The sequence below is a fragment of the Sulfuricurvum sp. genome (assembly GCF_028688295.1).
Lineage (GTDB): Bacteria > Campylobacterota > Campylobacteria > Campylobacterales > Sulfurimonadaceae > Sulfuricurvum.
On sequence record NZ_JAQTYM010000001.1, the window covers coordinates 1 to 54565 of the forward strand.

The 54565-nt window shown below is 41.8% G+C and carries 65 protein-coding genes (1 of these 65 cut by a window edge); 30 read left to right on the forward strand and 35 right to left on the reverse strand.

Going from position 1 to position 54565, the window contains the following annotated elements:
• The 5 genes from PHR02_RS00005 to PHR02_RS00025 form a co-directional block, all read right to left on the reverse strand.
• Positions 1 to 244: PAS domain-containing protein (locus PHR02_RS00005; RefSeq protein ID WP_299987147.1), on the reverse strand; the 244-nt coding region annotated here is incomplete at its 3' end.
• A 62-nt stretch (positions 245 to 306) separates the two neighbouring features.
• A complete protein-coding gene (locus PHR02_RS00010; protein WP_299987150.1) occupies positions 307 to 1680 on the reverse strand; it encodes a deoxyribodipyrimidine photo-lyase in 1374 nt (457 codons plus the stop codon).
• A 3-nt stretch (positions 1681 to 1683) separates the two neighbouring features.
• A complete protein-coding gene (locus tag PHR02_RS00015) occupies positions 1684 to 2631 on the reverse strand; it encodes a DUF523 and DUF1722 domain-containing protein (protein WP_299987153.1) in 948 nt (315 codons plus the stop codon).
• A gap of 133 nt (positions 2632 to 2764) precedes the next feature.
• Entirely contained in the window at positions 2765 to 2935 is a 171-nt protein-coding gene (locus PHR02_RS00020; protein ID WP_299987156.1) for a hypothetical protein, read from the reverse strand.
• A 46-nt stretch (positions 2936 to 2981) separates the two neighbouring features.
• Positions 2982 to 3509 (reverse strand): transglycosylase SLT domain-containing protein, encoded by a 528-nt coding sequence (locus PHR02_RS00025; protein WP_299987158.1) that lies wholly within the window; start codon positions 3507 to 3509, stop codon positions 2982 to 2984.
• 260 nt (positions 3510 to 3769) lie between these two features.
• Between PHR02_RS00025 and PHR02_RS00030 the strand changes: the two genes are divergently transcribed.
• Complete coding sequence (locus PHR02_RS00030; RefSeq protein ID WP_299987160.1) at positions 3770 to 4285, forward strand: hypothetical protein; 516 nt, start codon at positions 3770 to 3772, stop codon at positions 4283 to 4285.
• Between the two features lie 2 nt (positions 4286 to 4287).
• Here the strand turns inward: PHR02_RS00030 and PHR02_RS00035 are convergent, their stop codons facing one another.
• Together PHR02_RS00035 and ppa are read right to left on the reverse strand one after the other, a co-directional pair.
• Complete coding sequence (locus PHR02_RS00035; protein ID WP_299987163.1) at positions 4288 to 4584, reverse strand: hypothetical protein; 297 nt, start codon at positions 4582 to 4584, stop codon at positions 4288 to 4290.
• 6 nt (positions 4585 to 4590) lie between these two features.
• Positions 4591 to 5112: an inorganic diphosphatase gene (gene ppa, locus PHR02_RS00040; RefSeq protein ID WP_299987166.1), complete on the reverse strand. Its 522-nt coding sequence runs from the start codon at positions 5110 to 5112 to the stop codon at positions 4591 to 4593.
• A 175-nt stretch (positions 5113 to 5287) separates the two neighbouring features.
• Between ppa and PHR02_RS00045 the strand changes: the two genes are divergently transcribed.
• The 3 genes from PHR02_RS00045 to PHR02_RS00055 are packed head-to-tail and all read left to right on the forward strand — an operon-like array spanning position 5288 to position 8719.
• Entirely contained in the window at positions 5288 to 5521 is a 234-nt protein-coding gene (locus PHR02_RS00045; protein WP_299987169.1) for an OadG family protein, read from the forward strand.
• Positions 5522 to 5529: 8 nt separating this feature from the next.
• A complete protein-coding gene (locus PHR02_RS00050; protein ID WP_299987171.1) occupies positions 5530 to 7356 on the forward strand; it encodes a biotin/lipoyl-containing protein in 1827 nt (608 codons plus the stop codon).
• A 7-nt stretch (positions 7357 to 7363) separates the two neighbouring features.
• Entirely contained in the window at positions 7364 to 8719 is a 1356-nt protein-coding gene (locus tag PHR02_RS00055; protein WP_299987174.1) for a sodium ion-translocating decarboxylase subunit beta, read from the forward strand.
• Between the two features lie 42 nt (positions 8720 to 8761).
• Here the strand turns inward: PHR02_RS00055 and PHR02_RS00060 are convergent, their stop codons facing one another.
• Positions 8762 to 9724, reverse strand: a complete 963-nt coding sequence (locus PHR02_RS00060) for a chemotaxis protein (RefSeq protein ID WP_299987177.1) — start codon at positions 9722 to 9724, stop codon at positions 8762 to 8764.
• Positions 9725 to 9838: 114 nt separating this feature from the next.
• Between PHR02_RS00060 and PHR02_RS00065 the strand changes: the two genes are divergently transcribed.
• Genes PHR02_RS00065 through thiS form a run of 7 tightly spaced genes read left to right on the forward strand, consistent with a single transcriptional unit; the run spans position 9839 to position 16413 of the window.
• Positions 9839 to 10630, forward strand: coding sequence for an HlyD family secretion protein (locus PHR02_RS00065; RefSeq protein WP_299987180.1), 792 nt, complete (start codon positions 9839 to 9841; stop codon positions 10628 to 10630).
• The gene (locus PHR02_RS00070) at positions 10627 to 12360 is read left to right on the forward strand and encodes a molybdopterin-dependent oxidoreductase (RefSeq protein ID WP_299987182.1); all 1734 of its coding nucleotides are present in this window, start codon (positions 10627 to 10629) and stop codon (positions 12358 to 12360) included. Before PHR02_RS00065 ends, PHR02_RS00070 begins: the two co-directional genes overlap by 4 nt.
• Complete coding sequence (locus PHR02_RS00075) at positions 12360 to 13532, forward strand: aspartate aminotransferase family protein (protein WP_299987184.1); 1173 nt, start codon at positions 12360 to 12362, stop codon at positions 13530 to 13532. Before PHR02_RS00070 ends, PHR02_RS00075 begins: the two co-directional genes overlap by 1 nt.
• Positions 13489 to 14709 (forward strand): TolC family protein, encoded by a 1221-nt coding sequence (locus PHR02_RS00080; RefSeq protein ID WP_299987186.1) that lies wholly within the window; start codon positions 13489 to 13491, stop codon positions 14707 to 14709. Before PHR02_RS00075 ends, PHR02_RS00080 begins: the two co-directional genes overlap by 44 nt.
• Positions 14699 to 15688: an SAM-dependent methyltransferase gene (locus PHR02_RS00085; protein ID WP_299987189.1), complete on the forward strand. Its 990-nt coding sequence runs from the start codon at positions 14699 to 14701 to the stop codon at positions 15686 to 15688. Before PHR02_RS00080 ends, PHR02_RS00085 begins: the two co-directional genes overlap by 11 nt.
• A gap of 3 nt (positions 15689 to 15691) precedes the next feature.
• Entirely contained in the window at positions 15692 to 16204 is a 513-nt protein-coding gene (locus PHR02_RS00090) for an ankyrin repeat domain-containing protein (protein ID WP_299987191.1), read from the forward strand.
• Between the two features lie 8 nt (positions 16205 to 16212).
• Positions 16213 to 16413 carry a sulfur carrier protein ThiS gene (gene thiS / locus PHR02_RS00095; protein ID WP_299987193.1) on the forward strand — a complete coding sequence of 67 codons (201 nt, stop codon included), beginning with the start codon at positions 16213 to 16215 and terminating at the stop codon, positions 16411 to 16413.
• Here thiS and PHR02_RS00100 read toward each other — a convergent pair whose 3' ends face one another.
• The 3 genes from PHR02_RS00100 to fliL are packed head-to-tail and all read right to left on the reverse strand — an operon-like array spanning position 16414 to position 17619.
• The gene (locus PHR02_RS00100) at positions 16414 to 16713 is read right to left on the reverse strand and encodes a hypothetical protein (RefSeq protein ID WP_299987196.1); all 300 of its coding nucleotides are present in this window, start codon (positions 16711 to 16713) and stop codon (positions 16414 to 16416) included. It abuts the gene before it with no gap.
• Positions 16714 to 16726: 13 nt separating this feature from the next.
• Complete coding sequence (gene acpS / locus PHR02_RS00105) at positions 16727 to 17077, reverse strand: holo-ACP synthase (protein ID WP_299987199.1); 351 nt, start codon at positions 17075 to 17077, stop codon at positions 16727 to 16729.
• The gene (fliL, locus tag PHR02_RS00110) at positions 17074 to 17619 is read right to left on the reverse strand and encodes a flagellar basal body-associated protein FliL (protein ID WP_299987202.1); all 546 of its coding nucleotides are present in this window, start codon (positions 17617 to 17619) and stop codon (positions 17074 to 17076) included. Before fliL ends, acpS begins: the two co-directional genes overlap by 4 nt.
• A gap of 100 nt (positions 17620 to 17719) precedes the next feature.
• Here fliL and PHR02_RS00115 point away from each other — a divergent pair, with 100 nt between their 5' ends.
• Complete coding sequence (locus PHR02_RS00115) at positions 17720 to 18514, forward strand: ABC transporter permease (protein WP_299987205.1); 795 nt, start codon at positions 17720 to 17722, stop codon at positions 18512 to 18514.
• Between the two features lie 7 nt (positions 18515 to 18521).
• Here the strand turns inward: PHR02_RS00115 and PHR02_RS00120 are convergent, their stop codons facing one another.
• The 5 genes from PHR02_RS00120 to PHR02_RS00140 are packed head-to-tail and all read right to left on the reverse strand — an operon-like array spanning position 18522 to position 22304.
• A complete protein-coding gene (locus tag PHR02_RS00120) occupies positions 18522 to 19202 on the reverse strand; it encodes a carbonic anhydrase (protein WP_299987208.1) in 681 nt (226 codons plus the stop codon).
• Positions 19193 to 19465, reverse strand: a complete 273-nt coding sequence (locus PHR02_RS00125; protein ID WP_299987212.1) for a hypothetical protein — start codon at positions 19463 to 19465, stop codon at positions 19193 to 19195. The genes PHR02_RS00120 and PHR02_RS00125 overlap by 10 nt, the downstream gene beginning before the upstream one ends.
• 45 nt (positions 19466 to 19510) lie before the next feature.
• Positions 19511 to 20863 carry a DNA repair protein RadA gene (gene radA / locus PHR02_RS00130; RefSeq protein WP_299987215.1) on the reverse strand — a complete coding sequence of 451 codons (1353 nt, stop codon included), beginning with the start codon at positions 20861 to 20863 and terminating at the stop codon, positions 19511 to 19513.
• The gene (gene ftsY, locus PHR02_RS00135; protein ID WP_299987218.1) at positions 20863 to 21750 is read right to left on the reverse strand and encodes a signal recognition particle-docking protein FtsY; all 888 of its coding nucleotides are present in this window, start codon (positions 21748 to 21750) and stop codon (positions 20863 to 20865) included. The genes radA and ftsY overlap by 1 nt, the downstream gene beginning before the upstream one ends.
• Before the next feature lie 2 nt (positions 21751 to 21752).
• Positions 21753 to 22304 carry a TlpA disulfide reductase family protein gene (locus PHR02_RS00140; protein ID WP_299987221.1) on the reverse strand — a complete coding sequence of 184 codons (552 nt, stop codon included), beginning with the start codon at positions 22302 to 22304 and terminating at the stop codon, positions 21753 to 21755.
• Between the two features lie 58 nt (positions 22305 to 22362).
• Here PHR02_RS00140 and PHR02_RS00145 point away from each other — a divergent pair, with 58 nt between their 5' ends.
• Both PHR02_RS00145 and rny read left to right on the forward strand, forming a co-directional pair.
• The gene (locus tag PHR02_RS00145) at positions 22363 to 23007 is read left to right on the forward strand and encodes a 5-formyltetrahydrofolate cyclo-ligase (protein WP_299987224.1); all 645 of its coding nucleotides are present in this window, start codon (positions 22363 to 22365) and stop codon (positions 23005 to 23007) included.
• Positions 22913 to 24481 carry a ribonuclease Y gene (gene rny, locus PHR02_RS00150; protein ID WP_299987226.1) on the forward strand — a complete coding sequence of 523 codons (1569 nt, stop codon included), beginning with the start codon at positions 22913 to 22915 and terminating at the stop codon, positions 24479 to 24481. The genes PHR02_RS00145 and rny overlap by 95 nt, the downstream gene beginning before the upstream one ends.
• Before the next feature lie 21 nt (positions 24482 to 24502).
• Here the strand turns inward: rny and PHR02_RS00155 are convergent, their stop codons facing one another.
• Complete coding sequence (locus tag PHR02_RS00155) at positions 24503 to 25057, reverse strand: DUF3365 domain-containing protein (RefSeq protein ID WP_299987229.1); 555 nt, start codon at positions 25055 to 25057, stop codon at positions 24503 to 24505.
• Positions 25058 to 25114: 57 nt separating this feature from the next.
• Complete coding sequence (locus tag PHR02_RS00160; protein WP_299987232.1) at positions 25115 to 26008, reverse strand: cation diffusion facilitator family transporter; 894 nt, start codon at positions 26006 to 26008, stop codon at positions 25115 to 25117.
• 56 nt (positions 26009 to 26064) lie between these two features.
• On the opposite strand from PHR02_RS00160, the gene cmoB reads away from it, so the two are divergent.
• Both cmoB and PHR02_RS00170 read left to right on the forward strand, forming a co-directional pair.
• Positions 26065 to 26958: a tRNA 5-methoxyuridine(34)/uridine 5-oxyacetic acid(34) synthase CmoB gene (gene cmoB, locus PHR02_RS00165; RefSeq protein ID WP_299987235.1), complete on the forward strand. Its 894-nt coding sequence runs from the start codon at positions 26065 to 26067 to the stop codon at positions 26956 to 26958.
• A 2-nt stretch (positions 26959 to 26960) separates the two neighbouring features.
• Positions 26961 to 27434 carry a hotdog domain-containing protein gene (locus PHR02_RS00170; RefSeq protein ID WP_299987238.1) on the forward strand — a complete coding sequence of 158 codons (474 nt, stop codon included), beginning with the start codon at positions 26961 to 26963 and terminating at the stop codon, positions 27432 to 27434.
• Here the strand turns inward: PHR02_RS00170 and PHR02_RS00175 are convergent.
• Positions 27431 to 28024 carry an MBL fold metallo-hydrolase gene (locus tag PHR02_RS00175; RefSeq protein WP_299987241.1) on the reverse strand — a complete coding sequence of 198 codons (594 nt, stop codon included), beginning with the start codon at positions 28022 to 28024 and terminating at the stop codon, positions 27431 to 27433. The two genes, PHR02_RS00170 and PHR02_RS00175, sit on opposite strands and share 4 nt — an antisense overlap.
• 136 nt (positions 28025 to 28160) lie before the next feature.
• On the opposite strand from PHR02_RS00175, the gene PHR02_RS00180 reads away from it, so the two are divergent.
• Entirely contained in the window at positions 28161 to 28463 is a 303-nt protein-coding gene (locus PHR02_RS00180; protein ID WP_299987244.1) for a monooxygenase, read from the forward strand.
• Between the two features lie 436 nt (positions 28464 to 28899).
• Here the strand turns inward: PHR02_RS00180 and PHR02_RS00185 are convergent, their stop codons facing one another.
• The 3 genes from PHR02_RS00185 to PHR02_RS00195 form a co-directional block, all read right to left on the reverse strand.
• Entirely contained in the window at positions 28900 to 29547 is a 648-nt protein-coding gene (locus PHR02_RS00185) for a hypothetical protein (protein ID WP_299987247.1), read from the reverse strand.
• 79 nt (positions 29548 to 29626) lie between these two features.
• Complete coding sequence (locus PHR02_RS00190) at positions 29627 to 31051, reverse strand: SDR family oxidoreductase (RefSeq protein ID WP_299987250.1); 1425 nt, start codon at positions 31049 to 31051, stop codon at positions 29627 to 29629.
• 108 nt (positions 31052 to 31159) lie between these two features.
• Positions 31160 to 31660: a hypothetical protein gene (locus tag PHR02_RS00195; RefSeq protein WP_299987253.1), complete on the reverse strand. Its 501-nt coding sequence runs from the start codon at positions 31658 to 31660 to the stop codon at positions 31160 to 31162.
• Positions 31661 to 31778: 118 nt separating this feature from the next.
• Between PHR02_RS00195 and PHR02_RS00200 the strand changes: the two genes are divergently transcribed.
• The 3 genes from PHR02_RS00200 to PHR02_RS00210 are packed head-to-tail and all read left to right on the forward strand — an operon-like array spanning position 31779 to position 32781.
• Positions 31779 to 32222: a thioredoxin domain-containing protein gene (locus tag PHR02_RS00200; protein ID WP_299987255.1), complete on the forward strand. Its 444-nt coding sequence runs from the start codon at positions 31779 to 31781 to the stop codon at positions 32220 to 32222.
• Positions 32223 to 32248: 26 nt separating this feature from the next.
• A complete protein-coding gene (locus PHR02_RS00205) occupies positions 32249 to 32539 on the forward strand; it encodes a hypothetical protein (RefSeq protein ID WP_299987257.1) in 291 nt (96 codons plus the stop codon).
• Positions 32540 to 32592: 53 nt separating this feature from the next.
• Positions 32593 to 32781 (forward strand): hypothetical protein, encoded by a 189-nt coding sequence (locus PHR02_RS00210; RefSeq protein ID WP_299987259.1) that lies wholly within the window; start codon positions 32593 to 32595, stop codon positions 32779 to 32781.
• A 37-nt stretch (positions 32782 to 32818) separates the two neighbouring features.
• On the opposite strand, the gene PHR02_RS00215 is transcribed toward PHR02_RS00210, so the two are convergent.
• Positions 32819 to 32974 (reverse strand): hypothetical protein, encoded by a 156-nt coding sequence (locus PHR02_RS00215; protein ID WP_299987262.1) that lies wholly within the window; start codon positions 32972 to 32974, stop codon positions 32819 to 32821.
• A 196-nt stretch (positions 32975 to 33170) separates the two neighbouring features.
• Here PHR02_RS00215 and PHR02_RS00220 point away from each other — a divergent pair, with 196 nt between their 5' ends.
• Positions 33171 to 33560 carry a 4Fe-4S dicluster domain-containing protein gene (locus PHR02_RS00220; protein ID WP_299987264.1) on the forward strand — a complete coding sequence of 130 codons (390 nt, stop codon included), beginning with the start codon at positions 33171 to 33173 and terminating at the stop codon, positions 33558 to 33560.
• 98 nt (positions 33561 to 33658) lie between these two features.
• On the opposite strand, the gene PHR02_RS00225 is transcribed toward PHR02_RS00220, so the two are convergent.
• Positions 33659 to 34495, reverse strand: a complete 837-nt coding sequence (locus tag PHR02_RS00225; protein WP_299987267.1) for a delta-class carbonic anhydrase — start codon at positions 34493 to 34495, stop codon at positions 33659 to 33661.
• Positions 34496 to 34858: 363 nt separating this feature from the next.
• Between PHR02_RS00225 and PHR02_RS00230 the strand changes: the two genes are divergently transcribed.
• Positions 34859 to 35239: a hypothetical protein gene (locus tag PHR02_RS00230; protein ID WP_299987269.1), complete on the forward strand. Its 381-nt coding sequence runs from the start codon at positions 34859 to 34861 to the stop codon at positions 35237 to 35239.
• A gap of 43 nt (positions 35240 to 35282) precedes the next feature.
• Here PHR02_RS00230 and PHR02_RS00235 read toward each other — a convergent pair whose 3' ends face one another.
• The 3 genes from PHR02_RS00235 to PHR02_RS00245 form a co-directional block, all read right to left on the reverse strand.
• Positions 35283 to 35813, reverse strand: a complete 531-nt coding sequence (locus PHR02_RS00235; protein ID WP_299987272.1) for a hypothetical protein — start codon at positions 35811 to 35813, stop codon at positions 35283 to 35285.
• A gap of 383 nt (positions 35814 to 36196) precedes the next feature.
• Positions 36197 to 36502 carry a helix-turn-helix transcriptional regulator gene (locus PHR02_RS00240; protein ID WP_299987275.1) on the reverse strand — a complete coding sequence of 102 codons (306 nt, stop codon included), beginning with the start codon at positions 36500 to 36502 and terminating at the stop codon, positions 36197 to 36199.
• Entirely contained in the window at positions 36492 to 36821 is a 330-nt protein-coding gene (locus tag PHR02_RS00245) for a type II toxin-antitoxin system RelE/ParE family toxin (RefSeq protein ID WP_299987277.1), read from the reverse strand. Before PHR02_RS00245 ends, PHR02_RS00240 begins: the two co-directional genes overlap by 11 nt.
• A 462-nt stretch (positions 36822 to 37283) precedes the next feature.
• Between PHR02_RS00245 and PHR02_RS00250 the strand changes: the two genes are divergently transcribed.
• Complete coding sequence (locus PHR02_RS00250) at positions 37284 to 37829, forward strand: hypothetical protein (protein WP_299987280.1); 546 nt, start codon at positions 37284 to 37286, stop codon at positions 37827 to 37829.
• A 100-nt stretch (positions 37830 to 37929) separates the two neighbouring features.
• On the opposite strand, the gene htpG is transcribed toward PHR02_RS00250, so the two are convergent.
• The 7 genes from htpG to glmU form a co-directional block, all read right to left on the reverse strand.
• Complete coding sequence (gene htpG / locus PHR02_RS00255) at positions 37930 to 39810, reverse strand: molecular chaperone HtpG (protein WP_299987283.1); 1881 nt, start codon at positions 39808 to 39810, stop codon at positions 37930 to 37932.
• A gap of 175 nt (positions 39811 to 39985) precedes the next feature.
• Positions 39986 to 40714 carry a tRNA pseudouridine(38-40) synthase TruA gene (gene truA, locus PHR02_RS00260; RefSeq protein WP_299987286.1) on the reverse strand — a complete coding sequence of 243 codons (729 nt, stop codon included), beginning with the start codon at positions 40712 to 40714 and terminating at the stop codon, positions 39986 to 39988.
• Positions 40711 to 41733, reverse strand: coding sequence for an LptF/LptG family permease (locus tag PHR02_RS00265; protein ID WP_299987287.1), 1023 nt, complete (start codon positions 41731 to 41733; stop codon positions 40711 to 40713). Before PHR02_RS00265 ends, truA begins: the two co-directional genes overlap by 4 nt.
• Positions 41726 to 42475: an A24 family peptidase gene (locus PHR02_RS00270; RefSeq protein WP_299987289.1), complete on the reverse strand. Its 750-nt coding sequence runs from the start codon at positions 42473 to 42475 to the stop codon at positions 41726 to 41728. Before PHR02_RS00270 ends, PHR02_RS00265 begins: the two co-directional genes overlap by 8 nt.
• On the reverse strand, positions 42475 to 43152 hold the full coding sequence (uppS, locus tag PHR02_RS00275) for a polyprenyl diphosphate synthase (protein ID WP_299987291.1): 678 nt from the start codon (positions 43150 to 43152) through the stop codon (positions 42475 to 42477). Before uppS ends, PHR02_RS00270 begins: the two co-directional genes overlap by 1 nt.
• Complete coding sequence (coaBC, locus tag PHR02_RS00280) at positions 43149 to 44417, reverse strand: bifunctional phosphopantothenoylcysteine decarboxylase/phosphopantothenate--cysteine ligase CoaBC (RefSeq protein WP_299987294.1); 1269 nt, start codon at positions 44415 to 44417, stop codon at positions 43149 to 43151. Before coaBC ends, uppS begins: the two co-directional genes overlap by 4 nt.
• On the reverse strand, positions 44417 to 45715 hold the full coding sequence (gene glmU / locus PHR02_RS00285; RefSeq protein ID WP_299987298.1) for a bifunctional UDP-N-acetylglucosamine diphosphorylase/glucosamine-1-phosphate N-acetyltransferase GlmU: 1299 nt from the start codon (positions 45713 to 45715) through the stop codon (positions 44417 to 44419). Before glmU ends, coaBC begins: the two co-directional genes overlap by 1 nt.
• 122 nt (positions 45716 to 45837) lie before the next feature.
• Here glmU and PHR02_RS00290 point away from each other — a divergent pair, with 122 nt between their 5' ends.
• From PHR02_RS00290 to PHR02_RS00310, 5 genes are read left to right on the forward strand one after another with little or no spacing between them, the layout of a single operon-like run.
• Complete coding sequence (locus PHR02_RS00290) at positions 45838 to 46605, forward strand: MotA/TolQ/ExbB proton channel family protein (RefSeq protein ID WP_299987301.1); 768 nt, start codon at positions 45838 to 45840, stop codon at positions 46603 to 46605.
• A gap of 15 nt (positions 46606 to 46620) precedes the next feature.
• Entirely contained in the window at positions 46621 to 47466 is an 846-nt protein-coding gene (locus PHR02_RS00295; protein ID WP_299987304.1) for a flagellar motor protein MotB, read from the forward strand.
• On the forward strand, positions 47466 to 48200 hold the full coding sequence (fliP, locus tag PHR02_RS00300) for a flagellar type III secretion system pore protein FliP (protein ID WP_299987306.1): 735 nt from the start codon (positions 47466 to 47468) through the stop codon (positions 48198 to 48200). Before PHR02_RS00295 ends, fliP begins: the two co-directional genes overlap by 1 nt.
• Positions 48201 to 48208: 8 nt before the next feature.
• Positions 48209 to 49324 carry a tRNA (uridine(54)-C5)-methyltransferase TrmA gene (gene trmA / locus PHR02_RS00305; RefSeq protein WP_299987309.1) on the forward strand — a complete coding sequence of 372 codons (1116 nt, stop codon included), beginning with the start codon at positions 48209 to 48211 and terminating at the stop codon, positions 49322 to 49324.
• Positions 49321 to 50859, forward strand: coding sequence for a hypothetical protein (locus tag PHR02_RS00310; protein ID WP_299987312.1), 1539 nt, complete (start codon positions 49321 to 49323; stop codon positions 50857 to 50859). Before trmA ends, PHR02_RS00310 begins: the two co-directional genes overlap by 4 nt.
• 12 nt (positions 50860 to 50871) lie before the next feature.
• On the opposite strand, the gene PHR02_RS00315 is transcribed toward PHR02_RS00310, so the two are convergent.
• Positions 50872 to 51384 carry a rhodanese-like domain-containing protein gene (locus tag PHR02_RS00315; RefSeq protein ID WP_299987315.1) on the reverse strand — a complete coding sequence of 171 codons (513 nt, stop codon included), beginning with the start codon at positions 51382 to 51384 and terminating at the stop codon, positions 50872 to 50874.
• A gap of 100 nt (positions 51385 to 51484) precedes the next feature.
• On the opposite strand from PHR02_RS00315, the gene PHR02_RS00320 reads away from it, so the two are divergent.
• A complete protein-coding gene (locus tag PHR02_RS00320; protein ID WP_299987318.1) occupies positions 51485 to 53383 on the forward strand; it encodes an ATP-binding protein in 1899 nt (632 codons plus the stop codon).
• A protein-coding gene (locus PHR02_RS00325) for a methyl-accepting chemotaxis protein (RefSeq protein WP_299987320.1) crosses the window boundary here: on the forward strand, positions 53383 to 54565 show its 5' portion. 140 nt of this gene lie beyond the right edge of the window; only the first 1183 of its 1323 coding nucleotides appear in the window; it begins with the start codon at positions 53383 to 53385; the stop codon falls past the right edge of the window. Before PHR02_RS00320 ends, PHR02_RS00325 begins: the two co-directional genes overlap by 1 nt.

The window sequence follows — 54565 nt, forward strand, 5'->3', positions numbered from 1 at the left end:
CATATTCAGCATCATCGGGGTGGAGCATCGCTTTCCATGTTTCGATGGAGCTATGATACTCATTCTCCGTGTAACCGATAATCTCTAGCCACCGTTTTGAGACATACGTTGTATTATTTTGAATATTATATTCCCAAATGCCGTCTTCGGAAGAGCTGATGGCAAATTTAAGCCGTCTAAACTCTAGTGCATCTTCATTGTTTATGCAATCTTTGTTCGGTAACAAGGAGATTTCATTATCCATTTGCTCCTCCGCAAAAAACAAAAAATATTATTAGTAAATATGATAGCACATTTTTTAGAGTTTTATTGTGAAGTGCTGGAAAAATACTCTAAAGCTCTTTTGGCACTGATCTTTTGATTCACAATAGGAGAGGGATAATTTTTTAGAACTAACGCACTTAACTTCTCTTCCTGATAAAGTACTTTGGGCGGGATTGTTGCTAACTGAGGAAGCCATTTGTAGAGATAAGAGGCTTCTTTGTCAAATTTTTTACTTTGGGTATAGGGGTTAAAAATACGAAAATAAGGCTGAGGATCCACCCCTGTACCTGCACTCCATTGCCACGAGAGGATATTAGAACTTGCGTCATAATCGTTGAGATGCTGAGCAAAAAATGCTTCTCCCCATTGCCACGGGAGTAAAAGGTTCTTGGTAAAAAAAGAGGCGGTGATCATCCTAACACGATTGTGCATTTCACCGGTTGTCAGGAGTTCACGTACCCCCGCATCGATAATGGGAACTCCAGTTTGAGCATTGCAAAACGCTTCGTAATATGCATCATTCGGAACTCCTTTGAATGGATAGCGAAAATTGCGCTCGCTTAAGTGTGGAAAATGGTATAGAAGCATCGCATAAAACTCTCGAAAGATAAGCTCTCGAAAAAATGGTTCAGTATCGATTCCTGATTTTTTTTGAGTTAGCATCCAGCGTAAAACCGCACGGATTGAAATGGTGCCAAACCGCAAATCGGCACTTAATTGCGAAGTTGCATCAAGTTCCATAAAATCACGATTTTTAGAATAACTGTTAATAGAGCGAGTAAAAGAGTCGAGCTTTACCAATGGTAACGTGCATAGCTTACGCGGAAGTATTTGGGATTCAAATCCTATTGCTTTAAGTGTAAGCAAAGTCATAGTTACATGATCCTCATGAATGATATGTAAATGGGTGTAATCACACGCGATTAACGTTTGTGTTTCTTGAAGATGGCATCGCATGTGCTCAGGGCTAAAGAGGATTTTTACACGGTTGTAAAAAGGGGTAAAAACCAAATAAGGGGTACCGTCACTTTTAAGCACTTCATCGGGGCTAAAAATATAGGTATCGTGTTGAAGATTAAAAGGGAGTAAATGAGAGACTTCAAGGTCTCGCTTTAGCGCATAAGCATCATAATCACCAGAGGCACAGACTTCATCATAATAATCATGTGATAAAAGCCACTTAAATACCTCCGTCGGCTTTCCATAAAAAATAGCCAGATCGAGCCCTAAATCTTGGAGCGATTTTTTGAGATTAAGGAGTGTATTATAAATGAAAGTGACGCGCCGATCGTTGCTTGAGAGTTTTGAGAGTATTTCGGTATCGAAAATGAAAATAGGTAAAACTTCCCCCTTGAGGCTAAGGAGGGGATTGTCTTCAACACGAAGATCACGACGAAACCATAATATCCGTTTCATCCGCTACTTTCCTGCATTTAAATGTGAACGTAGTGCCAAGGTTTTAGGATAAGGGGTTAAAAAAGTTTGATCAAGAAGATAGGTTGTGTTGTATTTTTGCGCGTAAAGGGCTAGGGTTGAGAGGGGGACGATCAGGGGAATGATTTTTTCGGCATAATCACTAATGTGCAGATGAAGGGTCTCTTTTTCAGTTTTTGTTAGGTCATTTTTAAAAAATCCAGCCATGTGTTCCAAGACATTTCGGTTTTTTTTGATCGAACTTTTAGAAGAGATAGCGGTTTTGAATCCAAGCTCATAGAGTGCTAATCGGCTCTCCAGTGTACTATCATCACGATTAGCGACCACGTTTCCTAACTCTCGATAAAGTTTTTCATTTTTTGCTTGAAGCATAAATTTATTGATTGTATGAAACCGTACTAAATCGCCGATAGAGGGAGCAGAAGCTTTAAACTTTTCATACGAATCGTAGGCGAAGAGTTGCATGACAAAATTTTCTCTCAGCCACGGATCTTGAAGGCGCCCCTCCTCTTCCATAGGGAGCAGCGGATAGCGTTCTTTACACATCGATACGAACACGCCATCTTCTTTCCCCTCACAAAAACCGTTTTCAAGATAAACTTTGGCACTTCCCATCCCGCAGCTCGGAGATTTGGATTTAAAAATGATTCCTGATAAATGGTGATGAGAAAGATTGATTATTTCATCGTTGCTGGTTTGAACGAGTCGCTGGGTTAAATCAACACCGTCTTTATTCGATTGAACATGAATAATATTTTCTTGATTGACTAAGCGGATAGAAGGGCGAGGGGTGCCAAAGGCTAAGTGCTCCGGGCAAAAAGGGACAAAATCAGTAAATTTACCCAATTCATCCGTGATGAAATGATCATGCTTATGTCCACCGTCAAAACGTATTTTTTCACCTAATAAACACGATGATACTGCAATCTTCATATACTCTCCATCTCACAATAGTTTTTTCTGCTAGGACAAGCGATACGGGCTTATAGTCTACACAGTGTATCACATCAAGGAAAGTATAGAGTGATTCAAATAATATTAGTACCTTTTTTTTGACACACTATGATTATTTTCGGAGTTCTTGAGAAATTTTTTCAAGGTGATTTTTAGGGTTTTGTTTTGTTAGTTGTTTTGGTTTTTCATTTGCGGGGAGGACAAATGCAAGAAGAATAAAGATAAGACTAAATACAATACCGCTTAGAAGAGCAAGTATTATTTTTAGCTTTTCATCATTCATAATTCTCTCCAAGTGGTATCAATTGGAATATTATACACTATTTCTATTAGGAGAGTTTTCCAGAAGAGAGGAGACGATTGACGACATCCATGTTTTTCATAACACGATTGTAATAAGGACGGTTGACCATTCCACCGTTGTATCCGCTGATAGCATAGAAATGATCCAACCGTTGATTTTGGAGTAAAACAAGATAATGGGTAGCGATTTGAGCGGAAAGTTTGATATCTCCTAACAAACGCCCGGCAAGCTGTACATCACTAAGAGTATTTAGCCAGCGTAATTTTTTGACATTTTTAGAGACATGGCGTGCGGTAGCAACTTGAATTTGCATCGGTCCCAAAGAAGCTTTGGTAAATGATTTTTTATGTTTGAAATCACCGATCGTATTTTTTCCAGCACTGCTCTCCGTTAAACAAATTGCACTTAGTGTATTTTCATAGGTTTTGCCGTTTCGATCTGGAATCGATTTCGCGACGTCACGAACCGTTTGTAATACGTTGAGTTGTTTAGGGGTCATTGAATCACCAAAAAGTGATAACGCTAGTAGCAGTGGTAGGAAAAGAAATCTCAAATTTGCACCTCGATTTTGGAATATGAAATTTTAGGGTACTAGAGAGGATATAGCAATGGTGTGACCTTTCTAAATGAATCAGTTAAGAAAATGTAATAGAAAATAGGGGTATGCTACCAACTGGTGGGAAAGCTATGTTTAAGTTTAGGCCATAATATCGGTTTATTATGTTCTAAAATGTTGAAATATTTACCATAGCTTTAAGTTTCAAGGTAAAAAGTTTTCTAAAAGTAGTAAAAAAAAAGGTAAAAAAAGCACTCATGAGTAAAAATGAAACATTTTTTGTCCGATTATTTAGTGTGATAATTTTACTTACCCCTTTGTACGGTGAAATAACCGTAGGATTGTTATTATCCAATCACAATAATTCAAAGCAAACTCTTTTGAATAAAAATACCTATGTCGAGTGTAAACCGTTTGGGATTATTAACTTAGATCAAATGATAATCAACGGTGCAAATCCAAAAGAGTGCCAAGACGAAATAGAACATTTTTATCGTTCACATCCATCTGATCGACACTTCGCAAAAGAAAATTTGCATCTACAGCAATCCTATCATTACGAGTTAATTAAAGAGGGGTGTGTACTTTATGCAAATGCAGCTGAGAGTTACAGCGAAATGATGCTGCGTCTAGGGATAGCACTTATAGATCGGAATTTTGATAACAAGGAGTGGAACGGCAGACTGAAAAAAGCTCAAAGCGGGGCAGAAAAAGGAAAAGTCGGATTGCACGATACGTTAATCAAGAAGTTTTGTATTAAAGAAGAAAAGTAACCTTAAGTGTCGTCTTGTGAAGTGAGATATACCCAATATTCTTTATGACTTTTTCCTTGATCGAGAAAGTAGAGTTGCAAGATAGCAACACGATAAAGGGTGATGAGCATTTTAGCAAAAGGGACGGCAAGTGAGAGTGAAAGCCACCATGGCTGTTCACGATCACCTTTTGACATCATCATCTCTTCGACTCCGATATTGTTACTGAGATAAAGACCAAACGCGATAGAAAAGACAAAATTTAAAATAAGTCCAAAAATGGCGTAGGCAAAAATATCTTGAGAGCCGAAATCGATCATAGTTGATTACTCTTTATAGTTTTTAATAGCATCTTCGAGGATTTTCGTTGCAGATGCTTTGTCCTCAAACCCTTTTACTTTTACCCATTTACCTGGTTCAAGCATTTTGTAGGTTTCGAAAAAGTTTTTGATTTTTGCTAACGTGTGTTGCGGAATATCGCCTAAATCTTGAATCTCTTCAAACGTAGGGTCAATTTTAGAGGTTGGAACCGCGAGAAGTTTTTCATCGATACCGCTCTCATCTTCCATGATCAATACACCGACAAGACGACAGTTGGTAACACACCCCTCAACCATAGGGTATTCAGTCAGGATCAAGATGTCCGCAGGGTCACCGTCTTGAGAAAGAGTTTTGTTTACAAAGCCGTAGTTTGCAGGATAATACATTGCTGAGTGCATTACGCGATCAAGGACTAACGCACCGCTCTCTTTTTCCACTTCATATTTTATGTTTGATCCGCATGCGATTTCAATAATCGCTTTAACTTTATCCGGGTTTTCGCCGTAACCGATTTTATTTAAATCCATAAGAATACCTCTTTCTCTTTTTAATGATGGGATTGTAGCCAATCAAATTTTAAAAATAGCGTAGGGTAACATCTTTTTAACAATAATTGTTTATCTGCCAAGCGGTAAATATTTTTTAAACAGGAATCAGGTAAAATCTGCGCGTTACGATTTGATTACATTAAAAGGATCACGTGTGTTTTTTGAAAGTGTCAAAATTATGCTTCTTGGGATGGGTACAGTATTTACGTTCTTAATTATTATGAACTATTTGACTCAGTTTATGTCCAAGATAATATTGAAATATGCTCCTGAAGCGCCGAAAGCTCCTGAACCGACTCCAAGAGCACAAGCTAAACGCAGTGATGATAAAGCGAAAGTTGCGGCTATCGCAGCGGCAATTCACCATCATCAAACTACTCAAAACTAGGAATCAAAATGGCCAAAAAATACATTGATATTATGGATACGACATTCCGTGACGGATTTCAATCCGTTTTTGGCGGACGTGTCCTTATGGAAGATTTCTTTCCTGCTGTCGAAGCGGCAAAAGAAGCGGGAATCACCCATTTTGAATTTGGCGGCGGTGCACGTTTTCAAAGTCTATTCTTTTATCTAAATGAAAATGCGTTTGATATGATGGATCGTTTTCGCGCTATCGTAGGGCCGGAAGCAAATCTTCAAACGTTAGCACGCGGTGTAAATACCGTTATGCTTGATACCGGAAGCCGTGAATTAGTCGATTTGCATGCCAAAATGTTTAAAAAGCATGGAACAACTACTATCCGTAACTTTGATGCTCTTAATGATGTTGAGAATCTTAAATATTCGGGTGAACGTATTGCACACCATGGCTTGAAACATGAAATCGTTGTTACGTTGATGGATCTTCCTGCCGGGTGTGAGGGGGCGCATGATGTTGCTTTCTATGAGCGTACATTACGCGAAATTCTGGATTCCGGTATTCCTTACAACTCTATTTGTTTTAAAGATGCGAGCGGAACCTCTAGTCCTCACAAAATCCATGAAACGATTAAAATGGCGCGTCGTCTTGTTCCTGAGGGGACCCATTTACGTCTTCACACTCATGAAACTGCGGGTGTGAGTGTTGCAGCGTATCTCGCCGCACTAGATGCAGGGATTGACGGTATCGATATGGCAGCTGCTCCGGTGAGCGGCGGTACATCACAACCGGATATTTTGACGATGCTTCATGCGACCAAAGGGATGAACTACGATTTGGGCGGATTAGAACTTGAAAAAATTCTTACCTATGAAGATGTTCTTCAAGATTGTTTGAAAGACTACTTCATGCCGCCGGAAGCGACACAGGTTTCACCTTTGATCCCTTTCTCACCAATGCCGGGTGGTGCGTTGACGGCTAATACCCAAATGATGCGTGATAACAACATTTTGGATCGTTATCCTGAAGTAATTCGTGCAATGCGTGAAGTGGTAGAAAAAGGGGGATACGGTACTTCAGTAACTCCGGTATCTCAATTTTATTTTCAACAAGCACTTAACAATGCATTGATGGGGCCATGGAAAAAAATCGCTCCGGGTTATGGACGTATGGTACTTGGATATTTTGGTAAAACTCCGGTTTCTCCGGACGCTGAAATCGTCCGTATTGCCTCTGAGCAGCTCGCGCTAGCACCGACAAACGAAAAAGCAATCGATCTTGCCGATAAAGATGAGACAAAATCAATCGCTTTCTGGACAAAACGTCTTGAAAACGAAGGGATTGCTGTGAATGATGAAAATATTTTTATTGCGGCATCATGTGATGAAAAAGGGATCACCTTCCTAAAAGGGGAAGCTGAACTCAATGTTCGAAAAAACATCCCCGAAGCGGTAGTACCAGCGGGGCACGCACCAATACCAATCAAATCAGAAGGAAATAAAACAATGCCAAATGCGAATGGAAACTACACGGTTGTAGTAGACGGTCAAAAATACAATGTGCAAATCGCGGCAGGCAATGTCGATGTTCAAGTTGTTCCTCATGTCGCAACCGCTGCTGAAGCACGCGATGAATTACCGGTTGCTGAAGGTGCAGAAGTGCGCGCAATGCTTCCCGGTTCAGTTTTTAAAGTGCTAGCTGAAGCGGGAACAGTAGTTAATGAAGGGGATAAAATCATGATCCTCGAATCGATGAAAATGGAGATTGATATCGTAGCCCCATGCAACGGTGTTATTCAAAGCATTCTTGTTCGCCCGAATGATAAAGTAATCGAGGGTCAAGCTCTCGCAGTCGTAGGATAAGCAGCCGATGAAAAGTATTTTATATTCTTTAATTGCAGTATGGATGTTTTCAACTTCTGCAATGGCGACTGATGTGGCAACTTCGGCTACTGCGGTAGAGGTTAATGCAACTTCTCATCATGCAGCAGCATCAACTCATCGTGAAGAGACATACACCCCTCAAAGTGCGTCTCAAATGATGGAAAGCTTTTATCAAACTACCGGTATCAATGCACTGATGAATCCAAAAGAGGGTGTTTTAACCTCTCATGGTGAGCCGATGAGCGATTTCCACCAAACGTGGGGACGCATTATCATGTTTATGATCACCTTTTTGTTGTTTTACCTTGCAATTGCAAAAGATTTTGAACCGCTCTTGCTTCTTCCAATCGCTTTTGGAGGTCTTTTAGCCAATATTCCTATTGCGGACATTGCAGGACCTCAAGGATTTTTGGGGATTATCTATAGCATGGGGATTGAGAGTGGATTGTTTCCGCTCTTAATTTTTATGGGGGTTGGCGCGATGACCGATTTTGGTCCTTTGCTGGCAAATCCTAAGCTCTCCCTATTAGGTGGCGCGGCTCAGTTTGGTATCTTTGGAACATTGGTGGGGGCGTATGCACTCAGTCAATACACAACCGTATTTGATTTTACCCTTCAGCAATCTGCGGCGATCAGTATCATCGGTGGAGCGGATGGCCCGACGTCGATCTTTATTGCGACGGCATTGGCACCTGAGCTTCTTGGGGCGATTGCGGTCGCATCGTATTCGTATATGGCGCTGGTACCGATTATCCAACCTCCGATTATGAAAGCGTTGACCACTCCGGCTGAGCGTAAAATTCGTATGCGTACATTACGTCACGTTAGCCGTTTGGAAAAACTTGTTTTCCCATTGATCGTCTTGATGTTGGTTGTTTTGATCTTGCCGGATGCGGCTCCATTGGTTGGGGCATTTGCTTTGGGTAATTTCTTTAAAGAATCCGGCGTTGTAGATCGTCTTAGTGATACGATGCAAAATGCTTTGATCAACATTGTTACAATTTTCTTAGGTCTCGGTGTTGGATCAAAGCTCGCTTCCGATCAGTTTTTGGTTGTCGATACATTGGCGATTTTGATTCTTGGTCTTTTGGCGTTCTCTGCAGGTACAGCTGCTGGGGTATTGATGGCGAAATTTATGAACCTTTTCAGTGCAGAGAAAATTAATCCATTGATTGGTTCAGCCGGTGTTTCTGCGGTTCCAATGGCGGCACGTGTTTCGCATAAAGAGGGGATGAAAGAAGATCCTACAAACATGCTATTGATGCATGCAATGGGTCCTAATGTTGCAGGAGTTATCGGTTCAGCCGTAGCTGCTGGGGTTATGATCGCATTATTTAAGTAAACTATCCCTCAACCTCTTATCGAGGTTGAGTTTTATCACGCGTTATCTTCCAATTAAACGTATTTCCATATCATTCATTTTCTCTACAATCAACGGTAAAATATTTTCACTTTTAGTTTTGTCGATAAAGCCATCAGCACCTAAATTGGCTGCTTCTCTTTTATTATTATCCCCTGTCATGGAACTATTGACGATAATCGGGATTGCTTTTGTTTCAGGATTGCCTTTAAGGCGCTGAATAACGGTAAAACCTGACATTTCAGGCATTTCAATGTCGGTGATAATGGCGGGGATAGATGAGGGGTTTGGATGTCGCGCAATAAACTCAATCATATCTTTACCATTATTGAAAATTTGATAGCTGATGTGTGCGTGTTCGAAAATTTGTCTTAAATGACGTTGTGCCGTTTTAGAATCTTCAGCAATCAAGACGACACCGTTTTTGAGTTTTGCGGGGATAGTAATTCCAGCAAGTGAGTTGGTTGCCGATTCAACATTCACCATCGCTTGAGGGATGACTTCAGCGAGAAGTTTTTCATAATCAAGAACTAAACATAAACTTCCATCATCGAGACGGGTATCATTGATCACCAGACCATCATCACCGAGTCGGTAGCTATCGGGTGAGTGCATTTCATTCCAGTTCTTTTTAATGACACGATAAGCGTACATAATACGAATACCGATAATAATACCGTTGAAATCACAAATCAAAAGATTCGATGATTTACGGTTTGCGTCTTCAAGTTCTACACCGAGCCATCGTGGAAGATTAAGAATGGGGATTTGCATTTCACGTAAAACGATTGTACCTTCCAATAAAGGATTAGCACCCGGAATTTGTGTGAGATGATGACGTTTCGCTTCAACAACTTCACGTGTTTTAAAAACGTTAATCGCGTAATACGGGGACGATTCTGCAGCATCAATTTTAAAAACCAAAAGCTGTACTTCATTATTTTTAGCTAAGTTGGTCGCGGCATCGACATGTTCTAAAAGAGACATAGTAACCTCGGGTTATTTATATTTGTTTATCATATCCTATTCGAGAGATTTTTTTACTAAAAACTAAAGGGTGGTGACTGTAAAATAGCGATAAAATCTCTACAAGGGGCATGAGTGCGTCTATTAATCGTTATCTTAATCGTATTGAGCACAAGTTATGCCAAAGAATACTATGCAAAAGCAGAGCCTTATGAGATATTAAATGTCACCTCCAACGTCTCTGCTGAAGTTCTTTATACCGATAGCGCGAGTCAAGGAAAAGTGTTGGGGAAAAAGTCCTATATTGTAATGGATGATAAACTCGATAAAGTGGAATTACAAAGTGTTGAATCCAAAATAAACGCTCTTCAAAAGACACTCGAACATAATCGCCAAATGGGAGAGAATTATCAACAAATTATTGAGATGAAACAAGCAAATTTTGATCGGATCAAAGAGCTAAAAATTAAATCAGCGGTTGAAAAAGATCGAGAATATTTTGATCTTATCAACAGCCGTAATTCGCTGTTGAGTATTCAAAAAGAGATTGAGTCTCTTAATATTTCGCTAGGTGACCTCAAACTTCGCCGCTCACAGCTACAAAAAAGTATTGTGGACAAGCATCTAAGTGCACCGGGCTATGTCTTGTATCAGCTCTCGATCAAACCTTCAGCTTTCGTGAATCCGGGTACACCTCTAGCGCAGATTGCTGATGTGCGTAAAGCGAAATTGACGGTGTACCTTAGCGCTTCGGAGGTTTCGGAGGTTCAACATAAAAAGATTTATTTGAATGGGGTAAAAAGTCCCTATAAAATTGATCGATTATGGAAAATCGCTGATGCATCAAAACTTTCCAGTTATCGTGCAGAGATTTTGATTGTCCCTCCGGCACAATTTTCACAATTGATCAAAGTAGAATTCAAATGATGTTAACAACTGCCTGTCCGCTTGATTGCTATGATGCTTGCCGCATTGTAATCGATGAACATACAAAGCTCAAAGGGGATAAAACTCATCCCGTGACACGCGGCTATTTGTGCCCGAATCTCAACCATTTTCATGAACAAAAACGGCTTATCACTCCGAGATTAAACGGCGAAATTGTAACGATGGATGAAGCACTTGAAGCGTTGATAGGAGCCATGAAAAGCGGCAAAAGTAATTCCATTTTGTATTATCGAGGTTCTGGGAATGTGGGGTTGCTACAGCGTTCAACAGAGCACTTTTTTGCTTCGATTAATGCAGTAGGCACCTCAGGTTCACTGTGTGATAGTGCCGGAGAAGCCGGTATTTTACGTGGACGTGGAAGCAATGAAATCATAACCCCTCAGATGCTCAAAAGTACGGAAACTGTCATTTTTTGGGGACGTAACCCCCATACGACGCATAGCCATCTTTTGCCGTTTTTAGAGGGAAAAAATATCATTGTGATCGATCCTATCCAAACTGAGATGGCCAAAAAAGCAGATTTACACATCCAAATCAAGCCTCATTGTGATCTCCATCTCGCACTTTTATTGAGCCGTTTTGCAATCATCGAGGGGTTACAAGATGAAGAATTTTTGGAAGCACATGCGAGTGAGTATAATAGTTTTTATGAATTAAGCCAAACCCTAAGAATCAAAACAACTTTGGAAGCGATTGACGTTAGTTTAGGGCAAATAGGTGCCGTTTTGGATCTGATACGTGGGAAAAAGTGTGTTATCTTCGTTGGTGTCGGTGTCCAAAAATATCGTAACGGAGCTGATATTCTTCATGCCATTGACAGCTTTGCGGCTATTATGGGACTTTTTGGCAAAGAGGGGTGCGGTGTCAGCTATTTGGGGGATTCTTTAAAGGGGATTGAACTTCCGTTTAAAAAAATAGCTCATCGCGTGAGTAAGGCAACTGTTGATTTTTCAAAGTATAATTGTGTTTTCGTTCAAGGGGGTAATCCGCTCTCTCAGATGCCTGCAACCACAAGAGTAAAAGCCTCTTTTGAAAATGCAGGATTCAAAGTCTATTTTGGTCTTTATGAGAATGAAACCTCTTTAGCTTCGGATTTAGTGATTCCGGCAAAAACATTTTTGGAAAAAAATGATTTTCGCAGTTCGTATGGAGACTACACGTTTCAAGAGATGCCACGATTAGTTGAGTGTGAGATAGGGATTAGTGAATATGATCTAGCACTTTCGTTGTGTGAAGCGTTTGGAGAAGTGTTGGTGAGTGAGGAAACGTGTAGGGCAAAGCTTCGAGAGCAGATGGAGATTTCTGAGGGGGTAGGGTATCGTTTGAATGCCCCTAAGATCCCTTATGAAACAGGATTTGAAAACGGAGTATTTGAATTTTCGGATGAGCTTGATTTGGAGATTGACAAGAGTGAAGGGTTTCATTTGATAACGTCAAAACATCCAAAAGGGCTCAACTCACAATTCTATCAAGCCAAGGGAGTCTATATGCACCCTGAAGCCGGTTTTGAAGAGGGGATAACCGTAGAGCTTACGAGCAAATCAGGATCGGTTGATATGCTCGTGTATCATGATAGGCGGTTGCGGAATGATTGTGTATTGATCTATTCGGGGACACCGGATGCGAATGTAATCACTCCCGCACTCTTGAGTTATGAGGGTGAGGGAGCAGTCTATCAAGAAACTAAAATAAAGGTAACAAAAAAATGATGAATAATTTTGAAAATTACGTATTGCCTACATACGGGCGACAAAAGATCAGTTTTGAAAAAGGGAAAAATGCCCTATTGTTTGATAATGAAGGAAAAGAGTATATCGATTTTGCCGCAGGAATTGCCGTGTGCAGTGTCGGACACGCCAATGAACGCCTCAATAAGGCAATATGCGATCAAGTGAATAAAGTAATTCATGTCTCTAACCTCTATTACATTGAACCGCAAGGCGAATGTGCGCGCAGAGTCGTTGAATTGAGCGGTTATGACATGAAGTGTTTTTTTGGAAACAGCGGTGCTGAAGCAAATGAGGGGGCGATTAAAATCGCTCGAAAATACGGAGAGGTTGAAGGACAGGCGAAGCGTTATAAAATCATCACCCTTGATCACTCATTCCACGGACGTACGATCACGGCACTGAAAGCGACAGGACAAGAGTCGATGCATAACTATTTCGGACCGTTTCCGGATGGGTTTGTGTATGCTAAAAATATTGATGAAATCGAATCGTTGATCGATGATCATACCGTAGCGGTTATGATCGAATTGGTTCAAGGTGAGGGCGGTGTTCAGCCACAAGATCGTGCAAAAGTTCAAGCATTAGCGCAGATGCTAAAATCACGTGACATTTTGCTGATGGTGGATGAAGTCCAAACGGGCATCTATCGCACAGGCGAATTTTTGGCTTCTAACCTTTATGAGATTGAACCTGATGTCATTACTTTGGCAAAGGGTCTTGGCGGCGGAGTTCCGATCGGTGTGGTTATGACCTCTAAAAAAGATATTTTTGCCCCCGGTGATCACGGTTCGACTTTCGGGGGGAACTACCTCTCCTGTGCAGCGGCGAATGAAGTGCTTGATATTCTCTCAGAGATCAAAGAGAGTGGGGTACTGGATGAACACCTCCTTTATTTTGAAAAAGCATTAGCTAAATTTGCTTCGTCTCATCCTGCTATCTTTTTAGAGCATGTTGGATTGGGAATGATGCGCGGTCTTCGTGTTGTGGATGCAGATACCCTTGGTAAAATCATCAATGCTGCACGTGAGGCCGGAGTTATTGTTTTAAAAGCGGGACGTAATACGCTCCGTTTTCTCCCTCCGCTGACGATCACCAAAGGAGATATTGATGAAGGGTTTACACGTCTTGAAAAAGCGATGGCTTCTTTGTAGTCTCTTTGTCGGATATTCGTTAACAGCGGGAGAGACGCTCCTCTCTACTTTAAAAGAGGAGCAGTTTGCCCTTGATTATCGAACCTCTGAGCTCCAAAGTGATATGCTTCGAGATTCATGGATTGAACCGTTGATGCTTCGTTATACGTACACGAAAAGTGATCAATACGACAGTGATGGGACAACTCAAAATACGATAGTATCTATTGATCAACCGATTTTTCGCAGCGGCGGTATTTACTATGGGATTAAATTTGCCGAGGCATCACGACGTTATTCAGATCTTTCGATTGATGCAGCACGACAGAAGCTGATCAAGGAGGCTGTATCTTTGCTGATGCAAATACGCCAAAGCGATTTGCGACTTGCTAAGCAAGAACTTTTGATCTCAAATGCAGGGCTGAACCTCGAACTTAAAACCGAGAGCTATCTTCATGGTGAACTCGATTCGGGCTTTTTGGATAATGCGATTATAGAGAAAAATGTGCTCACCCAAACGCTGTACGATACTCAAACGCTTCGAGAACGTCTTATCAGTGCTTATGAGAGCATCAGTGACGCTCCCCATCAAACAACGCCGATTCCTAATCTAAAATGGCTTGGGGCAGAGACATTTGAATCGGAAGCGATTGATTTAGCCCTTTCTCGCAGTGAGATCGAAAAGAATCGATGGAATGCAAACATGACAAGGGCTAAATATCTTCCACAGATAAATGTAAACGCTTCATATAACCGCAACAAGATCGAAGATTCTAAATTTGCCGGAATGCCGGGGAGCATTTCGGTTGAAAGCAATTATCAGACGTATGGTTTGAGTGCGTCGATGCCGATTGCATTGAATACTTTTCGTGATTTGGAAGTTTCTCGTATCGAAACTTTGAAATCGACCATTATGATGAATGATAAAAAGAGGGAGCTTAAAGCACTCTATCAACAAGTAAGTCATAATCTCAATAACAGCAAAAAAAAGATTCTTTTGGCAGAAGATAACCAAAAACTTTACGAAAAGCTTCTACGAGATACGGAGGAGCTTTTTAAGGCAGGATATAAAACAGAGTACGATGTGAAAATGCTTTCGAACTCAGCAAAAATTCAAGAGCTTGAGAAAGCGATTATTGAGCTGGATACGCAACTTGAACTGCTAAATTTGTATGAAAAGGTGAACCGTGCGATTTAGTGACTACATGCATGAGTGGCTTTATGGAGCAGAGGGGTACTACGCCTCGTATCATCCTATCGGGAAAAAGGGTGATTTTTATACGGCTGTAAGTACTTCGAAATTTTTTGGCGGGACAATCGCTAAACATATCATCAAACGTCTGGATGATGGTTTCCTACGTCCAGATTCGTTAATTTGTGAGATTGGTGCCCATCATGGCTACTTGTTAGCGGACATTATCGAATTTATCCATACGCTTCGTCCGCAATTACTCCAGACCCTTCGTTTTGGGATCAATGAACGGTTTGAGCATCTTCGTAGTGCCCAAAGATCGTATTTCGAAGAATCTTTTGGCAATGCTGTACACTTAGAGCACTACAATGAGCTCTCAGAAATACGTGAAGAATCGATTTTTTTTATTGCTAATGAAATTTTTGATGCATTTAGCTGTGAACTTTTTTATAAAGGGAACATCGCACACGTTGAGAACCATGAGATTCTTTTCGAGGAAAATGATCCTAAAATAACACAATTGGCCGAAAAATATAAGCAAGATCGAGGTGAGATCGCGATAGGCTACGAATCGTTTGCCATGGCGATGAAAAACACCGCTAAAAAATTTGAATTTATGAGTTTTGATTACGGAGAACTGAGCGCACGGAGTGATTTTTCGATTCGTGTCTATCAAGAACATCAAACCTTCCCTTTGTTTGATGATGTACTTAATCGTACTGATGCTTTCGGTAAAACGGACATTACCTATGATGTCAACTTTACCCACGTAAAAGATGCATTTTTGGAAGCAGGAATTGAATGTATTCAGTATTCTACTCAGTTGGTTGCGCTGATTGAGATGGGTATCTTAGATTTATTAGCGATGCTCAAAGAACATGCAGGGGATGATATTTATGCCCAAGAACTTGAAAAAGTAAAAATATTAATCACCCCTTCGTTGATGGGGGAGCGATTTAAGATGATACGCTTTGTAAAGGAGTAATCGATGCGTTTGATGGGAATGATCCTTTTGGTGAGTAATTTTCTGTATGCGGGAATATTGCACGATTGTGCCTTTGAGGGAAATCTGGATAAACTCAAAAAGCATTTGGAAACAAACAAAAATGTGGATGAGCAAAATGGCGCAGGACTCAGCGCACTACATGTCGCGATTAAAATGTCTGACCTGAAAATTGCGCAAGTATTACTTGACAACGGTGCAGATATTAACGCGCAAGATTTTCAGGGCAATACCGCTTTGATCTTAGCGGTAAAGAAAAAAGATTTGGAACTTGTGACGTTTGTAGTGATGCGTAAAGCGGATGTAAATCTCGCTAATAACGACGGTATCACTCCCCTTCATCAAGCCGCGTTCAGTTCCAATGAAAAGGTGGTTGATTTTTTGCTCAAAGCACACGCCGATCCTCATTTGAAAAACAATGACGGTGCAACCGCGTACGATTTTGCAATGGCAAAGAAAAATTTCGCCATCGCTCAACTTATTAAAATGTCGATGTAGGAGTAATGATGCAGATCAAAGTAAACGGTGAAATGAGAGAGATGGCAGAAGGATCAAGTATGCTTGATCTCATTCGATCATTAGGTTTAGAAGAACGCGTAATGGCTTCAGCGCTTAATATGGAGATTGTGAAACAAGATGGATGGAAAGATGCACGCTTAAAAGAGGGTGATACGATAGAGTTGCTCGATTTTGTCGGGGGAGGGTGATTACCCCTCTAACATCTCAACCATTTTTTGATATTTAGTCTTTAGTATTAGATACTCTTTGTTTAAATCTTCATACGCTTTTTTATAATCGATTTCAGATTCTTCGTTTTGAATATTGTGTGACTCATGTTGAGTATTTGCCGATAAAGCCTTAATAACGATATAGGTCACCTCTTTGCCATTTTCCTCTTTAACAACGGTAGGTAATTCGCCATTCATGGTCTTTTTGATTACGCTAAAGATACTGGTACGGTATGTGGATGCGTATTTTTGGATACTCATGAGTTCTGGTGTTTGCATGGTTTTGCCTTACTTAGGATCGTTGGAGTGCTACGACGGCGATAGCGTAATCACCATCATGGGTGATAGATACCGAGGTATCGGTAATAGAAAAATACTCCATTACTTTAGGCGTGAGGTTTAGTATCGGAGCGCCTTTGGGTGTTTTTGAAATGATGATATCGTGGAATCCGCATTCGGCTCCAATACCGCATCCCAGTGCTTTTGAACACGCCTCTTTGGCAGCCCAAAAGCCTGCAGCACTACGAGGATTGTTAATTAACACTATTTCATTTTCAGATAAAAATTTACGGAGACCTCGGTCGCCGAAACGTTCTATAAAACGTTTCATCCGATCGAGTTTAATGAGGTCGATGCCGATCATTGCACCACAAAGTCAGTGAAGTAAACATTTTTAACTTTTCCATCTTTGAGGCGCATATTAAGCTCATTGACCAATTGCTCTTTGAGTTTCTCTTTTCCCTTGATGGTTGAGATCTCTTCAAGTGATTTTGAACTTAAAATACGGATGATTACATCTCGGAAAACAGGTTTTTTGGTATCGAGCTCAGGTGACAATTCTTCACCTTCTAGCTCTAAATTCATTTCTACTTTCAGATAGCGTTTACCACTTTCACTTAAAAGATTAACGGTGAATCCATCAAGAGGATACATGAGACCTACTTCAGTTAATGACGAATCACTTGGTTCCGCATCTTCTTTAGGTGCATCTGCTGAGGCTTCTTGTTGTGTAGGAGCACCATTAGTTGCAGCGGGTTCTTCATTTCCCATCATTAAAAATGCGACAACCGCACCAATGACCAAAATTAAAAACAAAACACCAATAATAATGATTAATAAAAGATTGGATTTTTTCTTTTCTCCACCCTCGGTACTTATTTCTTCTTTTTCTTCTTTATCGGCCATCCATAGCTCCTCGGTACAAGTAGTTTGGTTATTGTAGCGCGAAACTTTTGAATTTTGGTTTGATTTGGCTAAACTTACTCCAAGAAAAGAAGGAAAATTTATGCTAGTGACATTTTTAGGGTATGTTGGTCGGCCGTTTCTCCATTTTTACGATGTAATTGAGCGTTTCGGTTTTTTTATTTTATTTCAATTTTCTCTTTTTAAACTCTATCCATTAGCGTTTAAACGGTACAAAATCGTATTAACTCAGATCGAAGTGATCGGTCTTGGGTGTATGGGCGTTGTTACGTTGACCGCCCTTTTTACCGGTATGGTTGAAGCGATCCAACTTTATGATGGATTTCATCAGTTTGGTATTGAAAATTTTATCGGCTATACCATTTTCCTTTCTATTACGAAAGAGCTTGGCCCTGTTTTTGCTTCGTTGATGTTGATTTCCCGCTCTATTAGTGCGATGGCAGCGGAGCTTGGGACGATGCGGGTGAGCGAACAGATCGATGCAATTGATATTTTAGGGGTAGATTCAAAAGAGTATTTGATCACGCCTCGTATTATTGCAACGGTTATCTCATTGCCTTTGTTAGTTATTTGGTTTGACTTTATCGCCATCGGCTCAGCGTATGTAATTTCAACCGGTGTTTTGGGGATTAATCCAATAGCGTATCAAGAGACATTGATGCGCTTAGGTGAGTTTAATGACATCATGACAGGTGTCATAAAAGCGGCGGTCTTTGGGTTTATTGTCAGCTCAATCGGGAGTTATATTGGCTATCACACTAGTGGTGGAGCGCGTGGTGTCGGACAATCGACGATTTACGCCGTTGTCTATTCCGCCGTAGCTATTTTTATTACCAACTATTTTTTATCATCGCTCTTTTTGTATTTAGATATTTAGAAAACCATTATTCCCCAAGTTCACTGAGCGGTCGGAATTGGTAGGTATCCGGATCATAATATTCGATGCCACCTGTCTCGATATCGTAGTACCATCCATGGATAAAGAGTTTATCTTCATCAACCAATTTTTTAACGTAAGGGTACGTAAGAAGGTTTTCGATTTGGGTGATGATGGAGAGATGCTCTGTCGCACGGTATAAATCTTCTTTGAGAGCATTACCCCCCAGTGCAAGCATTGCCATTGATTTTGCTTTTTCACCCAAGGTGAGCCATTTTGCTGTGTGTACCATGGTAGTATCACAACTGTTTTTGTAAAGGGCTTCGATAGCTCCGCAGTGTGAATGTCCGCAGATAATTATTTCAGAGACTTCCAATACACCTACGGCGTATTCGATCCCTGCAGCTGTTGAGTGAAAATCTTCATCGGGTTTGTAGGGTGCAACAAAGTTACCAACGTTGCGAATGACAAACAAATCTCCCGGATTGGACTGGACAATTAAATCGGGGATGACGCGAGAATCAGAACAACCGATAAAAAGAGCACGAGGATTTTGTCCCTCTTTTACAAGATTTAAAAGTTGTGTTTCATGCTTTTTAAAATAGGTTTTTTGAAAGGTTTCATTTCCTTCCGCAAATTCTTTGAGTCTTTGAGTGCTCTGATCAGAGGCACTGGCACTTAATGACACTGTTCAATTCCTAATTTTTTAATGATCGCTTCAAAAACATTTCCGCCTTCACGATCACAATCATCATGATATTCGATAGTAACCATACGTTTGCCACCAGTAACATCCCCGCCGTAGATATTTGGCGATATAGAACATAATGGGGTGCACATTGTGATTGCTTCCTCGATCATTTGGTGTTCCTCTTCGGTAGAGTAAGCCAACGAGAGTTTGGAATAACGCTCTTCAGATTTATGATCGGCAAAAATAGAACATACTGGCATAAAATATCCTTAGGTTATGATGGGTTTATTATACGAAATTTTAGGTTAAAACCACTCCAAAAGTTTACTCACTTCATCAATTTCGTAACATTTGATTGCTGTTTTCTCAATTGGTTTTTTTGGAATTAATGCTTTAGTGATTTGTTGAGAAGCAGCCTCTTTAAGCCGCTGATCAAGCTGATAAACCTCTCGAATATCACCAACAAGGGAGACTTCGCCGATAAACACCGTCTCTTTGGAGATGGCACGGTTGCGGAAACTGCTGATGATGGCGGCGAGAATCGCTAAATCGGCGGAGGTTTCGGTGATTTTGATTCCTCCCGTGATATTAATAAAAACATCATAGCTGTTGAGCGGTATTTCGAGTTTTCGCTCTAGTAGTGCGAGAAGCATATTGAGGCGATTGTTCTCAAATCCTGTCGCTTGTCGTTTTGGGTTAGGAGCATGGGTGTCACTTACCAGTGCTTGCACTTCGAGAACGATGGGGCGAGTCCCCTCCATGATAACGGTGAGGGCGGAACCGCTTTGGGATTTAGTGCGGTTAAAAAAGCGCGATGAGAGATCTTTTGCCGAGACCAGACCGTCGTGACGCATCTCGAATACCCCGATTTCGCTCGTAGGTCCGAAACGGTTTTTAAATCCACGCAAAATTCGCAGTTCATGTCCGCTGTCCCCTTCGAAATAGAGGACGACATCGACCATGTGCTCCAAAACGCGCGGCCCTGCGATGGAGCCCTCTTTGGTGATGTGCCCGATGATGAAGATAGCGATGCGACGTTCTTTGGCGATACGCATCAGATCAAAGGTGATCTGTCGTACCTGCGTCACCGATCCGGGTGCAGAAGCGATGGTTTCGGAATAGAGGGTTTGGATCGAGTCGATGATAATGCACTCATAAGCGCGTTCATGCAGTTCGGCAAGAACTTGTTCTAGTCGTATCTCGGCGAGGAGATAGAGGTTATCGACATTGGCTCCCAGACGATTCGCTCGAAGTTTAATCTGCCCTTCGCTCTCCTCTCCTGATACGTAGAGGACGTTGCGGCGCTGCTTTGCTAGGTTTGAGCCGATTTTCAGAAGCAGGGTTGATTTCCCGACCCCTGGACTCCCGCCGATGAGCACCAGTGAACCGGGAACAACACCCCCTCCGAGAACCATATCCAGCTCGGCATCGTCACTGCTGAAGCGTTCGGTATGTTCTTCGACGATCTGAGTAATCTCTTTGGCTTTTACACCGCCTGATGGGGAAGAAGAAGAGGTGAGTTTGATGGTCTCTTGTTGTTGTTCACTTAGTTCGACAAAACTATCCCAGCCGCCACAGTTGGTACATTTACCCATCCATTTTGGGGTAGTGAACCCGCAGTTTTGACATTCAAAGAGGACGTTTTTTTTCTTTGCCATTATTTGTTGGATTCTTCCCCAAAAATAGCATCCAAAATCCCATCCACAAACTCGTATTTGTTAAACGGTATTAAATGCTCCGGCTGTTCACCGACTCCGATGTAGAGAATTGGGAGGGAGAGGGCGTAGGCGATAGAGAATACTGATCCCCCTTTTGCGGTGCCATCGAGTTTGGTGATAATTATTCCATCGACTCCTACCATCTCATTAAAGGCTTTGGCTTGGGCAATCGCCGAAGAGCCCTGTGTTCCATCTAGGATTAGGATTTTGTGGTGTGGTGAGCCTGTATGCGCTTTATCACAGATACGGACGATTTTTTTGAGCTCATTCCCGAGGTTTGTTTGGGTATGGAGCCGTCCGGCAGTATCAATGATAACTTGTTCAAACCCTCGTGCTTTTGCCGATTCAATGGTGTCGTAGGCAACGGCGCTTGGATCATGGCCCTGACGAGAAGAGATGATCGGAACATCCAGTTTATCCGCCCATCTTGTGAGCTGTTCGATAGCAGCGGCACGGAAAGTATCTCCCGCGCCGAGGATAACACGCTCACCGTTGTTGAGGTGATGTTGCGCAAGTTTCGCAATGGTAGTGGTTTTACCTGCACCGTTGACACCGATGATAAGGCTAACCGTTGGTTTCTCGGGATTATCGGGGAGGGTGTTTTGTGCATAACTGAGAGTTGCGAGGAGTTTGGAACGGAGTTGCTCGCGGGTAATATTATCTTGATACAGTTCTCGGAGGATGATTTCAACGAGATCGTATTCAACGTCGGCTTCGAGGAGGATATTTTCAAGATCATCTTTGCTAATGGTCGCTTTTTTCTCAGGGATAATGGTACTGATCGCCTCGAGTGTTTTTTGAAGTCCTTTCTTGATAAAACTGAACATCTTTATTTTCCTAAAGCGGTAGCAATATCGTGATCGATGATCTCTTCGTGTGTCGCACCGGCATAGTGGGTGACATATTCGCCATTTTTATATAAAACCATCAAAGGGATCGGAAATTGTTGTCCTACACCGATGGTTGATGCGATGGCACGTGCAAGCTCTTTGTTATCAGCTTTGTTGGAGATGAGGTAATCGCCCCCCTTGTTTTTTTCACGAAACGCATCCAAATCGGCATTACTTTTGTCCTCTTCGATCGTTATACCCATGATAATCAAATCTTCTCCGTATTTTTTCTGCAAATTACCGAGATGTTTTGCTTCGGCTTGACATGGTGGGCACCATGTGGCAAAGATATCAAACAATACGACTTTATCTTCACCCACATCGAGGGTGAAGTTAGTCCCCTTTTTTTCTACATTATAGCTTTTGCCTTGGGTATCCATGAGGGCAAAGTTCGCTGTTGAAACCATCGCTTCATCGGAAGATTCTTCTCCACAACCTTGAAACAAGAGGGTGAGAGAGAGTAAAGGGATTAGAAGTGTTGAAAAACGCATCAATGTTGACCTTTAATAAGATAAAATTAGAGAGATTATAACAAAGCAAAGGTAAAAAGTGTCCAAAAGCGATTTTAGAGCCGATTGTTTGAAGCAGCTGAAGGGTCTTAACCCCAGTACAAAATACTCTCGTGATGCAAGAATACGTGCTACATTAGAGACGATATTGAGACAATTTCCTTTTAATCGCATATTGTTATTTTGGCCGATGGGTTTTGAAGCGGATATCCGAAAAACGATAAAATTACTACGCCATACAAAAGAAGTATATTTACCGTTTATGGATGGCGTCAGTTTCAAAATGGTACCATTGAGATACCCGTTGGAACGTAAGACTTTTGGGATTTATGAGCCTCGGGATTCGTATAGAAAATATAATTTAATAGATGTAGCTATTGTCCCTGTTGTAGGGGTAGACGGGTCATTGCGCCGAGTAGGTTTCGGCAAAGGGATGTATGATCGATTTTTTCCGACCCTGAAAACGAAACCATTTACGATTTTTATTCAATCATGCGCGTGTCAAACGATGCAAAATGTATGTGATGATTATGATGTGCAAGGAGACCTGCTCATTACCCCTCAAGGGGTTCAGGGCATGAGGAAAACCAATGTTAGAAAGCCTTCTAGTCGGTGGCGCAGTCGCCATCATCAGCGGGTTGGTCGGATTTTTAATTTCAAAAAAGATTACCGCAGGGCAATTTGATCTTTATTTAGAACAAGCCAAAGCAAAAGCAAAAGCGATTGAAAATGAAGCACATTTGATTCTAGAACGTGCTTCCCTGAGATCACGTGAGATCGAAAAAGAGGCGCAAAAACACTACGATGAGACGTATGATCAGGTCAAAAAAGATCTCTCAACGCGTGAAGAAAAAATCGTACGTTCTGAGCGAGAGTTTGAACTGCTTCGTCAAAACGAAGAAGAAAAAATAGCATTAGAGCGATCTAACGTTGAAAATCGGCGTATCAATGTAGAACGTAACGAACGTGCTTTAGAGAAATTAAAAGAAGACTACCGCCAAAAAAGTGAACAAATCAAGGTGATCGTAGAACAACGTGCCGGACTATCGGCACAGGAAGCTAAAACGATTCTTTTAGAACAAGTACGTGAAGATGCCCGTTTAGAGTTAGCGCACCAAATGCGCGAGCTTGAGGATCAATCCAAAGAGCAGCTCAAACGTAAAGCAAATTATATTTTAGCGCAGGCAACGTCACGGTTTGCGGGAGAGTATGCCGCAGAGCGGCTGATTAGTGTTATTCACCTCGATGATGATGAGCTTAAAGGGCGTATTATCGGGAAAGAGGGGCGTAATATTAAAGCGTTAGAGATGGTGAGCGGAGTCGATATTATCATCGATGAGACACCGAATGCGATTATCGTGAGTTCCTTTAATCTCTATCGCCGTGCTATCGCAACCAAAACGATTGAACTTTTAGTTCAAGATGGACGTATTCAACCTGCAAGGATTGAAGAGGTATACCAAAAAGTATGCGATGAATTTGATGAAGCGATGACCCGCGAAGGGGAAGAGATTGTTCTGGATTTAGGGATAGGGGGTATCCATCCTGAACTGATGAAACTGATCGGTCGTCTCAAATACCGCTCCAGTTACGGACAAAATGCGCTGGCGCATACGCTCGAAGTAGCTCATTTAGCCGGAATTATGGCTGCTGAGATGGGAGGAGATGTGAAGCTCGCCCGCCGTGCAGGATTACTGCATGATATCGGTAAAACACTTACCCAAGAAAACGGTGGAAACCATGTTGATATCGGGGCAGAGTTATGCCGTCGATATAATGAAGATCCAGTGGTGATTAACGCTATTTATGCCCATCACGGGCATGAAGAGATTAAAAGTATCGAATGTGCGGCGGTATGTGCAGCTGATACCCTATCAGCTGCCCGTCCGGGTGCTCGCAGGGAAGTGTTGGAGAGTTTCTTACGCCGGGTAAGTGAGATCGAAGAGATCGCCACTCAAAAAGCAGGGGTTAAACAAGCCTACGCGATCAATGCGGGGCGTGAAGTACGGGTTATCGTGAGTGCACAAAGTGTCAATGATGATGAGACGGTATTGATCGCCCGAGAGATTGCCGATGAGATTTCTCAAAAAGTGCAGTTTCCGGGTGAAATTAAAGTAAGTGTTATCCGCGAGAGTCGAGCGGTTGAATACGCTCGTTAAAAAGACTAAGGGGTAATCCTCTTAGTCTTGGTCGATTGCTATCGCAATCATCCCTCGTAAATCTCCCATTTTATACCCTATCGCTTTATCGTCTGGATAGGTCGCCTTGACTGCTTTCGCTAATTCCCCTTCGATATTTCCATGACATTTCAAACACGCTTCATTATTGATCACAATCGGTTTATAAAACATGATGGTGCTGTCCGATACATTAACGAGTTTTTGAGCAGGGAGAGGTTGACCATTTTTAACCAGATTATCCCATTCATTTAAAAGAGCTGTTTCGACTTTGTTGGCTTTATTGACCGGATTGCGATTGTTGATACTAATGCGTTTGATGGATGTTTTTGATTCTTTGGCTATTTGTTCAGTGAGGGTGAGGGCATTTTGAGAGCAAAAATGGAGTGCCACCATCGGGCCGCCGGTCTGCATTTGGCTTTTGAGCTCACCGCCGAGTTTTTGGAGTAATGCGTTGGAAATCTGATTCCCTTTTAGGGTTGCTTGTTCCTCTACTGAGGGTGACGCGATCAAAAGCGTGGAAGCGAGCGTGAGAGGAATGACGAAAAAACGTCTCATTATTATATCCTTAAATTATGATTTACATAATTTTATCAGATAGTTTAGAACTTTTTACTAATGCTCTTGATCTAAATGCTCCCCTTCAGAATCATCGTAGGGGTCGAGATGGATTAGCGCGTAGACATTGTTTTCAGGGAAAAGATTTTTAAGAGCAAGCTCGATTCGATCCCCTACCATGTGAGCATCATAAAGGGATGTACTAACGTTGAAAACCACATGAACGCTGAGATCGATATTAGAGCCTGAACGTCGGGTTCTCAGATCGTGATGACCGCTAATATCCAGCTGAGAATTCAGTAATTTGTTGATTTTAGAGACGCTTTCAGGATCTAATGCGGCATCGAGGAGCATGAGAACCCCCTCTTTAATAATCGGATAGGCAGAATAGATCATATAAATGCCGATTCCGATTCCCAGCAGTGGATCGATAAAGGTGTAGTCGGTAAACGTGATGATCAGGAGCGATATTAAAACAGCTCCATTACTGAGTAAGTCGGTTTTATAGTGTAGCGCATCCGCTTGGATGACCATGTTTCCGGTTTTTTTGGCGACCATATTTAAAAAGAGGACTAGAGCTGCGGTAATAATGAGCGAAGCTACCATAACCCAGATAGAGAGATCGAGATGTTCGATCACACTCCCTTGCACCATTTTCGAGATGGCGGTATAGAGGATAAAGAGTGCTGAGAGGCTGATGATCGTACCCTCGATTACGGCGGCGAGGGGTTCGAGCTTACGACGACCGAAGTTAAAATGCTCATCCGGTTCTTTATCGGAGTTGTGCAGAGCAAAATAGTTAAAGAGGGAGATAACCGTATCGAGCAGAGAATCGATAGCGGAGGCTAAAACGGCAACAGAACCGCTGATAATCCCAACAGTAAGTTTAAATGTCACCAGTAAAAAGGCGACGATGGTAGAGATAAGGGTGGCTTTTTTTTCGATTCGCATGGGGGTATTTTAGCCTAATATTGATAAAATAAGACGATTATAGCTAGGGAGTGAATATGGATCTGAACGCAGTTCGACAAGAGCGTCAAAAATGGATGACATGGAAAAATATCGCTCCGTTGCGTGAAGCGCTTCATCAGCTTCCGCAGATTGATGCTCATGCTGAACTGGGTAACACCGTTGCTCTCACATCCCCAGAAGCAGTAGATGTCAACGAGCTAGAGCGGATTGCACGATTGATGATGCCGTGGCGTAAAGGGCCGTTTGATTTGTTTGGTCTTTTTATCGATACCGAATGGCGCTCAGACCTCAAATACAATTTTCTCCGTCCCCATTTTAATCTAGCGGGTAAAAAAGTAGCCGATATCGGGTGTAACAACGGCTATTATATGTTTCGATTCCTCGAAGATGCTCCGGCAAAAGTGGTAGGGTTCGATCCTTCGGCTCTTTTTAAATCGCAGTTTGATCTCATTAACCATTATGTCAAAAGCGAGATCGTTTATGAACTCCTCGGTGTGGAACATTTACCATTTTATGAAGAGAAATTTGACGTTATCTTTTGTCTTGGGGTACTGTATCATCGAAGCGATCCGATTGCGATGATAAAAGCATTAGGACAAGGTTTGGCTGAGGGGGGTGAGATTTATCTCGATACTTTTATCATTGACGGTGATGAGCCAGTTGCTCTTTGCCCAAGCGGAAGCTATTCAAAAATTACTAATGTTTATTTCGTTCCAACTCTAAAAGCACTCGAAAACTGGTGTATTCGTGCCGGATTTAACTCTTTTGAAATTCTGGGAACAGTACTTACAACGTCAGATGAACAACGTAAAACAGAGTGGATCGAATCACAAAGCCTTGAAGATTTTCTCGATCCTGCCGATAGTACCAAAACAGTAGAAGGCTATCCCGCACCAAAGCGTGGGTACGTACGAATTAAAAAGGGATAATTTTGGCAACAGATCATAGCGATAGTGCAAATAATGGTGAAATTCAAGTTGCGATAAACCAAGAAACAGCATTAAATACACACGAGAAAATTAATACAAATTACAGTGGCGAAATCGTTAAGTTGGAAATTGGATTTGCAAAAGTTGTATTAGAAACCAATGAGGTTATGCGTGCCGATGAAGTAGGATTGGTACATGGAGGGTTTATTTTCAGTGCGGCTGATTTTGCAGCAATGGCATCGGTAAATGAACCAAATGTTGTCTTGGCATCCTGTAATTGTCTCTTCTTGGCTCCGGTAAGAGTAGGAGATAAAGTTACTTTTGAAGCAACAGAACACCAAAAAGAGGGTCGGAAGCGTAACGTCACGGTTCGTGGTTTCGTTCATGATATCAAAGTTTTTGAGGGAGAGTTTAAAACGGTAGTTACCGAACGTCATGTTCTTAGACTAGATCTTATTAAAAATGTAGAGAACTAAACAACTCGAAGCCAATAATCGACGTTTTTCAACTCTTTTTGGACACTTGTCGGGTTACCATGACCTGGGTAGAGCATTTTATCTGTGGTCCATGCTGAAAATTTTTTAAGACTTTGACGCATTGCTTCTGCATCGGAGTAGGGGAAATCCCATCTCCCGATCGAACCTTCAAATAAAAAATCTCCACTAAAAATAGCATCACCGATTTCGATCATCGAACATCCTGGACAATGTCCCGGAAAATGGTGAAATTTAACTTCTATTCCTTCGAGATTATAGCTCTGATCTCCATCCACTTCGACATCAGGTTTAGAAGGGGGCAGTCCAGGCATCCACGAACTGTTTTGTAATAACATTACATCCCCTTTTGGGGTATAGAGAGGGATATTTAATTTTGTTTGCAGTTCATTATTACTCCAAACATGATCAAAATGACCGTGAGTGTTGAGGATAGCGATAGGATTTGTCACGTTTGCCATCACCCACTCGGTTGCTCCCATTCCTGGATCGATGATGATCTCTTTCCCCTCGATTTTAACAAGGTAGCAGTTGGTTTGATAATCACCCATCGGTCGCTTTAGAATTTCCATAATTGACTCTCTTTTAGTCGGATTGTAACATATATTTTTAATGATCGAAACGGAGAAATTAATCGATGTAGTGTCTCTTTGTGGATAAATTAATTTTATTGGAATATTATTCCAACAATAATCAAAGGAGTACACCATGAGATACCTTCTTCAAGTAGATTTTCCCCATAACGGACCATTCGGTGATGAATTGACAGCAGTAATGAGCGATTTGGCAAAAGATATCGCAACGGAGAAAGGGCTAATCTCTAAACTTTGGACAGAAAATGAAATGGACAAAGAGGCAGGAGGAATTTATCTGTTTGATAATGAACAAGATGCACAGCGCTATTTGAAAAAACATACCGAACGATTAGAATCCTTTGGTTACAGCAATATACGAGGAAAAGTTTTTACTGTAAATGAAGCGTTGAGTGCGTTGTCGATTCCTGCTATGTGAATGTAAAGCTATAGGGATATATTTTCATTTTTAATCTATGTGATAAAAGATTAAAATTTTTATATTTTTAGAAGAATTCAAGGAATATAATAGTTGTATATTTTTTCACACTATTGAATTTTAATCGTGTGAAAACTTGAAGTCTGCATGAGGGGCTTTATTATGAATACATTAAAATGGTTTACTTGTTTGGAACATTACAATGGACGAAATGAAGTTGCAAAGATGTTTACGGATGGTACATGGAGAATTGATTTTAATGAAAACAGTCCGACATTTATGTGTTATTCTGAGCGTGAATGCCATCAATGCCCGAATTGTTCCCATAATCCTTGTTTGTGTTCCATTGCAAGCACTGAAAAGCTTAGTCAACCTCTTTATCAAAAACAGATGTTGATGTATTGTATGGAATTTACCGAATTGTGTTGAACTATACTCAGGAGAGTGGAACGATGAAAAAATCTACTTGTTCAATCGGTATCTCTTTTTTTGCCACCATATCAAATACCCCTTCGATCTCTTCTTCTTTTACTCCGTTATCCCGACCAATATAGCCCACGGGAGTTGTTGTCTCAGCAAAATAGTATTTTTTCCCCTCAAAAGTAACATAAGAGGCGGGAGCGGTGATCTCTTTTTCATTTGGTATATGGACACCAATAAACCCATGATCTTTTGTTGTAATCAAAATGCATGCATATTGTTTTTGTAAGAGTAAAGAGGCAAGCAAAAATGATTTTTCATCGCAATCACCGCCATTTTGATTGATTACATCTGAAGGATTACGATTGGCTGAACTCTCTTTATAAGGGATTTTGAGAACATATTGATAAGCGCGATTAATCTCGCAATACGCATCGCCATTACAACCTTTTATTAGCATATCTACAAAAGGCTTCATTTCATCATGCTGATAAACGTCGTATTTGTAAAACCGGTTATGTATTTTTACCATTCCTTTTCTTTCGCAATACTCTGCATCTGTCTCAGGCGGAACATTGGCTTTGGCATAAATTGTATAGCCAATTAATCCTGCAATGCTATACAAGGCGATACGGTAAAAAAGACGTTTATTTATAAAACTCATATTCGACCTTTATAGTGAGTGTTAACACTCGTTTTCATAAGTTCTCCTTCATCGATAAAAATAATAGATTTACCCATCTTTAATCTTTCAATTTTTCGGCACGCTGCAGGATCGATGATGCCATATTGCTAAATATGAGATGATGGATAGGGATCAGCGCATACCAGTATAATCGTCCTGAGACCCCATCGGGATAAAAATAGGCACTTTGGATCAAGGTGTGCTCTTGTATTTTAAACTCCAGCCACGCCTTTCCGGGCAATTTCATCTGAGCAAACAGAAGAAGCCGTTCGTTCTCCACCAGATCGACCACTTTCCAAAAATCGACACTGTCGCCGACACGAAGATGGTGCGAATCCCGTCGTCCCCGATTGATCCCCGCCCCTCCGAATAGCTTATCGATCACTCCCCGTATTTTCCAGAGCCAGTCGTACCCGAACCAGCCCGATTCTCCTCCGATCATACAAAAACTGCGGTAGACGTCTTGAGGGGGAGTGTCGCCGAAATCGACGACTCTGCGATCGATAAAAATAGCATTAGCGATGTTGTCCGAAGAGTCAGATTGGGCAGAACCCGCACCGCTGTCGCTCCATCGGCTGATCACCTGATTGGATTCAATCTCTTCAACCGCATGGTGTACCGCCTCTTCGAGCGTGTGGGGAGTGATCGTAAAGAGTTCATGGCGCAGCGTATTGGTCGTCACCACTTCACTTTTTAGCCCCTCTATCAAAGAGCTGGCGACTCCGTAGGGTACGGGGGTAAAGAGTGTCAGCCAGTAGGAGGAGAGCTTCGGTGTCAGGAGATTAACCGGAATCAGGTAGCGTTTTAGCCCCATCCCTGCCGCTACGCGAAGCATTAAATCACCATAACTCATTGCCTCCTCACCCAAATCGATCATACGATTTTCACCCGATTCCAACTCAAGTGCCGCGACCAGATAACGGATCACATCCTCCACCCCGATCGGGGTGATGAGGGTTGAAACCCATTTTGGGGTGATCATCACCGGCAATTTTTGGACGAGATTGCGGATAATTTCAAAACTCGCGCTTCCTGAGCCGATAATCACTCCGGCACGAAACCAGATGCATTGGAGCTTTTCGGGTGCGGAGCTCAGTATCTCTCCCGTCTCGATTCGGCTCAGCAGATGTTCGCTTCCCGTTTCTTTATCACCCAATCCCCCCAGATAAATGATCTTTTTTACCTTTTGACGGATACACGCATCGAGGAAATTTTGGGCACTTTGACGGTCTAAATCACGAAAATTGGAATGGGTAAGTCCGTGAATGAGATAATAGGCTACATCCACCTCTTTAAGCGCTTCATCAAGTGTTTCAGGGGACATTACGTCGGCTTTGATGATTTCGCACTTTTCTTTGGCCGCTAATGAGAGACTATTGGGATTGCGTACCATCAAACGGAGGGTAACGCCACCTTTTTGAATCAGCGCATGTTTCAGGCGTCGCCCGATATATCCGTTTGCTCCTGTGAGTAAAACACGCATCTATAACCCCTTTTTTCCTAAAGCATATTGTTGATTCTACAATTGTTTTACGTAAGAAATAGTAAGGGGATGAAACTATTTAATTGAATGCTCGGATGCTTGATAGGGCTAGTTCAGCGTAAATTGCTGGCGTGTGACGACTCCCCAGTACTGATCGTTGTAAGATTCTTCGGTATACGCAGTGTTGTTAAATCGTTCAATCGTTTTTCGCCAAAATTTGGTAGCATATTCGGCTCCATGCAGCTGTTTAATCTCCCAATCACCGGGATGATTTTCCCAGATGGTATGGGCAAACTGCATTCCGATACTATTTTTCCGAAAACAGGGAAGTACATAAAATTCACACATCTCGTAACTATGACACTCTTTGCATCTGATCGCGGCAATTCCAGCGGGAATATCGTCAATGTAGAGCAGGAAACCTATGGTATCGTTACCCAGATGGGTATCAAGTTCGAATATCCCCGAAGGGTTTGGTCTCTTACCTGTGATAGGTGAAAACTCGGCTTCATAGCATTGCACAAGGTTATGATAGATATGAGAGTTTGTTTCGGTAACAGGTTTAGTAATATACCCTTTTTTCATCGTCAGAGGTTCTTTTTTATCCATGAGAGATTGTACTATTATCGGTACGGTATGTCAAAAAGTGATTGATGCTTAGCCGTTAAGTTTATTGTGTCGTATAACTTATGCATAGGAGAATAGAGTCAATATTAGGAGCTAGAATATGGAGAGCCTAAAAGTCGTTTGCCCCCATTGTCAGGCAATCAACAGAGTAGAAAATGAGGTAGCCAAAGAGGTTGTTTTATGCAGTTCATGCCAAAAATCTCTGTTGGATACAACACCGATAGAGTGTGATTATGAGTCGTTTCACGCGCACATCAGCGAGAATGATATTCCGGTGTTGGTTGACTTTTATTCACCCGATTGTGCACCGTGTATGAAGATGGCACCTGATTATGAAAAAGCGGCATCCACCTTTGCACTTGAAGTACGTTTTATCAAAATCAATACTTTGGATTATCCAGAAATAGCACGTCAATATGGTGTTAATGCCCTTCCAACAATTGTCGCTTTTAAAAACGGTAGAGAGATGAACCGTTTTAGCAGTGCATTATCCAAAGATCATTTGAGTATGTGGAGCGAAAGCTTGATACAGATGACACTTTAACGATCAGATAACAAAAAAGGTATTGTATGGCACAAAACAGCACGCCACTAAAGATCATATTGCTCAAAGGCAACGGAGGGATCACCATCAACAACGAGATGATGGAGCTATTGACGATCACCCTCGCGCATGGATGTATCGGTCTGCCGCTTAAAGCATTGTATGCCGAGAATGTTTATATCGTAGAAAACAGAGAGACATTTAACGAGATTCATAAACAGATCAGAGAAAAACCGTGCTGTTTTGTCCACGCAATCGATGGGTTGGATGAGGATGATATGAAACGGATCAAAGCACAAAAAATTACCTTTGTGTAGTCAGATTAGAATAGAGAATGCATTAAGGTTAGAAAATACTATAGGGGCAGATGATGGACTTTTTTTGTCAGGCGTGCGATTTTGTGATCGATGTTGAGATGATAGCTGAATTGGATGGAGGAAAATGCCCTAATTGTGGCAAACTAGAAGGATTTGGCACCGTACCGAAACACTCAATGCCAAACAGTGCAAATGCTCAAGTTTTGAATGATTCGGACTTTTTGGAACGGGATAATTTCTAAATAACACGGAACTCAAGAATGTGTGAACTAGGGGATTTTATTCCGTTTTCGTTTTGACGGATGTTGCCCCTTCGTTTACTTCCCCTTTAGTCCAAGCGGTTGCATTAGAGGTATCTTCTTTCATCCCTTTCCAGGTAGCCGAGCATCCTGTGCAGAGTAGTAATGCAGTAGCGATAAGTAGTGTACGTTTCATGTGGATCCTTTTTTCGAATGAATGTAAATCATTGTATCATTTAAAATAACATATAACGTTAAATATTGTAACTAAAAGTGGGAAGAAAGAATTTGATCTACAAAGAGAGTAGGCAATTCCAACGAGAATGTCGGGAATGGTGAAATCAGAACATATAATGCATATCATAAAAAATTACTAACGTTTAGGAGATTTTATGGCTGTTGTGATTACCGACTCCTGTATCAATTGTGACGCGTGTATCGACGAATGTCCCGCAACGGCGATCGTGAGTGCGTCTGAGTCTCCGCTTGCTGATGGTGAATACACCTATGTAAAGCCTGAAAAATGTATCGAGTGTGTCGATTCGGCAGTACCGAAATGTGCCGATGTGTGTCCTACTGAGGGGTGTATCGTGTGGGATATGCCCTATACGCCTGAATACAACGACCATTTTGTAAACAGTGGCGAATATGTGATCCGTGTCCATAAGAGTAAAGGGATCATGTCACCGGAGGTGAGTCCGATGCCGTGGCGTGAGAGTATCAGTATGGAGCAAAGAGAAGCACGTGTGAGTGTGGGGGAGACGTTGAGGCTTTATAATTAAAGGGTTAGTTCAGCATACCGTTCAATCGTTTTTCTGAAAATAGGGTACGAAGATAAAGAAGAAGAGGGGTTTCAACGGTGCGGACAAAGCCGCCCCCGTCATTTTTGTTTTTTGATTTTGGATAGAAGTTTTGGGTCAGTAACAAGTTTTCTTACGCCGTGCGCATGATCTTCTTGAAAGACGTTTCCGGAAGCACACCATTTACCGACGGTATTGATATCGACTTTGGCACATGAGGGGCGTACACTCCATGTGACCTGATACGGTGAACATTTGCTGTCGCTATAGCTTGGTCCGGTGGTAGAACCAGTGAACACAACGGGTTTACCGGTATTGGACGGAAGCGCTTTCGGCTGGTGTAAGCCGTTGATTTTGCCTTCATACATCAATGTGTTAAAATCAAGCGCTTTAGGATCATTGACGAGTGTAAACACCTGCGTCTCTACGCGGAGATTCGGATTGGCGCATTTTTCAGAGACACACGAACCCAGACCTTTACCCGGCGCTACATCACATGAGCTAAATACCCAATGGACTTCGATCGTATCACCCGGTACGAGATCACCGTGTTCATTTTTACAGATCTGCTCTTTTGTCGGAGCAAGTTCAGCCGCTGTAAGTTTTTTACTGATGTTACACTTGTAACCGCTCTCATATCCGTGTGAACCCTCTCCTGCAAAAATGGAGAACTCTTTTGATTTGTGTTCAGCGTTCTCATGAAAGTGGATGTTACAAAGGTTCATCTCTTTGTAGCTTGGCGCCAATTGGAAAAGACGCTCATTAGCCCCGACAAGACTGTCGATGTCTCTGGGGGTCTGAGGACCGAATCCTGTGCACGTGCCGTGCTCGGCGAGTTCATGGCTATCGCTTGCAATACCGTTTAATGATAATACACCGATTGCCAAAGCTATAAACAGATTGTTTCTAACTTGCATATAATACCCCTTCACTATCTAGATGTAATATAATTATAGCAAATATTTATCACGAAGTTATGACAGAAAAATGCAAATTAATAAGGTGTTGTTCCTGCGGCAACTCTGGGAGCTGTTGAGGATGTAGTAGTGCCGAGAGGAACGAGCGTTCTTGGATCGCGGTATGCTCTTTTGGTATCTTTTCTCGCTAAAGAGAAAAGTACAGAGAAAGTTTGAAATGTGGGGTGAGGGAAGGGGAAGAAAAAGTAGCCTGTCCCCTTTTTTGTCCCCTTTTTTCTTTTTTGCCTTTTTTACTAGTTTGCCTTTTATGATTAGGGTTGTATTTCCGAGTTATAATCTTCCGATACGATATAGGAGGGGACGATGAGCACGATAATCATGTTGTTCGTATTGCCGCTCGGGATTATCGTCTATTTTTGGGATCGCCGTAATTACGCGCAGAGTCTTGCAATGTTTAAAGATTATTGTGTGCAGATGAACCATGCCGATTTCTTGGAGAATGAAAAAATGGATCGCATCGATGAGATGTTTTATCAAAACGGTTATACCCGTATCGAGCGTTCTGATTCCAGACTTGTGATTGAAAAAAAACATTTTAATATCGGAGTGCTATTTATCTGTTTGGGAGCTTTGACCTATTTTGGGTTATTGATCTATCTGATTTATTACCGTTTTTTTCTAAAAGCGCGAAGGGTGATTGTGGACTTGGGCGGGGAAGAGATAATGAGGGAAGAGAAAAAGTAGCCTGTCCCCTTTTTTTCAGGAGAGTGGAAATGAGGGGATATTTTTATGCTGTAACAGCTTCCTTATAGATATAAAGACCATTTGTGTCTTTTTTTGTATTAAAAAAGTTTTGGTAAGGGAACATCTTTTGTTTCAATATTACAACGAAAATCAATAACCCAAGATTTACAACTATTCCAATTAAAATCATTGATTGATCACTTTGGCGTAGTAAATCAAAGATACCTTTTACTAGTAGAAAGGCAAGAAACATATAGGCACCAGCATTTTTTTTGTAGAGTAGATAGAGTACTAATGCAGGTAATAATACACCGATTGTCAGTAAAAAAAGTAGCCATAGTGGAGGCAAGTGCGCGAATTGAACACTTAATCCAAGAATAGCGAAAAGAGACAATAACCCATAAATAGTTATCAGAATTTTATTTGCTTTCGCATATTTTTCAGCATATTTCGGTTCGGGAAAGAGTGATAGAATACGCGATCCTTTTTTTTGATCACCGTTTCTATTTATAAACTTTATAAATGCCTCATCTTTATCCATACTATTTTTTAGATCTTTTTTAAGCTGTTTCACGAATATACCTAATTTAATAAAATAAAAAATGTTAAATATTATAGTGTATTTTTTAAAATTTTAAAAGGTTGTTTGACCGTAAAGCAAATAGATTAATAACATGTGGAGTCATTTTGGAGGCAGAGATGCCGAGAGGAACGAGCGTTCTTGGATCGCGGTATGCTCTTCTGGTATCTTTTCTCGCTAAAGAGAAAAGTACAGAGAACGTTTGAAAGCTGGGGTGAGGGAATGGAGAAAGAAAGTGAAGATTGAATACATGACCCCTATCTGCCTATCTGTTTTAAAGTTCTGTGTGAGTATAGCTTAAAAGTGGAGAGTTGTTTTGAAATAAAGGGTTGGAAAAAGTGGCTAAAAAGTGGTTTGCTTTCATTTGTTTTGGTATTTTAGGAAGCCAAAGGGCTTCGAGTTAGATTGATTTCGAGATTAAATCCGACGGCTTTTGCGTATTCCATCAAGGTAGATAAATTCGGTAAATTTTTGCTGTTCGGGCTTTCTAATCTCGAAATATTACTTTTTTTCGTATGCAGTAGATTGGCAACATCTTCTTGGGAGAGTTTCGCTTCGAGACGGGCTTTTATCATCTGTTTTTTGAGTGTAAAGATTGCTTCTAACGCGTCATATTCGGCTCTGACCGCTTCGTTTTTTAGAGCTTTTTCTTTGAATGTTTCAAAAGAGGGTCTATTTGTCATGCTCAATCTCCTTTTTTCGCTTTAGGGCGATTTCGATCTCTTTTTGGGGTGTTTTTTGGGTTTTTTTAACAAACGAGTGGAGAATAATGATTTTTCTTCCACTCGCATAACAAAAGAAACTTCTTCCGATCCCTTCGGCTCCTTTTGCTCTAACTTCAAAAAGCCCATTACCGAAAGCATCGGTGTAGGGTTTTCCGAGATTCGGACCATGTTCTTCGATCATCTCGAAGATATGGAGCATCTTTGCCAAAATTTTGGCAGGGAGGGATAGCGTATCGGTTTCGACCGTTTCATTAAAAAATTCGATAGCCCATTTCATGAGATTATATCAAAAATGATAACTTTTGGAAAGAGAATAATAGATTTATTGTTTTGTCTCGGCATTATCAACTCCCTTTTTATCGGTTATTGTAATACTGCTTTATGTTAGATTGAAATTATATTGCAGTATGAAATATTATGTCCTTTTCTTTTTCATAAGAAAAGAACGAAAAGAAAATCGCCTTGCACCAAATCGCTGGCGGTACGTTTCGCCCTACGGCGAACGACCTTGCTCTGTGTGGTGTCGCAAGGCATGAAACTATTTAAAATATCCCCGTGATCCAATACCTAGAGCCGTTCCGGAGGCAGTAGTGCCGAGAGGAACGAGAGTTCTTGGATCGCGGTATGCTCTTTTGCTACTTTCTCACTCAGGAGAGTGTGAACAAGGGAACTAAATTTTTTGTGAAATTTAGCTAAAATTAAAAGATTTCAATTGAAGTAAAAATATATAGGTATGTTTATGGAAGCGATATTAACTTTAAAATCAAAAAAGATTCCAAGATACTATTCAACACTGATCTATGGTGCTCCTATAAGTCTTATTCTTCTTGTTTCACTAATTGATGAAGATACTAATTTGTATAAAATTTTTATTGTCTTAAGCGTGTTGATTTGGTATTTAGATCATTTATTTAGGTTTGATCATGATGTTATGAATGAAATTAAAATGTACGATACAATAGAAGTTTTTCAAGATCATATTCTTATTGATTCTTCATATAAATTGTATATTAAAGATATAAATTGTGAAAGAAGATTTGGACCAGCTTACCCTCCAAGTGGTATAGTTTTTCCATCTTATGATTTTGTTTATATAAAAGACAATGGCGGTAGAGTACGTTATGAAATTTATTTTAAAGTCATTTGGCATGATGTATTCGATTATTCTTCATACAAATTTGTTGAACTAATAAATAGTCTTAAATTTAGGGTAGAAGCTATAGATAAAGGCAATGAAATGGTTACTAAGCTAAAACAACAATATAAACTAGCTGATGAGGGATAGGTATTCTATATTTTTACTCTATATCTGAAAAAAATAATTTTATCTTAAATATTCGTGATTTTTAAAGCTGGATTCCCGCTTTCGCGGGAATGACGGGAGATTAGAGTGCTTTCGCCATAATGCGATTAAGTCGTGCAATAAACCCTGCGGTGTCCGCAAGGGTTTCACCCTCATACAGTTTCGCCTGATCAAGCAACACATGCGCCGCATCGTCAATAAGGTTCATGTCTGCTGAATCGCTGAGTTTTTTGATCAACTCATGATTCGGGTTGATTTGTAGGATCGGTTTCGGAGCCGGGAAATCCCCGCCCATGTTTCCGAACTGCTTCATCATCTGAGCCATCATGTACCCTTGGTCTTCTTTATCGACTCTCAAGCACACCGCAGAATCGGTGAGATCGAATGTCGTTTCGACTTTTGATACGTTCTCACCCAGAGCATTTTGGAGTTGTCCAACGAATGATTCCAATCCTTTGGCTTTTTCTTCGTGCTCTTTTTTCTCTTCTTCGGACTCTTCGAGTTTCGCATCCGAGACGTTTACGAATTTATAGTCGTTGTACTCAGTTACCATCGGGAATACGATCGTGTCGATCTCTTCGTTGAGAACCAATACATCGATACCTTTTGATTTGAAACGCTCTAGTGCAGGGGAGTTTTTGAGCATTTGGAGAGACATTTTGGCAGAGATGTAATAGATCTCTTTTTTCTCAGCGTCTACACCCTCGACAAATTTGCTGAACATGACCGGCTCGGCAGAGTTTAGGGTGTTGAGTTTGAGAAGCTCTAGGATACGCTCACGGTTCCCCATGTCGCTATACAATCCCTCTTTGAGGACGTTTCCGAACTCTTTGTAGAATGCGTCGTATTTCTCGGCGTCGTTTTCAGAGACTTTTGCAAGTTCGCTGAGGACTTTTTTGACCGATGCGTTTTTGATTTTCGCCATAACGCGGTTGCTTTGGAGGATTTCACGGCTGACGTTCAATGGAAGGTCGGCAGAGTCGATCACCCCGCGAAGGAAGCGAAGATAGGTCGGCATAAGCTCTTTTTCATCGTCGGTGATGAAGACACGGTTGATGTAGAGTTTGATACCGCTTTGGTAATCGACGCGGTATAAGTCCATCGGTGCTTTAGCAGGGACGTAGAAGAGGGTGGTGTACTCTAACGTTCCCTCAGCTTTATTGTGCATCCAGAGCAACGGCTCGCTGGAATCGTGAGCGATACTGGAGTAGAAATCTTTGTACTCTTCATCGGTGATCTCTGATTTGCTGATCGTCCACAATGCGTTGGCTTTGTTGATCTGTTTGTTAACGAGTTCGTTGTGACCTTTCTCTTCACCTTCGGCTGGGGCGACCCACTCCTCTTTGTCCATGTAGATCGGGAAAGGGATGTGGTTGGAGTATTTTTTAACGATGCTGTCGATACGGTGCGCCTCTAAAAACTCGCTCTCATCGTCTTTGAGGTGCATGATGATACTCGTACCGTGGCTATCACGTTCCGCTGGCTCAAGATCGTATTCTGACCCTGCCATTGAGCTCCATTTGTACGCTTGCTCTTCTCCCGCTTTGCGAGAAATAACTTCGACTTTATCGGCTACCATAAATGACGCATAGAAACCGACACCGAACTGACCAATCAGGTTCGAATCTTTTTTCTGATCGCCTGAGAGTTTCTCTAAGAACGCTTTGGTTCCTGATTTCGCGATGGTTCCGAGGTTTTCAACGAGATCCGCTTCGTTCATCCCGATACCTGTATCACTGATCGTGAGGGTTTTGCCCTCTTTATCGATGATGATATCGATACGAGGGGCGAAGTTGACCCCTTTGTACGCTTCGTCGGTGAGGACGAGCATGTTGAGTTTATCGAGTGCGTCGGAGCTATTGGAGACAAGCTCGCGGACGAAAATCTCTTTGTTCGAGTACAAAGAGTGAATCATTAAATGCAAGATTTGTGAGACTTCAGTCTGGAACTGATGTTTTGCCATGTGACTATCCTTAAAGGTTAAAATTTGAGCTGTGATTGTAACGAAATAGCATTAATAATGCAAGAGGTATCAAATAAGTTGAGTCTTAAAGACTAAAGCTGTTGTGTTCCGTTCGCCCTGAGCTTGTCGAAGGGTGAGAAGTTCATGGTTCGACAGGCTCACCACGAACGGGAATTTAGTATTTAATATGAGTTAAATACAAACCATTATGGGGTGCAATATCCGTGGAGTATCGCTTGACACAGTTCAACTGCTCTATGAGCTGTTCTTTTGTCGCTTTCCCCGCCGAGATACGGAGTAAAAAACCGACCATGAGGCGGATTTGGGAGCGTAAAAACCCGTTTCCCTCGAATACGAGGACAAAATATCCTTTGTGAGAGTAGGCGTAGGCGCGGTAGATGATACGGGTGAAGTGATCCATATCGTTACCGCTTTTTTTAAAAAGCTCGAAACTATGCGTCCCCTCGAAACATTTGATGGCATCGGCAATGATATAGCGGTTGAGGGTGGGGATAAAGGAGACGAAGTTATCTTCGAACGGGTTGGTTCTCCCCTCTTTGATGATGTAGCGATAGACACGACGTTTAGCACTGTAGCGGGCATGAAATTCATTCTCTACAAACTCGATACGTAAAATCCGTAACGAGTTGGGGAGTTGGAGGTTGAGCATATCTTTAAGTCGGGGAAGATCACTCCAAAACAGCGGTAAATCGATGTGCATCACCTGATGCGTCGCGTGAACGCCTCGGTCTGTTCTCCCTGAGCCTTTGGGGGCGGAGTTGATTTTGAGTCGTTTGAGGGCGATGATGAGGGTGCCGATAACGGTTTCATGGGTGGTGGGTTGTTGTTGTGAGCCCATAAACGCTGAGCCGTTATAGCTCATCGTGATCTTGGCACGGTTCAAAAGCGTGTTCCTACTAAACGTTTATAAAAACCGTAAGAGAGGATAAGCCATCCGAGAGCTACGATCCAGATGGCGTGAAATCCGATCCATTGCTGAGTGAGTATGGATGAGGCGTAAAATCCGACGATTGAGAGAAAAAGCCACAGATAAATCCATCGCTTTTGGTGACGGGCGTGGACGACACCCAATGCAATCATCAAAAATACCGAAATGAGAGGAAAGAGACTCAGGAGGGTATTGGTGATAAGAAGTCTATCTTTTTTCGGTCGTTCTTCCTCGTTTGTCCAAAAATCGAGGGTATCGCGGTAAATGGTCGGATCGGTGTTGAGCATATCGTTAATATAGGCTGTTTTGAAAAAGATGGTTTTTAAAAGTATGTCATCATAACTGTGACTCTCTCCCTCTTCCAGTCGTAGCTGTAATACACCGTTTTTATTAATTAGCTCTGCTTTTTTGGCGGTGATGAGGATTTCGTCTTTCATCTCTTTGTTGAACAGTACAACATCGCCGAATGCACGAGATCGCTCATCACTGGTGTTGATAAAGAGCATCCAGTCTCCGAAGTTGTGACCGAATTCCGAAGCGGTAAGGTTGAATTTGGCTTCTGCTTTCTTTTTATCTAAAAAGTTACTGGAGATGATTTTGATATAGGGGGTGACTACGACAAAATTCACAAAAAGCAAGATCGAGAGGAGTAACGCAGGGAGTGCTAACACTCTCGCGACAAAAGAGGGCGAAATACCGAGTGAAAAGACCACCACCATCTCATTATCATTAGAGAGGCGATAGAGGGTTAAGGCTCCGCCAACCACAAAAGCGATAGGAAGGGTATAAAACAGTAACTCCGGTAAAACAAAAAGATAGAGTTTCCCCATCTCCGCAATGCTCAGTTGAATGACGGCGGTATAGGTCGCAAGCTTGATCATGAAAATGACGGAAGCGATCGCGAATAGGGGCAAAAATATCGAGAAAAAAAGTACCGATAGATTGGAAAAGATGTAGCTTCGTAATTTATCCATAAAGCCCCACCAAATAAGCGTTAACGTGCGTATCAAACATTAAAACAATCCAACACCCCATCGCCAGAAACGGGATAAACGGGAGTTGTTTGGAATCTTCACTCTCCCCTTGTGTTAAGAGGAGTGCAGGGAGTGCGAGGAGTGCACCGACAAAAATTGCAACAAGGCCGAGTTGTACACCGAGCAACGCTCCCATTGTTGCGGCAATCATAATGTCGGCTTCTCCCATGGCCTCTTTTTTAATGACATAAGAGAGGTAAAAACGAAGCAAGGTAAATCCGCCGGCAAAGAGCAAAGCGTTGGTAAAGTTGTAACCCAGTTGCCCAAAGGAGGTCGCACTCAAAATAGCAACGGTGAGGGCGGAGAGGTTGATACTGTCGGGGACCATTTTATAGCGATAATCGATAACCGATAAGGCTAAGAGCAGATCAAAGCTCAACGCAACACCGAATGCTTGGACATTAAGTCCTAGTTTCATCGCGCTGAAGAGGAAAATGAGACCGCTGATAACCTCAATGAGGGGGTATTGCATCGAGATTTTTTCACCGCAAAAGGAACATTTGCCGCGTAAAAACAGCCATGAGAGGATGGGAATATTGTGCCATGCACGAAGCGGAGTATTACAGCTCATACAATGTGAGGCGGGAAAGGAGACACTTTCATCACGTGGGGTTCGGAGGATCACAACGTTTAAAAAAGATCCGATTGCCGCTCCTAAAACAAAGACATAGAGTAGTTCCATTAGTTTAATCCCCCGAAACGTCTTTCGACGGTTTTAAATTTTTTGATAATGGATTCGAGTTCATCGGTAGTGAACTCCGGCCATAAGGTATTGGTAAAAAAAAGCTCGGCGTACGCTGCTTGCCACAGGAGAAAATTAGAGAGGCGATGGTCACCTCCCGTGCGGATTAGAAGATCGATATTATGAGGACAGTCGAGGGCGTTGTTGAGCAACTCGACTGTGATGGGTGTATGTGGAAACAATGCGTTGACTGCGCGGACGATTTCATCACGGCTTCCGTAGTTCAGGGCCAAACTTTGAACCAATCCATTACACCCTTGGGTTACATTTTGGAGATCATCGATTACTTTACGGAGTGATTTTGAAAAGAGTGAGAGATCACCAATCGGTTCAAATCGGATATTTCCTTCCAAATAATTTTTTCGTTCATTTTTCAGGTATTTTTCGAGAAGTTTCATTAAAAATTCAACTTCCAATTTCGGACGCTTCCAATTTTCGGTACTGAATGCATAGAGACTCAGCCGATCGATGTCGGGATGGTTGGCACAATAGCTGGTGATAATTCGGACACTTTCGGCCCCTTGCTCATGACCGTGACTGCGGGTTTTACCTCGTGACTCAGCCCAACGGCCGTTTCCGTCCATGATGATCGCAATATGACTCGGGCGATTGCTCATAAGGTGGACGCTTCGTCTAAGAGTTGAAGAGCCAAACTCAGTTTATCGGTTTTAGGGAGTGTGAGGGAACCGTTTGCACTGATAAAATCGATGGCGTTGGTATCGCTCCCAAAAGGGTTGGAATCATCGATGAGGTTGAGACACACCGCATCTACCCCTTTGTTGATTAAAAGGTTTTGTGCATTTTGGGTTGCAACGGCGGGATCAGTCTCGGCTTTAAATGCGACGGTTTTAATCCCCTCTTTGTTACACGATTTCAGGAGATCTATGTTTTGTTTCATAGCGATATTCCACGATTCTCCGAGTATCTCTTTTTTGAGTTTTCCGTTTTGCGGATGGGTTGGGACATAGTCGCTCACCGCCGCAGCCATAAACAAAAATGGCTCTTTTTGGATAAGAGCTATCGGTTCATCATGGATGAGAGAAGGTTTCGAGAGTTTCCCTTTTTTCGCAATTCGGATCGAGTCGGTGAGGTATTCTCCCATCTCTTCAGAACTCTCAACATCGATGGTATGGATAGAGGTGGGGAGACCCACTTCAAAACGGGTTGAGATAAGGTTGACATCCGCGCCGCGTACAAAAAGTGCAGTAGCGAGAGCCGAGGCCATTTTGCCACTGGAACGGTTGCTGATGGTACGGACATCATCGAGTTTTTCGATCGTTCCGCCACCCGTAACAATAACGCGGCGATCCATCCAATAATCGTTTTTGAGCAATACGCGTGCAGAGTGCCAAAAAATCTCCAACGGTTCCGCCATCGCACCATCACCGACCACTTGACACGCTAACTCTTTGGTTTGGGTGTTGATAATCTCATAGTTGGCAATTGCGAGCATCTTTTGAGAGGCTTGGATCATCGGATTTTGGATCATGTTAGTATTTGCTGATGGGGCAATGAGTTTGACTCCGCTATAGGCGAGGGCGCATTGGGTGAGGATCGTATCGGCGATACCGTTGGCGAGTTTGGCGATGGTGTTGGCGGTTACAGGAGCGATAACGAATAAATCCGCCCACTGAGAAATTTTGATATGGTTGAAATCATCCGCCCACGATTCGTTGGTGTCATCGAGGACTCGGTTACGGCTGAGCGCTTCGAAACTGAGCGGTGCAACGAATTTTTTGGCAGAAGGGCTCATCACAACTCTCACTTCAGCACCGGCTTTGATGAAGAGGCGGAGGAGTTCGAGCGATTTATACGCCGCAATCGACCCCGTGACACCGAGGAGGATTTTTTTACCTTCAAGAAGATTAGAGGGAATCTGCATCATTTCCCTTTGCCGAAAAATTTGGTGAAGAATCCCGTTACTTTTCGGATTGGAGTTCGACTGAGAATCAAGATATCACTTTCATATTTGCCGGCAGTAACGGTGGTTCCTGCGGCGATCATGACGTTGTCACTGATCTCTACCGGAGCGACGAGTTGTGTATCGCTCCCAATGAAAACATTTTTACCGATGATGGTTTGGTATTTTTTAATCCCATCATAGTTACAGGTGATGGTTCCTGCACCGATATTGGTCCCTGAGTCGATGGTTGCATCACCTAGATAGCTGAGATGCCCCGCTTTAACGCCGTTGAGTGTTGATTTTTTGACTTCGACGAAATTACCGACATGGGTTTCATCGAGGAGACTTTGCGGACGGATGTGGGCGAGTGGTCCGACGTCTGAATTGCGGATAACACTCTCTTCGATAACGCTGTGGGCTTTAATGTGAGAATTTACGATAAGGGAATTGCCGCATAAACGAGCCCCATTTTCGATGATACACTCCCCCTCGAACGTGACACCTTCTTCGAGATAGATTGTTTCGGGTAACTGCATAATCACTCCGGCATCCATCCAGTTACGGCGGAGGCGATCCATCATAATCATCTCCGCATTGGCGAGATCGTTTTTGGAATTTACCCCTTTAAACTCCACCTCTTCGACAAAAAGCGGTGAAATAGAGAGCCCATCTTTGTGTGCCATTTCAATGACGTCGGTTAGGTAATACTCACCTTGGGCATTAGCATTGGACAGACGGGGAATATAGGTTTGCAGAACATGGTGTTTAAAGGCATATACTCCTGCATTGACGGTGTTGATCGCTTTTTCCTGTGGTGTTGCGTCTTTCTCTTCGACGATGCGCATTACACGCCCCTCTTCGATCACAACACGTCCGTACCCGCTAGGATTATCGAGAGGAATAACAGACATGACGATGTCAGCAGGGTTGGAGAGGAATTTTTCGATTGAGTAACGCGAAATGAGAGGCATGTCTCCGTTGAGAACGAGGACATCATCATAGCGGGGCTGAATTCCCATCATCGCACCACCGGTTCCGGGAAAATTTTCGGCATCTTGGGTTACGAATATCAAATTATCAAAGTATTTTTTCATTGCCGCGATGACAGCGTCTTTTTGGTGGGCGACGACCACAATGATATCGTCGGTGATTTCACGCGCGGCTTTTATGCTGTAATAGAGCATTTCACGTCCGCAGATTTCATGAAGAACCTTCGCTTTTGGCGATTTCATACGGCTCCCTTTTCCGGCGGCAAGGATCACGATGGTAAGGTTCATAAAATCTCCTGATAAATAATTGTTGTAATCTTATCAAATTTCCATTAATTTAATCGAGAACCCCATTTAAGTTGTGGTATCATAAGCACTTTAAATAAGCCAATTAATTTCAAGGGATGTGAATGGACTTAGGTACGGTCATTGGATTGATTTCAGTTATAGCTCTTTTGTTGTACTCCATGGCAATTGGGGTTGGTATTGGGGCGTATGTTGACATACCTTCGGTTCTAATCGTTATCGGAGGTTCAATTGGTGCGTTGTTAATCTCTTTTAAACTTGAACAAATGAAAATTTTTACGAAAGTTTTTATGGTTGCTATCAAACCAACGATTGATAACAGACTTGAAATTATTCAAAAATTAGTAAATTATGCAACTCAAGCGCGACGTGATGGAATTTTGGCTCTCGAAACCGTTGCTAACACTGAGGAAAACAAATTTTTGAAAAAAGGGCTCTCGATGGCGGTCGATGGCAATGAACCGGATACGATTCGCGCCCTTTTGGAAATTGAGATGGAACAAACAAGTGATCGTCATAAAAGTAATGCTGCTATGTTTAGTATGTGGTCAGGACTTGCCGGAGCCATGGGGATGGTAGGAACTCTGATCGGTCTGGTTGCAATGCTTTTGAATATGGCCGATCCGAGTGCAATTGGACCGTCGATGGCGGTTGCGTTGTTAACTACTCTTTATGGTGCGGTGATTGGGAACGTATTCGGAGGACCGATTGCAAATATCCTAAATATCCGTAACACCGATGAAGATACCGTCAAACAAATGATTTTAGAGGGAATTATGTCGATTCAAGCGGGCGATAATCCTCGTACCCTCGAAGCCAAACTTTTAGCTTATCTCCCACCTGCAGAGCGGGTGAGCCAATTTGATTCTTAGAAGATTGGGTGAATAATGGGTAAGAAAAAATGTCCTGATTGTCCGGAGTGTATGCCTGAATGGCTCGCAGCCTTCGGGGATTTGATGTCGTTACTGTTATGTTTTTTCGTATTGCTCCTCTCGATGTCGTCTATGGATGCAAAAAAAGTTTCTGAAGCGATCGGTTCTCTCTCTGGAGCCATGTCTGTTTTGGAAGGTGGAGAACAGACGGAAGTTTCTAAACGTCGACTTCAACTTTCTACTCCGATTGAAAGCGAAGATGAAACGAATGAAGAGGTTAACCGAATTTCAGAAGCAGTTGCAGAAATTAATGAAATGAAAGAAAAAGGGAAAGGCCCTTCTGTTACGCTTGAAGAGTCTCAAGATGGGTTTGTGATTCAGCTTCCCGCTTCTCTTTTGTTTAAAGAGGGGAGTGCAAAAATCGAAGATGAGGATGCACTTCTTTTTCTAAAACGGATTGCAATGATTGTTGAACAGCTTCCGAATCAAGTTGAAGTAAGTGTCCAAGGGCATACCGATGACTCAACGCCAGGACGTACAAGTCCTTATCGTGATAATTGGGAACTCTCTTCCGCACGTGCGATTTCAGTGCTACAAGAGCTCATGATTGATGGTATTGTCCCTGAACGTCTGAGTGCTGCAGGATTTTCGCAATACCGTCCAATATCGAGTAATGCAACCGCTGAGGGACGGGATAAAAACCGCCGTGTTGAGCTCCATTTTTACGGGACTAAAGCAGATAAAAAAGCGGAAGCAGAGAAAACGATTCTCGATCAAGGAATAGGGGGCGCAACACCTAATGCAACCGATGCCATCAGTGCAGCTCCGGCACTCGATGTTCCTGTTGCACCGGTACAATAATGAGACGTATTTTTTACCTTGTTTTGATGCTTACCCCTTTATTGTGGGGTGCTGATCCGCAGGTTCCGGCGATGAACTTTAACCTCACGGCACCGGAAACGCCCGAAGAAGTTGTCAGTTCACTCAATGTTTTACTGGTCCTTACGGTTCTGTTCTTGGCACCGAGTCTAGTGCTAGTGATGACGACGTTTACCCGATTTGTTATTGTTTTCGGTTTTTTACGTCAGGCACTTGGGACACAGCAAGTTCCGCCAACACAGCTTTTGGTAATGTTGGCCCTTATTTTGACTGTTTTTGTGATGGAACCGGTCGCTACCAAAGCGTATGATGAGGGGATAAAACCTTACAGCGAAGAAAAAATTACCTACGATGAAGCATTTGAAAAAACGACGGAACCGTTTAAGAACTTTATGGTTCGTAATACGCGCGAGAAAGATTTAGCCCTTTTTTTACGGATTCGGCATATGGAAAATCCTCAGTCGATTAAAGAAGTACCGTTAACAATCGTGATCCCTGCATTTATGATCAGTGAGCTAAAAACGGCATTTGAGATAGGATTTCTCCTCTTTTTACCATTTTTGGTTATTGATATGGTTGTCGCCTCAATCTTGATGTCGATGGGGATGATGATGCTTCCACCGGTTATGATCTCGATGCCGTTTAAAATCCTCGTATTTGTGATGGTCGATGGATGGAATTTGTTGATCGGTAATTTGATTGCCAGTGTTAAATAAGGGTTACAATGCAGTGTGAATATTTTGGTGTGTGCGGGAGTTGTCGCGATTATGAAGAAGGGTACGAAGGTCAGCTAGAACACAAAATCTCAGCGGTTCGTGAGATGTTCTCCCCTTTGTATGAGGGTGATATCACCCTTTGTCCCTCACCCAGTGCACAGTATCGCTCACGCGCAGAATTTAAAATTTATCATGATGATAGTGGGATATCCTACGCCATGAGCCGATTGGATCGACAAGGGGCGTTAAAGATAAACGCTTGTTCGATTGTCTCCCCTTTTATCGCCACTATGATGGAAAAGCTTCTCCCTGAAATAGTAGATTTGGGCATTTCCCATAAATTATTCGGTGTCGATTTTTTAACCTCTGGCGAGGGAGAAGTTGCCGTGAGTATGCTCTATCACAAAGCTTTGGATGAGAACTGGCAAAATGCGGCACTGGAGCTTCAAAGACGTCTAGGGGTTTACATCATCGGACGAAGCCGTAAACAAAAACTGATCCTTTCTCAAGATTATGTGATCGAAAAACTGTACATTAACGAACGTGAATACCGTTATGTTCATATTGAAAACAGTTTTACTCAACCAAATCCGAGAGTGAATGAACAGATGATTGAATGGTCGCTTTCACAATTGGAAGGGATCGGCGGTGATTTGCTCGAACTCTATTGCGGTGCCGGGAATTTTACGATCCCTTTTGCAACAATGTTTGATCGGGTATTAGCAACCGAGATATCCAAAGCCTCTATCCATGCGGCAAAACAAAACATGACGTTAAACGCTATTGAGAATATTGAATTTGTCCGTTTAAGCGCGGAAGAATTCACGCAAGCGCTCGATGGTGTACGTGAGTTTCGCCGTTTAGAGGGACTTAGTGTCTCAGATTATCACCTAAAAACACTCTTCGTTGATCCGCCGCGTGCTGGTTTGGGAGAAGAACCGTGTAGTTTTGCAGCCCGTTTTGATCACATTCTCTATATCTCATGTAATCCAGAGACTTTGTTGCGTGATTTGGAGATACTCTCTAAAACCCATACTATCAGTGCAATGGGTGCTTTTGATCAGTTCCCTTATACGCATCATTTAGAGATGGGTGTAAAGTTAATGAAAAAAGGTTTGGTATGAGGGGAATATTTTTGAGTGCATTGTGTGCGGTATATCTTTATGGCAACAGTGGCGATCCTCAATCCATCATTAAGGAAGTAGCTAATCTTCGGCAAAAATACGAAGATTGTACTCAGCAGCAAAAGAACCTTTCTTCTACTGATACCGTCTCAAAACTAAAAGGGTATCAAAAACGAATCGCTTATCTCGAAGGACAAATAGATATCACTTCCAAAGAACTCAGCAGACTAAAAAAACGTAATACTGAAATGGAACGTGAGGCTATGGAAAAAAAAGGGGTAATTCAGAGTCTGGAAAAAAGTTTGAAATCCCGCGATAAAAACTACCGAGAAACGGTTGCAGAAAATGAACGGTTATTATCGCAAACCAATAGTGCAAAAGTGAGCAGGATTGAGCGACAAAGTCTAACCTCTTCATTGGAAAAAACAAAATTTGAAGTAGAACGGCTAGAAAATATTATTGCCAAAACATCAAAAGAACGGCTCCGATTGGAACAAGAACTCTCTGTTGCAAGAACACAGGTTGATAAGTATAAAAACACCAAAGCAGCAGCTCCAAAAATCTCTGAACCTCCTAAAACGTTAGTAACCTCAGATCAAAGCGGTAAAATAAAAGCGTTACAAAATGAACTCACGCGTGCTAATGCCTACATTTTAAAGTTGCAAAATACGCAAGCAACACCTGCCGTACAAGAGAAAATAGTGACTAAGGTTGTCGAGCCTACTGAAAAATTAGTGGCTTTGCAGCGCGAATTATCAGCTGCACAAGCGACGATAGCAAACCTCAAAAAAGGTTCAAAAGTTGTTGTCCAAGAAAAAATTGTTGAGAAAATCGTTTATAAAGATCGTCCGGTAGTGCAGGAAAAAGTGGTAACAAAAATCGTTGAACCTACCGAAAAAATTGCTGCTTTACAACGTGAATTGGTCAATCTACAAACAAAACTGACCAATTTAAAAAATAATCCTTCCAATACGATCGTAAAAGAGAAGATTGTGGAAAAAACAGTCTACAAAGATCGCCCTGTTATCCAAGAAAAAATTGTGGAAAAAATTGTTTATAAAGATCGTCCGGTAGTGCAGGAAAAAGTGGTGTATAAAGCTTCTGATGCTACCGAAAAATTGAACCGTGCTCTGCAGGAAAGACTTGCTGAAAACGAAGCGCAGATGGAAAAATTGAAAGCAAAATCAGCGAAATTAGTACCGCCAAAAATGACTAAAATGACAGCACAGAGTGTTACAGTTCCTGAAAAAACGTCAAAAATATTAAAAGCACCGGAGCCTAAAGCTCAAGCTACTGCAGTAAACACTTCGTCAGCTAAAAAATCAGCCCCATCCGCTTATCGTATGGCAACGGCTTCCCCTGTCTACAACGCTCCGGGCGGATCGGTAGTCGATACATGGGAAGAACGTAGGTCATTTACTTCGGGTACGGTGAGTAACGGATGGATTAAAATTACCGGATATTTTGTGAACCGTGTTTGGCAGAGAGCAGATGAAGAGTTGTGGGTAAAAGAGAGTGACGTAATACGACGTTAAGGGAGTCGGGTTTTAAAACCCGTCCCATGGCATTTTTGCCTCTTTCCATCCGAACATAAATCCGTTATCGAGGTTATACGCTTTTATCCCCTCTTTGGCGAGGACGTTGGCAGCCGCTTTTGAGCGGGGTCCGCTTCGGCAGACGAGAATAACTGAATCGGTATTGCGAAGTTTCATCGCCTTCATAACATCACTGACGAAATTTTTGTTAAATACCTCCTTAGCGTCATAAAGCTTTTGAATCTCAATATGCCCTTTTGGTTTATCATTTTTGAGTTCAAACTCGGCACTTTTAACCCGCTCTTCTACTGATTTAGGGATATAGGTCCATTCATACGCAGGGATATTGATAAATCCCTCACCATGCCCCGTATAAATAAACTCAAGGGTTGTACGGACATCGACGATAATGGCTTCCCCTTTTTTTTGCATCTCATGCGCTTCTGCTGCGGTGAGGTCACCTTCATAAATATCATCTGCATGTAAGGTAAATACCATTAGTAGGAGAAGAAGAAGTTTTTGCATTATTAAGCCCTTTAAATATAGTGAACGTGATTGTATCTCATTAAGATTATACTCAGATGAATAAAAACAGGGTATTATTTGAAAAAAGCAATGTGGGCCTATGGTTGAAGTAATCAAAATTGTATATGTTACCGATTGGATGATTGGGGATTATAATTTAGCGGATCAAGATCCATTTATAAATGTCATACAAGGGTTCAATGCAGAGTTGGAGATTCGGAATGATTTTCCCGAATATTTTGATGAAATCGATCTTTTGATTCTCCATCCGATGCAAATGAGCAATGAAATTTTTGAGACCATAAGCCGCAGTAAAATCCAAAATCCCGCTATTAAAACGATTGTTATTTCAAGTGCCCACGGGAGTGATCTGTTTTTACAAGCAATCGACGTAGGTGTTGATAAATATCTCCTTAAACCTCTTTTACCGAGTGCAGTTCAAAAAGTCGTAGAACGGCTTCTCTCCCAATCCTTAGAAGCCAAAGGGGCGAAAAAAGCATACCGACAAATCAATTTGATGTTCGGATCGATCTCAAAAACCGCATTGGTAATACGAATCGCACATAATGGGATGATAGCAGAGGTTAATACGCTATTGAGCGCATTAGTCGGTATGGCACCGAGTGAGATGATCGGGCATTATTGGCTCCGTTTTGTTGAACAGCGATTTTGGATATATCTTAGAACCTTGGTTCGTGCACACTTGCAAGCGGGAGAGATTTATCGGGGAATTATCGAGATTACCGGTGCTAATAACCAAACGATTACAGTCGACTCTACTATTTATGCCGTTTTAGACAGTCGGGGAAATATCGAAGAGGTCGTTTTTATCGGGCATGACGTCAGTGAGATGAAACGGGCTATTTTGGAAAGTATGAAACAATTAATCGATTATGATACCTCCTTGGCCGTATTGTTCGACCATCGCTATGAAGCAATTATGGTTAACCGTAAATTTTTGGAAATCAATGGGTATCAGAATTTTGATGCCTTGGTAGAGAGTTGCGATTTATGGACGTGGATGATGGAAACTGAGGCAGGCTTACAGCCTATCTATTCAAAAAAGTATTCTCAAAAAGATGGGCTTGAATATATTGTTAAAGAGCTAAAAAAAGGGCATATTAATGGACGAATTATCTCTGTTGATGCTAACAATAATAAAGTGTACTATACCGTCCATATGAGTTCTATGACCAACCCGTTGATTCAGAATGAATATTATCATATTCTTTATTTTGTGGATATGAGTAATTTTGAACGACTGAAAGAAGAGAAAATAAGTGATGCAAAGCTGATGAGTGTCGGTAGGTTAGCTGCTGCCATCACTCATGAAATTAATACCCCTATCACCTATATCAAGGGGAACCTTGAGTTGCTAAAATGGGAATGTGAAGGGAAGATTGACCAACTAGAGAGCTATTTCAAGCCGATTGATGAGGGTATTGAGAGGATTGAATCTATTGTGGGATCTATGTATGAATTCGCCGGTACTGGGAAAGAAGTGATGGGTATGTGCAGTGTTGATATGACCCTTATTTATGGATTACGTATTGTTATGAATCGTGCAAAACATATTGCTCCTATACGTCTAAACGGTCATTTGTTTACACTGCGGACAAAATATGACCCAAAAAACTGTATAACGATGGGAATTCCTACGCGACTCGAACAAGTGTGGATTATTGTTATAAACAATGCGTTAGATGAATTTGAAAAAGGTATAATACCTTATGAAAATCGTCGGCTTGATGTTTGGTTGAAATGTGATGGCGATGAGATTACGATTACTATTAGTGACAATGCCGGAGGAATACCGAGTGAGATGTTAGAGACTCTGTTCGATTTTGCAATTGCTGGAGAGAAAAAAAAGAGCATGGGAATCGGATTGAATGTTGCCAAGGCTATTATTGACAAGCACGGTGGAAGTATCCGAGTTTCAAATGATAATGATGGTGCCGTATTTGAAATCAGTTTGAAAAAATACAAGGAGGAAAAATAATGTTTTTCGGAAAAGAAGCAGCAAAATATAAAGAAGAAGCGGATATCTTACGAGTTGAACGGGATATTTTGAAAGCTGAACTTGTGTTGTACAAAGAGATAGCAGCATTGAGTCTCAAAGAAGCGATTATAGTGTTAAATGATCGGGATGAAGCAATTTTTTACAATACCCGTGCAGAATCGATCACCAATAAATCAGCGGTTATCAAAGAACTCGCAAAAGGTTCTTCCGAGATCATTGTCGGCGAATGTGAGGCTTCGGTTGAGAGCAAAAATTTGAGTAACGGAGTGAAAGGCTTTATCCTAACGAAATCATCCGTAATCGGCGGTGAGCAGGGTGGATTGCTAGAGATGCACCAAAAGAGTATCAAAGGGGCACTGGATGCAACTCAGCATGTTTTTGTTGATATTTTAGCAAAACTTAAAGAGATGGTTGAACAGTCTAACGAAACCGCACGTGGCTCAGATGAAGGGCTTGCAATCGCTAAACATGTTGATGACGATATGGGGACTCTTGCTGAACTTATGGAGGGGACGATCTCTACAACGTCTAACCTTGTTAACCGATCACATGAAGTTTCAAGTGTTGTTGCTTTAATTAAAGATATCGCCGATCAAACCAATCTTCTTGCACTGAATGCAGCAATCGAAGCAGCACGGGCAGGTGAACATGGTCGAGGGTTTGCCGTCGTCGCCGATGAGGTGCGTAAACTGGCAGAACGTACCCAAAAAGCGACCAAAGAGATTGAAATCGTGATTCAATCGATGCAGCAAGATACTAATGAGATTGAAACCGCAACGGAAGAGCTTTCGGGGATTGTCTCTACAACAAAACATGAAGTTTCAAAAATGTCAGATCGTATGTCGATTTTCCAACGTAACGCATCAAGAAGTGTTTATGAGATTATGGACATCAGTAACTATATTTTTAGTAATTTAGCAAAAATAGATCACGTTATTTATAAAAACAACGTGTATGCCTTTTTGTTCGGGCAAGAAAATGGGTTTAAAGCGGTTGATCACCATACGTGTCGTTTGGGTAAATGGTACGATAGCGGTGTGGGTAAAGAACAGTTTGGAATGCTTAAATCGTATAGTCGCTTAGAAGCTCCACATGGTGTGGTCCACACACAGGCAAATGCACTGATAGCCGATTGTGGAGATGGTAAAAAATTGTGTTCAC

What these genes read in the sequence shown, in the direction of transcription:
- PHR02_RS00010 (WP_299987150.1), bottom strand. Translation starts at nt 1,680, where the DNA reads ATGAAACGGATATTATGGTTTCGTCGTGATCTTCGTGTTGAAGACAAT.
- PHR02_RS00015 (WP_299987153.1), bottom strand. Translation starts at nt 2,631, where the DNA reads ATGAAGATTGCAGTATCATCGTGTTTATTAGGTGAAAAAATACGTTTT.
- PHR02_RS00020 (WP_299987156.1), bottom strand. Translation starts at nt 2,935, where the DNA reads ATGAATGATGAAAAGCTAAAAATAATACTTGCTCTTCTAAGCGGTATT.
- PHR02_RS00030 (WP_299987160.1), top strand. Translation starts at nt 3,770, where the DNA reads ATGAGTAAAAATGAAACATTTTTTGTCCGATTATTTAGTGTGATAATT.
- PHR02_RS00035 (WP_299987163.1), bottom strand. Translation starts at nt 4,584, where the DNA reads ATGATCGATTTCGGCTCTCAAGATATTTTTGCCTACGCCATTTTTGGA.
- ppa (WP_299987166.1), bottom strand. Translation starts at nt 5,112, where the DNA reads ATGGATTTAAATAAAATCGGTTACGGCGAAAACCCGGATAAAGTTAAA.
- PHR02_RS00050 (WP_299987171.1), top strand. Translation starts at nt 5,530, where the DNA reads ATGGCCAAAAAATACATTGATATTATGGATACGACATTCCGTGACGGA.
- PHR02_RS00055 (WP_299987174.1), top strand. Translation starts at nt 7,364, where the DNA reads ATGAAAAGTATTTTATATTCTTTAATTGCAGTATGGATGTTTTCAACT.
- PHR02_RS00060 (WP_299987177.1), bottom strand. Translation starts at nt 9,724, where the DNA reads ATGTCTCTTTTAGAACATGTCGATGCCGCGACCAACTTAGCTAAAAAT.
- PHR02_RS00070 (WP_299987182.1), top strand. Translation starts at nt 10,627, where the DNA reads ATGATGTTAACAACTGCCTGTCCGCTTGATTGCTATGATGCTTGCCGC.
- PHR02_RS00075 (WP_299987184.1), top strand. Translation starts at nt 12,360, where the DNA reads ATGAATAATTTTGAAAATTACGTATTGCCTACATACGGGCGACAAAAG.
- PHR02_RS00080 (WP_299987186.1), top strand. Translation starts at nt 13,489, where the DNA reads ATGAAGGGTTTACACGTCTTGAAAAAGCGATGGCTTCTTTGTAGTCTC.
- PHR02_RS00090 (WP_299987191.1), top strand. Translation starts at nt 15,692, where the DNA reads ATGCGTTTGATGGGAATGATCCTTTTGGTGAGTAATTTTCTGTATGCG.
- thiS (WP_299987193.1), top strand. Translation starts at nt 16,213, where the DNA reads ATGCAGATCAAAGTAAACGGTGAAATGAGAGAGATGGCAGAAGGATCA.
- PHR02_RS00100 (WP_299987196.1), bottom strand. Translation starts at nt 16,713, where the DNA reads ATGCAAACACCAGAACTCATGAGTATCCAAAAATACGCATCCACATAC.
- acpS (WP_299987199.1), bottom strand. Translation starts at nt 17,077, where the DNA reads ATGATCGGCATCGACCTCATTAAACTCGATCGGATGAAACGTTTTATA.
- fliL (WP_299987202.1), bottom strand. Translation starts at nt 17,619, where the DNA reads ATGGCCGATAAAGAAGAAAAAGAAGAAATAAGTACCGAGGGTGGAGAA.
- PHR02_RS00115 (WP_299987205.1), top strand. Translation starts at nt 17,720, where the DNA reads ATGCTAGTGACATTTTTAGGGTATGTTGGTCGGCCGTTTCTCCATTTT.
- PHR02_RS00125 (WP_299987212.1), bottom strand. Translation starts at nt 19,465, where the DNA reads ATGCCAGTATGTTCTATTTTTGCCGATCATAAATCTGAAGAGCGTTAT.
- radA (WP_299987215.1), bottom strand. Translation starts at nt 20,863, where the DNA reads ATGGCAAAGAAAAAAAACGTCCTCTTTGAATGTCAAAACTGCGGGTTC.
- ftsY (WP_299987218.1), bottom strand. Translation starts at nt 21,750, where the DNA reads ATGTTCAGTTTTATCAAGAAAGGACTTCAAAAAACACTCGAGGCGATC.
- PHR02_RS00140 (WP_299987221.1), bottom strand. Translation starts at nt 22,304, where the DNA reads ATGCGTTTTTCAACACTTCTAATCCCTTTACTCTCTCTCACCCTCTTG.
- rny (WP_299987226.1), top strand. Translation starts at nt 22,913, where the DNA reads ATGTTAGAAAGCCTTCTAGTCGGTGGCGCAGTCGCCATCATCAGCGGG.
- PHR02_RS00155 (WP_299987229.1), bottom strand. Translation starts at nt 25,057, where the DNA reads ATGAGACGTTTTTTCGTCATTCCTCTCACGCTCGCTTCCACGCTTTTG.
- PHR02_RS00160 (WP_299987232.1), bottom strand. Translation starts at nt 26,008, where the DNA reads ATGCGAATCGAAAAAAAAGCCACCCTTATCTCTACCATCGTCGCCTTT.
- cmoB (WP_299987235.1), top strand. Translation starts at nt 26,065, where the DNA reads ATGGATCTGAACGCAGTTCGACAAGAGCGTCAAAAATGGATGACATGG.
- PHR02_RS00175 (WP_299987241.1), bottom strand. Translation starts at nt 28,024, where the DNA reads ATGGAAATTCTAAAGCGACCGATGGGTGATTATCAAACCAACTGCTAC.
- PHR02_RS00180 (WP_299987244.1), top strand. Translation starts at nt 28,161, where the DNA reads ATGAGATACCTTCTTCAAGTAGATTTTCCCCATAACGGACCATTCGGT.
- PHR02_RS00185 (WP_299987247.1), bottom strand. Translation starts at nt 29,547, where the DNA reads ATGAGTTTTATAAATAAACGTCTTTTTTACCGTATCGCCTTGTATAGC.
- PHR02_RS00190 (WP_299987250.1), bottom strand. Translation starts at nt 31,051, where the DNA reads ATGCGTGTTTTACTCACAGGAGCAAACGGATATATCGGGCGACGCCTG.
- PHR02_RS00195 (WP_299987253.1), bottom strand. Translation starts at nt 31,660, where the DNA reads ATGGATAAAAAAGAACCTCTGACGATGAAAAAAGGGTATATTACTAAA.
- PHR02_RS00200 (WP_299987255.1), top strand. Translation starts at nt 31,779, where the DNA reads ATGGAGAGCCTAAAAGTCGTTTGCCCCCATTGTCAGGCAATCAACAGA.
- PHR02_RS00205 (WP_299987257.1), top strand. Translation starts at nt 32,249, where the DNA reads ATGGCACAAAACAGCACGCCACTAAAGATCATATTGCTCAAAGGCAAC.
- PHR02_RS00210 (WP_299987259.1), top strand. Translation starts at nt 32,593, where the DNA reads ATGGACTTTTTTTGTCAGGCGTGCGATTTTGTGATCGATGTTGAGATG.
- PHR02_RS00215 (WP_299987262.1), bottom strand. Translation starts at nt 32,974, where the DNA reads ATGAAACGTACACTACTTATCGCTACTGCATTACTACTCTGCACAGGA.
- PHR02_RS00220 (WP_299987264.1), top strand. Translation starts at nt 33,171, where the DNA reads ATGGCTGTTGTGATTACCGACTCCTGTATCAATTGTGACGCGTGTATC.
- PHR02_RS00225 (WP_299987267.1), bottom strand. Translation starts at nt 34,495, where the DNA reads ATGCAAGTTAGAAACAATCTGTTTATAGCTTTGGCAATCGGTGTATTA.
- PHR02_RS00230 (WP_299987269.1), top strand. Translation starts at nt 34,859, where the DNA reads ATGAGCACGATAATCATGTTGTTCGTATTGCCGCTCGGGATTATCGTC.
- PHR02_RS00240 (WP_299987275.1), bottom strand. Translation starts at nt 36,502, where the DNA reads ATGACAAATAGACCCTCTTTTGAAACATTCAAAGAAAAAGCTCTAAAA.
- PHR02_RS00245 (WP_299987277.1), bottom strand. Translation starts at nt 36,821, where the DNA reads ATGAAATGGGCTATCGAATTTTTTAATGAAACGGTCGAAACCGATACG.
- PHR02_RS00250 (WP_299987280.1), top strand. Translation starts at nt 37,284, where the DNA reads ATGGAAGCGATATTAACTTTAAAATCAAAAAAGATTCCAAGATACTAT.
- htpG (WP_299987283.1), bottom strand. Translation starts at nt 39,810, where the DNA reads ATGGCAAAACATCAGTTCCAGACTGAAGTCTCACAAATCTTGCATTTA.
- PHR02_RS00265 (WP_299987287.1), bottom strand. Translation starts at nt 41,733, where the DNA reads ATGGATAAATTACGAAGCTACATCTTTTCCAATCTATCGGTACTTTTT.
- PHR02_RS00270 (WP_299987289.1), bottom strand. Translation starts at nt 42,475, where the DNA reads ATGGAACTACTCTATGTCTTTGTTTTAGGAGCGGCAATCGGATCTTTT.
- uppS (WP_299987291.1), bottom strand. Translation starts at nt 43,152, where the DNA reads ATGAGCAATCGCCCGAGTCATATTGCGATCATCATGGACGGAAACGGC.
- coaBC (WP_299987294.1), bottom strand. Translation starts at nt 44,417, where the DNA reads ATGCAGATTCCCTCTAATCTTCTTGAAGGTAAAAAAATCCTCCTCGGT.
- glmU (WP_299987298.1), bottom strand. Translation starts at nt 45,715, where the DNA reads ATGAACCTTACCATCGTGATCCTTGCCGCCGGAAAAGGGAGCCGTATG.
- PHR02_RS00290 (WP_299987301.1), top strand. Translation starts at nt 45,838, where the DNA reads ATGGACTTAGGTACGGTCATTGGATTGATTTCAGTTATAGCTCTTTTG.
- PHR02_RS00295 (WP_299987304.1), top strand. Translation starts at nt 46,621, where the DNA reads ATGGGTAAGAAAAAATGTCCTGATTGTCCGGAGTGTATGCCTGAATGG.
- fliP (WP_299987306.1), top strand. Translation starts at nt 47,466, where the DNA reads ATGAGACGTATTTTTTACCTTGTTTTGATGCTTACCCCTTTATTGTGG.
- trmA (WP_299987309.1), top strand. Translation starts at nt 48,209, where the DNA reads ATGCAGTGTGAATATTTTGGTGTGTGCGGGAGTTGTCGCGATTATGAA.
- PHR02_RS00310 (WP_299987312.1), top strand. Translation starts at nt 49,321, where the DNA reads ATGAGGGGAATATTTTTGAGTGCATTGTGTGCGGTATATCTTTATGGC.
- PHR02_RS00315 (WP_299987315.1), bottom strand. Translation starts at nt 51,384, where the DNA reads ATGCAAAAACTTCTTCTTCTCCTACTAATGGTATTTACCTTACATGCA.
- PHR02_RS00320 (WP_299987318.1), top strand. Translation starts at nt 51,485, where the DNA reads ATGGTTGAAGTAATCAAAATTGTATATGTTACCGATTGGATGATTGGG.